Below are 57,671 nucleotides of genomic sequence, written 5' to 3' on the forward strand. Positions count from 1 at the left end.
TATTTTCAGAGCTTAAAATCATACTATGAAAAACTTCTGTTTATTGCTCCTGGCTATACTGATGATATCCTGTAATGCAACCATGGATACAACCAGCAATGAAACCCCGGCGAACCCAAAATACACTTACCTGGCTCTTGGTGATTCGTATACGATAGGTGAGAGCGTTCAGGAAACTGAAAGGTGGCCGGTACAATTAACTGAGCAACTTCGAAACAGAAATTATGAAATGGCGGCACCTATGATCATTGCAAAAACTGGATGGACCACTTCAGATCTTTTGCGAGGAATGGACCAGAACCTGGATGTTCAGCGTGATTTTGACCTGGTTTCCATATTGATTGGGGTGAATAACCAGTACCAGGGCAAATTGATAACAGAGTATGAAGAGGAACTACGCCAGATCTTTCGTCGTGCGATCAATCACTCCAAAACTCTGGAAAAAGGGGTTTTTGCTGTAAGCATACCAGATTATGGTTATACTCCTTTTGGATCCTCCAACCAGGAAAAAATAAGTGCAGACATAGACAGGTTCAACCAGGTTTTTAAAAGAGTCGCAGATGAATTTGGCGTAGTCTTCTACAATATAACCCCAATTTCAAGAGACAGCAGCAATCCAGATCTGGTTGCCAGTGATGGTCTACATCCAAGTGCTCTGCAGTATCAACTATGGGTAGAGCAAATTATATCTGGGGTAGCAGAAAAATTGCCTAATTAATTTTTTCAGCATTCAATTTCCAATTGGATAATTTGATACATTCGGAGGGTGAAGGAAGACTTTCTTTATTTTCTCTGGAAGTTTCAGAAGTTTGATTCTGAAGAGCTTTGCACTTCAGAAGGTGATCCTTTGCAAGTCATTTCAACCGGTTCCCAGAACGATCAATCCGGCCCTGATTTTTTCAATGCTCAGCTCATGATCTCAGGAATTAGATGGGCTGGGAATGTTGAAATGCACCTGAAGTCATCAGACTGGTACCTGCATCAACACGAAACAGATCCTGCCTACGATAATGTGATCCTGCATGTGGTTTGGGAACATGATGCAGATGTATTCCGAAGAGATCATAGTACTTTGCCTGTTCTGGAGCTGCGAAATAGGGTGGATCCTTTACTGCTCATAAAATATCGCGGCCTTCTGGAAAGCCATCACCGTAGTATTAATTGTGAAGACAGTTTTTCTGAATTCTCCAGCTTTGCGATCGATCACTGGTTCGAAAGATTGTATTTTGAGAGGCTCGAAAGAAAATCAGACCTGGTATTTGAAGTGCTGCGACGTTCAAACAATGACTGGAATACCGCTTGCATGATCCTGCTCTTCAAAGCTTTTGGATTGAACGTCAATGGCAGGTACTTCGCAAATCTGGCAGAAAATCTAGGTTATTCTCTGCTGGCTAAAATGGGAGGAAATCAATTTTCTCTGGAAGCCTTATTTCTGGGGTCTTCCAATTTGATTCATGGAGTAGATCAATATGCTGAACACCTGCATAAAGAATTTCAATTCCTTGCTCATAAATTTAATATTAGTCTGAATGATTCGAAACCAGAATTTTTCAGATTACGGCCAGATAATTTTCCTACGATCAGACTGGTGCAGCTTGCAGCTCTGTATGCTCAGCAGGCATCGGTCTTTTCAGCAATCGTTACGGCTAATAACCTGAAGGAATTAGATGCTCTTTTCCAGGTTGAGGTCTCCACTTACTGGAAAACTCACTATAATTTTGATGCAAAGCATGGTGCGAGGAATAAAATGCTAAGCAAGTCTTTCTTCCAGTTGCTGGTGATCAATTTTGTAATTCCGCTAAAATATACTTACCTGAAAAGTACAGGGGAATCGGCTTCCGGTTTGCATGAACTTGTTCTTAACCTAAAACCGGAAAAGAACTCGGTTATAACCATGTACAATATGCTCAGGCCTGGAACGGTAAAAAATGCGATGGATTCGCAAGCAGCCATTGAACTAAACCAGAATTTCTGTAAACAGAACAGATGTTTGCATTGTGAATTAGGAGCGACATTATTAAGGAAATCTGTTAAATACGTTTAAATTTGTAGTATGGCAGGCATGGTATCGAATATGAGGCATTATCTGGAAAAGCATGGCTTTTATGTGTCCACAAGGATGGCAGATAAGATGGGTATTCGCGCGAAAAACGTACGTTTGTTCTTTATTTATGCCAGCTTCTTCACTATGGGTGCCGGATTTATAGTATACCTGATTCTGGCTTTCTGGCTTAAACTAAAGGATCTGATTTATACCAAACGAACTTCTGTATTCGATCTATGAGACAGCTTCTAGAGTCGCGAATCAGGCTCGCCGTGGTTTTGATCATCATGGTGTTCGTAACCGGAATCGTAGGATTCAGGTTTCTGTACGATTATACCTGGATCGATGCTGTATATATGACGATCATCACGGTGAGTACAGTCGGTTATGGCGAGGTTCAGCCGATGGGGGCCTATGGGAAATTATTTACTTCATTCTTTATCATCTCTGGCCTGTTCATTTTTGGTTTCGGACTTTCCACGATCACAGAACACATTTTAAACAAGAATAATATTGGTAATCTTAAACGTAATAAAATGAAGAAGAGGATAGACTCCCTGAGCGATCACATCATAGTTTGCGGTTATGGACAGAATGGGAAGCAGGCAGTACAGAAATTACTGGATTACCGAAAGGATTTTGTCATCATAGATGACCATGAGGAAGTTTTTCAGAATCTTGAAGATGAGAGGCTCAATTATATTGTTGGTAACGCCACAGAAGATGAGGTGCTTGTACAGGCGGGAGTGGATAGAGCTTCCACTTTGATCTGTGCGCTCCCCCGCGATGCAGATAATTTGTTCATCGTTCTTTCAGCCAGACAGTTAAAGAAAGATCTCAAGATCATTAGCAGGGCTACGGAAGAAAACAGCTACAAAAAATTGAAACTTGCCGGTGCAGATAATGTCATTATGCCAGATAGAATTGGTGGAAGCCACATGGCTTCGCTTGTGGTGGTTCCAGATCTCGTGGAATTTCTTGACAATCTTTCTGTTTCAGGAGAGCAGGATAGTATCAATGTGGAACAGGTATCATTTTCCAGAATTTGTACAGATGGGGTAGAAAGATCGATTTCTGAAATTGATATTAGAAAGAAAACCGGATGCTCTGTGATAGGTTACAAATCTCCTACAGGAACCTACGTGGTAAACCCTGAACCTTCCCAACGTATCGAGCGTGATTCTAAGCTAATTATGATAGGAAGACCAGATCAAATCGAGCACCTGAAAAAGTATTATTCGGTTTAAGAAGAGCATTGAAAACCTTGTAAAATCCTGCATTTCTTTAACATGATATTCACAATTTAACTCGTAAAAGTTTGTTTTAGCCCAATTTTTTAGCATATTCACGCGCTGAAAATTTAACTTCATTATAAATAACCAAATTTCCATATGAGAAAGTATTTGCTTTCAATGTTCTTTTTATTTTCAATTGTAGCGCTATCTGCACAGGAACTAGATGTAAAGGCCAAGGTAGGTAACCCCTCCAAAGTAATCAATAATGGATTCATTGAACTGGATGTAACAGGAGGAACTCCGCCTTACCAGTATAAATGGTCCAACCAGGGAACCGGACTGGAATCAAATAAAACCGCCGGTTTAACTGAAGGTGTTCCTTATACTGTAGTGGTAACAGATGCTGCTGGGAATACATTTGAGGGCGAGTACCAGGTAGAAGCAGAAGCGATCACCGAACATTTTAATGGAACATTTTCTCCTATAGTTGCAAGTATGGGAAGTGTCCTTTTCTGGGATCCCTTTTCTGCCATGGGTGTTTACGATCCTGTTATTTATGCTGATATTAAAAGAATTGAAGCTCCTACCTGGAGTGCTTCAGAAGATGCTAAATTCGTGCTTGCTGAATGGTTGGTTGAAGATGGCGAGCATGTGAATGAAGGTGATCCCATTGCCGTGGTAACAAAGAATGGTGAAAATATTGAAGTACTTGCTAACGCTGATGGTACTTTAGACCATTTTCTTGGTGAAGGGGAAGTGATTTACAACTCTGAGAACAAACAACATGTGATCGAGCAGGGCGCTCAGTATTTTGCAAGTATTGTATACGACGAGCCAATAGCTCTTTTACATCCTAACGGAGATCCTCAAACCAAGAACATTCCTTTTATCGTGGTATGGCTGGTGCTTGGAGCATTATTTTTCACTATCCGGTTAGGATTTATAAATATTAGAGGATTTAAACATTCTTTACAACTGGCTAAGGGTAAATATGACGATCCAAATGCTCCGGGGCAGGTAACTCACTTTCAGGCTCTTGCAACCGCTGTTTCTGGTACGGTAGGTCTTGGAAATATTGCTGGTGTGGCTGTTGCAATCTCGTTAGGTGGTGCAGGTGCGACAATGTGGATGATCCTTGCCGGACTTTTGGGGATGTCCTCAAAATTTGTGGAATGTACTTTAGGAGTTAAATACAGATTTATTAATGCTGATGGTCGTGTATTCGGTGGTCCTATGAACTACCTGAGATACGGTCTTGAGAAAAGAAATAAACGAGGACTCGGGAAGTTCCTTGCCGCATTTTTCGCGATCCTTGCGATCGGCGCATCTTTTGGTGGCGGAAACATGTTCCAGGCCAACCAGTCCTTTTCTATTCTGGCGGGTGAATTCCCTATGCTGGAAGGTAATGGCTTTATCTTTGGTGTAGTAGTAGCTGTACTTGTGGGTATCGTAATTATTGGAGGTATTAGTAGTATCGCAAAGGTTACTGGTAAGATCGTTCCAATCATGGCAGCGGTTTACGTACTAGGAGCCTTAGTAGTAATTGGGGTGAATATTGAAAATATTGGTCCTGCATTTTCTGCGATCTGGGATGGAGCTTTTAGCCCGAGTGCTTTGAAAGGTGGGGTGATTGGTGTTTTGATCGTTGGTTTCCAGCGTGCAGCATTCTCCAATGAAGCCGGTGTAGGTTCCGCAGCCATCGCGCATAGTGCGGCTAAAACGAACCATCCACCTTCTGAAGGTTTTGTAGCGCTTCTGGAGCCTTTTATCGATACCGTAGTAGTTTGTACATTGACTGCGTTAGTATTGATCTTTACAGGAATGCATGAAGTTGAAGGCGTTGGAGGAGTAGAGCTTACTTCGAGTGCATTTGGAAGTGTGATCTCCTGGTTCCCTTATGTTCTAGCAACAGCCGTTTTCTTATTCGCATTTTCAACAATGATCTCCTGGTCTTATTATGGAATGAGAGCCTGGACTTACCTTTTTGGAAAAAGCAAAACAAACGAAATTATTTATAAGGTGCTATTCCTGATATTCGTGGTAGTTGGAGCTTCTGTAAGCCTGGGAGCCGTTCTGGACTTCTCAGATATGATGATCCTGGCCATGTCTTTCCCTAATATTATTGGGTTGTACATCATGATTGGTGAAGTAAGTAAAGATCTTAAGGATTACTCCAGAAAGCTAAAAGCAGGCGAGCTATTCCATAAGACTGAAAAGTCTGCCGCGTAGGCGCTCTTATAAATGAACTTTTTAAAATCCCATTTTGCACTTTCAAGAAGTCAGCGAAATGGGATTTTTATTTTAGTAGCGATTATCATTGTCCTGCAACTGGTTCTCTTCGGAAGTGAATATATCAACCCCGATGAAGATCCTGTACAGGATGAAAAACTAATAGAATTCCAGCGGAAGCTCGACTCTTTACAGAGGCTGAAGCCATTAACCAAGGATACGATCTACCCGTTTAAGCCAAATTTTTTATCTGATTATCAAGGATATCAGATCGGGCTGAGTACCAAAGAGATTGATAACTTACTTGAATATCGTGCATCAAATAAGTGGATCAATTCAGCTGAAGATTTTCAGCGAGTGACTGGAATTAGTGATAGCTTACTTATGCTCTTAAAACCATCGCTTCGATTTCCTGAATGGTCCAGGACAACTGGTAAGGTGGCAAAATTTCAGGAAAGCAAAACTGCCAGTAAGGAGATTGCCGATCTAAATACGGTTTCTGCTGAAGATCTTCAGGTGATCAATGGTATTGGCGAGAAGCTTTCAGCCAGGATTGTCAAATACAGAAGCAGCATAGGAGGTTTTGTTTCTGAAGAACAACTGCAGGATGTGTATGGTTTAAGTCCCGAAGTATTAGAGAGGATCACACAGAAGTTCAGACTTATCAACAAACCTGAAGTTAGCCTTAAGAATATCAACTCAATTACAGAAGCTGAACTGGCAGAATTGCCTTATTTCAATTCGGCTCTGGCCAGGAAGATTATTAATTACAGAAACATAAATGAAGGGATTCGGTCTTTTGAAGAATTGACAAAAATCAGTGGATTTCCTTCCGATAAAATCGATAGAATTAAATTATATTTGGCAGTACAGTGATTTTTGTTAGAAAATTGATCTGAAATTATAAATATAATAATTACTAATATGGCCTTTTGGCCTGGAAAAACATATAGAAATGAGTAGATATTTTACAGAGGAACATGAGCTTTTCAGGAAGAGTTTTCAGGAATTTCTTCAGAAAGAAGTGGTGCCTCACGTAGATAAATGGGAAGAAACCGGTACCATTGAACGATTTATTTGGAAAAAGTTTGGTGAGATGGGTTACTTCGGCTTAAATCAACCGGAAGAGTATGGTGGTATGGCGCTGGACCTGTTCTATACAATCATCTTTCTTGAGGAATTACAGAAAGTGAATTCAGGTGGTTTTGCCGCAGCAATGTGGGCACACGCTTATCTTGCGATGACGCACCTAAAAGTGGAAGCTAGTCATGAACTTAAAGAGAAGTATTTAACTCCTGCAATCGAAGGTGAAATGATTGGATGCCTGGGGATTTCTGAACCTTTTGGAGGATCGGATGTGGCAGGAATGAAAACGACAGCAGTAAAGAAAGGTGATCACTATGTAATTAATGGTTCCAAGACGTTTATCACAAATGGCGTCTATGCAGATTTTTATGTGGTAGCGGCGAAGACAGATCCTGAAAAAGGAAATAAAGGAATGAGCATGTTCCTGCTGGACAAAGAGTTTAGCGGGATCTCTGCCAGCAAACTAAATAAACTTGGGTGGAGAGCTTCAGATACTGCAGAACTCGCATTTGATAACGTAAAAGTCCCGGCTGAAAATTTACTTGGTGAAGAAGGTATGGGCTTTAACTACATCATGCAGCATTTCGCATTAGAAAGGTTGATCATGGGGGTAAATGCACATGCGCGATCTGAATTTGCACTGGAGTACACATTGGGGTACATGAAAGAGCGAGAGGCTTTTGGTCGTTCTCTTGACAAATTTCAGGCCTTGAGACATACTGTTGCTGAAATGGTAAGTGAAGTGGAAGTGATCAAGGAATTCAATTACGCAACAACTCAGCGTTTGAACGATGGAGAGTACGTGGTGAAAGAGGCGAGTATGTCTAAATTACTTGCCACGAAAATCTCAGACGAGGTGATGTATAAATGTTTGCAAATGTTAGGTGGCTATGGATATATGGAAGACTATCCAATGGCCAGAATGTTCCGTGACAGCAGACTGGGACCTATTGGCGGCGGCACCTCTGAAATTCTTAAAGAGATTATCGCAAAAATGGTGATCGATAAGAAGGAATATAAGCCTGCTGCAAAATAGCATTTTTGCGAAAATTCATTTTTCTCGTAGAATATGGCGATTTACATAAGAGGGTATAAGTCTGAAAGTCTATAGACGAGTAAAATAGCCCTGGAATTTCCAGGGCTATTTTTTTAGACTCTTATAAAATGTTCTCCTGATCTTTTCTCCATCGATAAAAAAATCACTGGCTACTTCATCAGTATAAAACATTGCAGTAATAGATTCGTCTCGTGCGATTTCATCTTCAGTAGCACCCTCATCGATCTTCTTTTTAACGTTTTTCCGGATACTTTTCAGCATTAGCAGATAATCTGAATAGTCCTGATGACTGGCGAGATTGCCATGTCCCGGAATTATTTTTGTTTTTTCATTGATAATGGACAAACCTTTTTCCGCGGCTTCAATATCGCCATCTACACTACCGCCACTACTTAAATCTATATAAGGAAACATCCCGTTGAAAAATGTGTCACCAGTATGCAACACATTGCTTTGAGGTAGGTATACAAGTGCATCACCATCTGTATGTGCATTGTGAACATGCAGCACCATCACATCATTGCCATTTACATGCAGATTCAATTGGTCATTGAAAGTAATTACTGGGACGCCGGCAGTACTGTCTGTAGCTTTTTCTTTCAATCGTTCGCGCACATTTTCATGTGCCAGAATAAGCGCTCCCTGTTCATCAAAGTTTTTATTGCCACCGGTATGATCTCCATGATGATGGGTGTTCACCAGATATCTCACAGGTTGGTCACTTAGTTGATTAATCGCTGTGACTATTTTTTCTGAAAGGGCGGCGAATTGATCGTCTATCATAAATACTCCATCCGGGCCTGTAAGGATACCAATATTGCCACCAGCGCCTTGCAGGAGGTATACCTGTTGCGAAAGCTTCTGGGTCTTGATTTCCACCTGCTCCACATTCTGAAATCCAAAACTGTGGAAACTAAAGACAAGACTTATTACTGAAGTTATAATTAGATTTTTCATACGATGTGTTTATGCTGAAATTTACAGAAAAAGCCTGATAAGCAGTTAGATCGAAATAAATAAGTAAACTATTGGAGGTTAAAATAAATAAATTATCTTTGCAGCCGATTCCAAAAGAGAGGAGGTTATGACACTATGTTAATTATACCAGTTAAAGACGGAGAAAATATAGATAGAGCTCTTAAGCGTTTCAAGCGAAAGTTCGATAAGACAGGAACTATGCGCCAGCTAAGAAGCCGCCAGCATTTTACGAAGCCATCTGTAGAGCGTAGAGCTCAGATTCAAAAAGCGGAATATATCCAGCATTTGAGAGACGCAGAAGATATCTAGAGATATCAATTAGCTTGTAAAGCTGAATTTTATAAGAACTGTTGCTAGTTTAAAGTTTACTAACTTTGGCTATCAACAGTTTTTTTTTATGCCCTTTCAATCCTTCCTTGACTATCTGCATTTGGAGAAGAATTATGCCGCAACGACTATCCGGGCATATAAGGCAGATCTTGAGCAATTTCAGGAATTCGTTCAATCAGAATTTTCTGATGAGAAAATAGAGAAAGTTTCTTACAACCAGATTCGAAACTGGATTGTTCAATTGTCTGATTCTGGTATTTCCAACCAGAGCATTAATCGCAAAATGTCTTCTTTGAAGGCCTACTACAAATTTCTTCTCAAAACTTCAGTCATAGAAAGTTCACCTCTGGCTAAACATCGTTCTTTAAAGGTTTCAAAAAAACTTCAGGTTCCTTTTTCAGAAAAAGAAATGCTTGCTGTTTTGGAAGAACTCGAAGAAAATACCTTTGAAGGCATTCGTGACAGGCTCATGATTGAACTTTTTTATTCTACGGGAATTAGAAGAGCAGAGCTTATCAATATCAGGGAACAGGACCTGGATCTGGACAATAACATGCTAAAAGTCCTGGGAAAAAGAAATAAGGAACGTTATATCCCGTTGTTAGAACAGGTGGTGCTTACGGCAGAGAGGTATTTGAAGAATAAGCGATCCAGTTCTGTATTGCGAGATTGCCCTTACTTGTTTGTAACCGCAAAGGGTCACAAAAGCTACGAAAGCCTTGTTTATAGAATTATAAATAATTATTTTAGTAAGGTGTCTGGCAAGGTAAAGAAGAGTCCGCATATACTGCGGCATACGTTTGCCACGCATTTATTGAACCAGGGAGCCAATATGAATGCGGTAAAAGAATTGCTGGGACACTTAAGTCTCGCATCTACGCAAGTTTATACGCATAATAGTATTGCTGAATTGAGTAAGATTCACAAAATGTCTCACCCTAGGAGCAATAATAAGTAACCACACTTTTTGTTTAATTAAATTCAATCTGATTATGAAAATGAATCTGCAGTCTGTAAACTTCAATGCTGATCAAAAGCTAATTGACTTTACTCAAAAAAAACTGGATAAGCTCGAAAACTATTTTGACAAAATTATTCATGCTGACGTATTTTTTAAAGTTGAGAACACAAGTGGAAAGGAGAATAAGATTACTGAAATTCTATTAAGTATTCCCGGAGGAGAGCTAATGGTAAAAAAGACCTGTAATAAATTCGAAGCCTGTGTGGATGAGTGTGTTAGTTCTTTGCAAAGACAACTAATCAAGAAGAAGGAAAAAATGAGTGCGCATGTTTAGAAGATTTTTTTTCTAATAATGTTTTGATAAAGAAATAATTTATATACATTTGCAGTCCGTTAGAAATAGCGGACTTTTTTATGCGGAATTTTAAGCATAAAAGGCCGATGTAGCTCAGCTGGCTAGAGCAGCTGATTTGTAATCAGCAGGTCGTGGGTTCGAGTCCCTCCATCGGCTCTTGAAATACTGAAAACATTAAAGGTTCTGAAGAATTTTAAAGTTTAAGTCGTTAGTGATGAATAGCTTGAAAATAAATTCTAAGAAATTTTAAAAAATGCTTTGGATGGTGCTGTAAATTTACTTTAATTTGCAGCCGTTAAAAAAACCATTATAAGCTAAGCTGTTTCAGTAATGGTTCTATGAAATAGTGGTAATTTTGGGGAGATACTCAAGCGGCCAACGAGGGCAGACTGTAAATCTGCTGACTACGTCTTCGCAGGTTCGAATCCTGCTCTCCCCACTGAAATTTTAAATAAAAGCTGATGTCAAAAGCTTGCTTTTGTAAAGCAGCTGATTTAAAATTTTAGTTCGGGTACCACCCGAACGGATCATCGAGCAAAGCGAGATAATCCAAAGATTAACGTCTGAAATGGAAACGCGGGAGTAGCTCAGTTGGTAGAGCGTCAGCCTTCCAAGCTGAATGTCGCCGGTTCGAACCCGGTCTCCCGCTCTAAATTTAATTGAATCAGGATTTACCCGGTCTCATTAAAACGATGTTTTAATAGTTTGCTCTAAAGTAAACGGACCGAATTACCTCGAGCCTGATCTTTTCCATAAGCCTCACTGGTTTATGGATATCGCTGTTTAAAACAGTCAATTGTCTGGCCGACGTAGCTCAGGGGTAGAGCGTTTCCTTGGTAAGGAAGAGGTCACGGGTTCAATTCCCGTCGTTGGCTCTAGTTTTGTATAAAATTGAACACTAATATATAACTAAGATTAAATAAGTATTAATTATGGCAAAGGAAACTTACGATCGTTCCAAACCGCACCTAAATATTGGTACAATTGGACACGTAGATCACGGAAAAACTACTTTAACTGCAGCTATTACTAAAGTAATGGCTGATGCTGGATATTCAGAAGCTAGTGCATTCGATCAAATCGATAACGCACCTGAAGAAAAAGAAAGAGGTATTACTATTAACTCTTCTCATGTTGAGTACTCAACAGCAAACCGTCACTACGCGCACGTTGACTGTCCTGGTCACGCCGATTACGTAAAGAACATGGTAACTGGTGCTGCTCAAATGGACGGTGCTATTCTTGTTGTGGCTGCGACTGATGGTCCTATGCCTCAAACTCGTGAGCACATCCTTCTTGGACGCCAGGTAGGTATTCCAAGAATCGTTGTATTCTTAAATAAAGTTGACCTTGTAGATGATGAGGAGCTTCTTGAGCTAGTAGAAATGGAAGTGAGAGATCTTCTTTCTTTCTACGAGTATGACGGTGATAATGGTCCTGTAATTTCAGGTTCTGCACTTGGAGCACTAGAAGGAGATGAGAAGTGGTCTCAGACTGTTCTTGATCTTATGGAAGCTGTTGATAACTGGATCGAACTTCCAGAGCGTGATGTAGATAAGGCTTTCTTGATGCCAATCGAAGATGTATTCTCTATTACAGGTCGTGGTACTGTTGCAACTGGTCGTATCGAGACTGGTGTTGCAAACACTGGAGATCCTGTAGAGATCATTGGTATGGGAGCTGGAAAACTTACTTCAACTATTACTGGAGTTGAGATGTTCCGTAAAATTCTTGACAGAGGTGAAGCTGGTGATAACGTTGGTATCCTACTTAGAGGTATTGAGAAGTCTCAAATTTCTAGAGGTATGGTAATTACTAAGCCAGGGTCTGTAACTCCACACGCTAAATTCAAAGCTGAGGTTTATATCCTTAAGAAAGAAGAAGGTGGACGTCACACTCCATTCCATAACAACTACCGTCCACAGTTCTACGTACGTACAACTGATGTAACTGGAACAATCAACCTTCCTGATGGTGTAGAGATGGTAATGCCAGGTGATAACCTTACTATTACTGTTGAGCTTATTCAGCCAATCGCAATGAACACTGGACTACGTTTCGCAATTCGTGAAGGTGGTAGAACAGTAGGTGCTGGACAGGTAACTGAAATTCTAGACTAAGAATTTTCAATATATAAAAAGGTATCCCGTGCTAAGCGGGGTACCTTCACTTATATTTACGGGTTTAGCTCAGTTGGTAGAGCACTGGTCTCCAAAACCAGGTGTCGGGAGTTCGAGCCTCTCAACCCGTGCAAACATTTTTTTAGAACATGGCAGGATTTGTTAATTACATTTCAGAATCATATAACGAGTTAAAAAACCACGTTACCTGGACAAGCTGGTCTGAAGCTCAAAGGCTAACAGTGATTGTTGCTGTATTCTCCATTGTTTTTTCATTAGCAATTTGGGGTGTTGATACGCTTTTTAGTGGAGCGATTGAGCAATACTTCGAATGGGTTAAATCTTAAAACAACAGAGTAATGGCTGAAGCAAAGGATAAAAAGTGGTATGTGGTTCGCGCTGTTAGTGGGCAGGAAAATAAAGTTAAAGACTACATTGAGAAAGAAATAGCTCATATGGGTCTGGAGGATTTTGTGGATCAGGTTCTGGTGCCAACTGAAAAAGTGATACAAATTCGCAACGGTAAAAAGGTAAATAAAGAGAGAGTTTATTTTCCTGGTTACGTAATGATTCAGGCGAACATTAGTGGTGAGATTCCTCACATTATCAAGGGTATTAACGGAGTGATTGGGTTTTTGGGTGAAACCAAAGGCGGAGATCCTGTGCCACTTAGAAAATCTGAAGTGAATAGAATGCTTGGTAAAGTTGATGAATTATCTGTGAAGACTGATAATGTGGCTATTCCATTTACTATCGGAGAAACTATTAAGGTTATTGATGGTCCTTTTAACGGCTTCAATGGTACTGTTGAAAAAATCAATGAAGAAAAGCGTAAGCTTGAGGTGATGGTGAAGATCTTCGGAAGAAAGACCCCACTGGAATTGAGTTATATGCAAGTAGAGAAAGTATAAAAATTACTGTTACATATATTTTTTGATAGTTTTTTCAGCTTCCACTCAATAAACTATCATCTAAAAATTTGAAAAATGGCAAAAGAAGTAAGTAAAGTTGTAAAACTACAAGTTCGTGGAGGTGCTGCTAACCCATCACCACCAGTTGGACCTGCTTTAGGTGCTGCCGGAGTCAACATCATGGAATTCTGTAAGCAATTCAATGGTAGAACTCAGGATAAGCAAGGAAAGGTACTTCCAGTAGCAATTACTGTTTATAAGGATAAGTCTTTTGATTTTGTGATCAAAACTCCTCCTGCAGCAGTACAGTTGATGGAAGCGGCAAAGACTAAAAAAGGTTCAGGTGAGCCGAACAGAAAAAAAGTAGCTAGTGTTTCTTGGGATCAGGTTAAAGCGATTGCAGAAGACAAAATGCAGGATCTTAACGCATTTACTGTTGAATCTGCAATGAAAATGGTTGCCGGAACAGCTCGTTCGATGGGAATAACTGTAAAAGGTGAAGCACCGTTTTAATCCAAAAAGAAATTAGAAAATGGCAAAATTAACTAAAAAGCAAAAAGAAGCTCAGTCTAAGATCGAGAACGGTAAGACGTACACGGTTGCTGAGGCATCTGCTTTGATAAAAGAAGTTACCAACGCAAATTTCGACCCTTCTGTAGATCTTGCAGTTCGTTTGAACGTAGATCCACGTAAAGCTAACCAGATGGTTAGAGGTGTTGTAACCCTTCCACATGGAACAGGTAAGGACGTGAAGGTTCTTGCTCTTGTTACTCCAGATAAAGAAGAGGAAGCAAAAGAAGCTGGTGCAGATTTCGTTGGATTGGACGAGTACCTTGAGAAAATTAAAGGCGGTTGGACAGATGTTGATGTAATCATCACTATGCCGAGCGTTATGGGTAAATTGGGGCCACTAGGACGTGTTCTTGGACCAAGAGGGCTTATGCCTAACCCTAAAACCGGTACTGTAACTATGGATATCGCAAAAGCTGTATCTGACGTGAAAGCTGGTAAAATCGACTTTAAAGTTGACAAAACAGGTATTGTACATGCTGCAATTGGAAAAGCATCCTTCGATGCAGAGAAAATCGCAGGTAATGCAAGAGAATTATTAACTACGCTGGTAAAATTGAAACCTCAGGCAGCAAAAGGTGTTTATATAAAGAGTATTTATATGACCAGCACTATGAGCCCGAGTGTAGCGATAGATACTAAAAGGTTTACTGAGCAATAATTTACGATTATGACAAGAGAAGAAAAATCACAAGTTATAGAAGACTTAACTGCCCAGCTAGCCGGATTTCAAACTATCTATTTAGCTGATATTTCTGGCCTGGATGCTGGAAGTACTTCAAACTTACGTAGAGCCTGTTTCAAGGCTGATGTTAAGTTATCGGTAGTAAAAAATACGTTGCTTGCAAAAGCTATGGAAGCCTCTGATAAAGATTTCGGAGAACTTCCAACAGTTTTAAAAGGTAACACATCTATTCTACTTTCAGAAACTGGAAATGCTCCAGCGAAAGTAATCAAGGATTTCAGAAAAAAATCTGATAAGCCACTACTTAAAGGTGCTTTCGTAGAGGAAGCGATTTACGTAGGTGACGAATATCTTGAGACTCTGGTTAATATCAAGTCTAAAGAGGAAGTTATTGGAGATATTATTGGATTGCTTCAATCTCCTGCTAAAAACGTTGTTTCTGCCCTTAAATCTGGTGGTGGAAAGATCGCAGGAATCCTTAAGACCCTTTCAGAAAAGGAAGGATAATATAGTACGCACTTTTTAACAATTATAATTAAAGAACTTTTTAAAAACGATAGAAAATGGCAGATTTAAAAGATTTCGCAGAACAACTAGTTAACCTTACTGTAAAAGAAGTAAATGAGTTAGCTGATATTTTAAAAGAAGAATACGGTATCGAGCCTGCAGCTGCTGCTGTAGCTGTTGCTGGTGGAGCTGCTGCTGGTGGTGAGGAAGCTGAAGAGCAAACAGAATTCGACGTAATTCTTAAAGCTCCAGGTGGATCTAAGCTTGCTGTAGTTAAACTTGTAAAAGAACTTACAGGTCTAGGTCTTAAAGACGCTAAAGCTTTAGTAGATGGTGCTCCAGCTCCAGTTAAAGAAGGAGTTGCTAAGGATGAAGCAGAAGCTTTAAAATCACAATTAGAAGAAGCAGGAGCTGAGGTTGAGCTTAAATAAGCTTAGCACAAGCAATATTATTTAGGTTTAGACCTCAGGATAAACGCCTGGAGGTCTAAACCATTTTGCGTATATAGAACTCAACGTTTAACAAACGCACTATTTTTTATATAATAAATTATAATCCCGTCCATTGATGTTAGCAAAGCAAACTGAAAGATTGAGTTTCTCTTCTGTTAAGAACAAGCCTGCTTATCCGGACTTTCTGGATCTGCAGATTAAGTCTTTTCAGGACTTCTTTCAATTAGAGACAAAATCAGAAGCGCGGGGAAATGAAGGTCTTTACAACACCTTCCTTGAAAATTTCCCTATTACGGACACCCGTAATCAATTTGTACTAGAATTCTTAGATTATTTTGTGGACCCGCCAAGATATTCCATTCAGGAATGTATCGAACGTGGACTAACTTACAGTGTACCACTTAAGGCTAGACTTAAATTATACTGTACCGACCCTGAACACGAAGATTTTGAAACAATCGTACAGGACGTATATTTGGGTACAATCCCATATATGACACCTAGTGGAACTTTCTGCATTAATGGTGCTGAACGAGTGGTGGTATCTCAGCTACACCGTTCTCCAGGGGTTTTCTTTGGACAATCATTCCATGCGAATGGAACTAAACTTTATTCTGCCCGTGTAATTCCTTTCAAAGGTTCCTGGATAGAATTTGCGACCGATATTAATAGCGTTATGTACGCTTATATTGATCGTAAGAAAAAATTACCTGTTACAACCCTTTTCCGTGCAATTGGTTTTGAACGTGATAAGGATATCCTGGAGATCTTCGACCTTGCGGAAGAAGTGAAGGTATCTAAGACAGGTCTTAAAAAGTATCTAGGACGTAAACTAGCGGCCAGAGTACTTAATACATGGTACGAAGATTTCGTAGATGAAGATACCGGTGAAGTTGTTTCTATCGAACGTAACGAGATCGTTCTTGACCGTGATACTGAACTTGAAAAAGATCATATAGAAGAGATCCTTGAAACCGGAAGCAAAACAATCCTTCTTCATAAAGAGGATAACCAAACCGGTGACTATGCGATCATTCACAATACGCTTCAAAAAGATCCTACTAACTCTGAAAAAGAGGCAGTAGAACATATCTACCGTCAGCTTCGTAATGCTGAACCGCCAGATGAGGAAACTGCTCGTGGAATAATCGACAAGCTTTTCTTCTCAGATCAGCGTTACAGCCTTGGAGAAGTTGGTAGATACAGAATGAACAAAAAACTTGGTCTTGACGTTGAGATGGATAAGCAGGTGCTTACCAAACTTGATATCATAACCATCGTAAAATACTTAATTGAACTTATTAACTCTAAAGCTGAGATTGATGATATCGATCACCTTTCTAACCGTCGTGTTAGAACTGTAGGGGAGCAGTTATCTCAGCAATTCGGTGTCGGTCTTGCACGTATGGCAAGAACGATCCGTGAGAGAATGAACGTTCGTGATAACGAGGTTTTTACACCAATAGATTTGATCAATGCGAAGACACTATCTTCTGTGATCAACTCCTTCTTTGGTACAAACCAGTTATCTCAGTTCATGGACCAGACCAACCCTCTTGCAGAAATCACGCATAAGCGTAGACTTTCAGCATTAGGACCAGGTGGTTTATCAAGAGAAAGAGCCGGATTTGAGGTGCGTGATGTTCACTATACCCACTACGGAAGACTTTGTCCTATTGAAACTCCTGAAGGTCCAAACATTGGTCTTATTTCATCACTTTCAGTTTATGCGAAAGTAAACGGAATGGGATTCATTGAAACACCTTATAGAAGTGTAACAGATGGTAAGATCAATATTTCCGAAGAGCCTATTTACTTAAGTGCTGAAGAGGAAGAAGGTAAAAAGATTGCTCAGGCCAACATTCCTTTAAAGGATGATGGTACGATAGATACAGATCGTGTAATTGCACGAATGGAAGGTGACTTCCCGGTAGTAGATCCAAATGAGATTCACTATACTGATGTTGCACCAAACCAGATTTCATCCATTTCTGCATCTTTAATTCCATTCCTGGAACATGATGATGCGAACCGTGCATTGATGGGATCAAACATGATGCGACAGGCAGTACCACTTTTAAGAACAGATTCCCCTATCGTTGGAACTGGTCTTGAAAGACAGGTTGCGACCGACTCACGTGTATTGATCAATGCTGAAGGTGAAGGTGAAGTTGAATATGTAGATGCAAACAAGATTGTTATCAAATACGATCGTACGGATGAAGCAAGAATGGTAAGTTTTGATGATGATTCAAAATCTTATGATCTTATCAAATTCCGTAAAACTAACCAGGGATCCTGTATCAACCTGAAGCCAATCGTTAGCGTTGGTGACAGAGTTACTAAAGGTCAGGTTCTTTGCCAGGGTTATGCAACCGAAGAAGGTGAGCTGGCGCTTGGTAGAAACATGAAGGTTGCCTTCATGCCTTGGAAAGGTTACAACTTTGAGGATGCGATCGTAATTTCAGAAAAAGTGGTAAGAGATGATATTTTCACCTCAATCCATATTGATGAGTACTCGCTTGAAGTTAGAGATACAAAACTTGGTAACGAAGAATTGACAAATGACATTCCTAATGTTTCTGAAGAGGCTACTAAAGACCTTGATGAGCACGGAATGATTAGAGTTGGTGCTGAAGTGAAGCCTGGTGATATTCTTATTGGTAAGATTACTCCAAAAGGGGAAAGTGATCCTACTCCAGAAGAGAAATTACTACGTGCGATCTTTGGTGACAAAGCAGGTGATGTAAAAGATGCTTCCTTGAAAGCTTCTCCGTCACTTAGCGGTGTTGTTATCAACAAGAAATTGTTCGCCAGAGCGATCAAGGACAAACGTAAGAGAGCTCAGGATAAAGAAGATGTTGCTGCATTAGAGAAAAAGTACGATGCTAAATTCGCTAATTTAAAAGCTGAACTTATTGAGAAGTTATTCGCCATTATCGGTGGTAAGACTGCTCAGGGAGTACAGAATGATCTTGGTGAAGAAGTAATGCCAAAAGGTAAGAAGTACACTCTTAAGATGCTGAACGCTGTAGATGATTATGCTCACTTAACTACGGGTACATGGACTACAGATGATCATCTCAATGAACTGGTAGCAGATCTTCTGCACAACTATAAGATCAAAGAGAACGATCTTCAGGGTAACCTTAGGAGAGAGAAATTCACCATATCTGTTGGAGATGAACTTCCATCAGGAATTCTCAAACTGGCTAAAGTTTACATCGCTAAGAAACGTAAACTTAAAGTAGGGGATAAAATGGCAGGACGTCACGGTAACAAAGGTATTGTTGCAAGAATCGTTCGCCAGGAAGATATGCCATTCCTTGAGGATGGAACACCAGTAGACATCGTATTGAACCCACTAGGGGTACCATCACGTATGAACATTGGACAAATCTATGAAACAGTTCTTGGATGGGCTGGACAGAAGAACGGGAAGAAGTACGCAACACCAATTTTTGATGGTGCGACTATCGATGAGATCAATGATCTTACTGATAAAGCTGGAATTCCTCGATACGGTCATACCTATCTATATGATGGTGGAACCGGGGAAAGATTTGACCAGCGTGCAACAGTTGGTGTGATCTACATGCTTAAACTCGGTCATATGATCGACGATAAGATGCATGCTCGTTCTATTGGACCATACTCACTTATTACTCAGCAACCGCTTGGTGGTAAGGCGCAATTTGGTGGTCAGAGATTTGGAGAGATGGAGGTTTGGGCTCTTGAAGCTTACGGAGCATCTAGTACTCTAAGAGAAATTCTAACAGTGAAGTCTGATGACGTTATTGGAAGAGCTAAGACTTACGAGGCTATTGTGAAGGGTGAGCCAATGCCGGAACCAGGATTACCGGAATCTTTCAACGTACTTATGCACGAATTGAAAGGTCTAGGTTTGGATATTAAACTTGAAGAATAACATTCTGTTTTTACCGGGACGCTACGGCGTCCCCGTTTAAACCGAATATTCACAATAATTAGCAGCAGTTATTATGGCTAGAAATAATGATAAGAATACAGTACAGAGGTTTAACCAGATCTCTATAGGTTTAGCTTCTCCAGAGTCCATCCTTGCGGAATCCCGAGGTGAAGTTCTTAAGCCTGAAACGATCAATTACCGTACGCACAAACCAGAGCGTGACGGTTTGTTCTGTGAGCGTATTTTTGGTCCTGTAAAGGATTATGAGTGTGCTTGTGGAAAATACAAAAGAATCCGATATAAAGGAATCGTTTGTGACCGTTGTGGGGTGGAAGTTACAGAGAAAAAGGTTCGTAGAGATCGCGTTGGTCACATCAACCTTGTGGTACCTGTAGCACATATCTGGTATTTCCGTTCTTTACCTAACAAAATTGGTTATTTGCTAGGTCTGCCGTCTAAAAAGCTTGACATGATCATCTACTACGAGAGATACGTAGTGATTCAGCCAGGTAATGCGACAGATGAAGAAGGGAAAGCGTTACAAAAAATGGATTTCCTTACCGAAGAAGAATATCTAAATATCTTAGATGAACTTCCTCAGGAGAACCAGTATCTGGATGATAGCGATCCGAATAAATTCATCGCTAAAATGGGAGCTGAATGTTTGATCGAGATCCTGAAAAGAATCGATCTTGATGAACTTTCCTATGAATTAAGACACAAAGCAAACAACGAAACCTCAAAACAACGTAAAACAGAGGCGCTTAAACGTCTTCAGGTTGTAGAGGCTTTTCGTGATGCAAACAATAATAGAGAGAATAATCCAGAATGGATGATCATGAAAGTTGTGCCGGTAATCCCGCCAGAACTTCGTCCATTGGTTCCTCTTGATGGTGGTCGTTTTGCGACTTCAGATTTAAATGACCTATACCGTCGAGTGATTATTCGAAACAATCGTTTGAAGAGATTGATGGAGATCAAAGCTCCTGAGGTTATTTTGCGTAATGAAAAACGTATGCTTCAGGAATCTGTGGATTCTCTTTTCGATAATACAAGAAAATCTTCAGCAGTAAAAACTGATTCTAACCGTCCACTGAAATCACTTTCAGACTCATTGAAAGGTAAGCAGGGACGTTTCCGTCAGAACCTGCTTGGTAAGCGTGTGGATTATTCAGCACGTTCTGTCATCGTTGTAGGACCAGAACTTAAAATGTTTGAGTGTGGTCTTCCGAAGAATATGGCAGCCGAACTTTACAAGCCTTTTATCATTAGAAAACTGATTGAAAGAGGGATTGTAAAAACAGTGAAGTCTGCGAAGAAAATCATAGATAAAAAAGAACCTGTAGTTTGGGATATCTTGGAAAATGTGCTTAAAGGGCATCCGGTATTATTGAACCGTGCTCCTACGCTTCACCGTCTGGGAATCCAGGCATTCCAGCCTAAACTTATTGAAGGTAAGGCAATTCAGCTTCACCCACTTGCATGTACTGCATTCAACGCCGATTTCGATGGTGACCAGATGGCAGTTCATTTACCACTTGGGCCTGAGGCTATTTTGGAAGCTCAGCTCTTAATGCTTGCTTCTCACAACATTTTGAACCCTGCAAACGGTTCTCCAATTACAGTACCTTCCCAGGATATGGTGCTTGGTCTGTACTATATGACCAAACACAAGGTTGGTACTAAAGAGGAGCCGGTAAAAGGTGAAGGACTTACATTCTATTCTGCGGAAGAGCTAGTGATAGCTTATAACCAGAAGCGTGTAGACCTGAACGCAGGTATTAAAATTAGAACGAAAGATTTTAACGAAGCTGGGGAACTGGTATACATGATCAAGGATACTACTGTTGGTAGAGTTTTGTTCAATGAAGCAGTTCCAGAGAAAGCTGGATATATTAATGAAGTACTTACCAAAAAATCTCTTCGTGAGATTATTGGTAACATCTTAAGAATTACAAGCGTTCCGGAAACTTCAGAATTCCTTGATGAGATCAAAGGTCTTGGATATGGATTCGCATTCCGTGGTGGTTTGTCCTTTAGTTTAGGTGATATTATCATCCCTGAGGAAAAACAGTCCATGATCGATGAAGCCAACGAACAAGTTGAGGGTATCATAGGAAACTATAACATGGGTCTTATAACCAATAACGAACGTTACAACCAGGTAATTGATATCTGGACTTCTACCAATGCAGGTCTTACAGATCTTGCTATGAAGCGTATTCGTGAAGACAAGCAAGGGTTCAACTCTGTGTATATGATGCTTGATTCTGGTGCGCGTGGTTCGAAGGAACAGATTCGTCAGTTAACCGGTATGCGTGGTTTGATGGCTAAGCCGAAGAAATCTAACTCTGGTGGTGGTGAAATTATTGAAAACCCGATTCTTTCCAACTTTAAGGAAGGGCTTTCAATTCTTGAATACTTTATTTCTACTCACGGTGCACGTAAAGGTCTTGCCGATACCGCACTAAAAACTGCCGATGCTGGTTACCTAACCCGTCGTCTGGTAGATGTTTCACAGGATGTAATCGTTAATGAAGATGATTGTGGAACTTTAAGAGGGGTAGAAGTTAAGCCACTTAAGAAGAATGAAGAAATAGTAGAATCTTTAGGAGAAAGAATCCTTGGACGAATTTCTCTACATGATGTCGTGAATCCTTCAACCGATGAACTTATTGTTGGTTCCAACGAAGAGATTACTGAAGAAATTGTAGCGAAGATCGAAGCTGCACCTATAGAAAGTGTTGAAGTACGTTCACCACTTACCTGTGAGGCGAAAAAAGGAATCTGTATTAAATGTTACGGTAGAAACCTTGCAACCAACAAGATCGTACAAACAGGTGAAGCTGTTGGTGTTGTTGCTGCACAGTCTATTGGGGAGCCTGGTACACAGCTTACACTACGTACGTTCCACGTGGGAGGTATTGCAGGTAACATTTCTGAAGATAATAAACTTGAAGCAAGATTTGACGGTATTGCAGAGATCGAGGATCTAAAAGTTGTAAAAGGTGAAGCCCCAGATGGTGGAACTGCAGACATCGTAATCTCTCGTACTGCTGAACTTAAAATTAAAGACAAGAAAACGGGAGTTGTATTAAGTAACAACAACATTCCTTACGGTTCTCAGATCAATATCGAGAATGGAGCTACAGTGTCTAAAGGTGATGTCATCTGTACCTGGGATCCATATAACGGTGTGATTATTTCTGAATTCGCCGGTAAGATCAAATATGAAAACATCGAGCAGGGTGTTACGTACCAGGTTGAGATCGATGAGCAAACAGGATTCCAGGAAAAAGTAATTTCTGAATCTCGTAACAAGAAGCTGATCCCAACTTTACATATCCTAGGTAAAAAAGACGAGGTAATTCGTTCTTACAACCTTCCGGTAGGTGCTCACCTGATGGTAGACAATGCTGAAAAGATTGGTGTTGGTAAGATCCTGGTTAAGATTCCACGTAAATCATCTAAAGCAGGTGATATTACCGGAGGTCTTCCAAGGGTAACAGAACTTTTTGAAGCTCGTAATCCTTCGAATCCAGCTGTAGTGTCTGAGATTGATGGTGTTGTTTCCTTCGGTAAGATTAAAAGAGGTAATCGTGAGATCATTGTAGAATCTAAGCTTGGTGAGGTTAAGAAATATTTGGTAAAGTTATCTAACCAGATACTCGTACAGGAAAATGACTACGTGAGAGCAGGAATGCCACTATCTGATGGATCAATAACTCCTGAAGATATCCTGAACATTAAAGGACCAAACGCGGTACAACAATATCTTGTGAACGAAGTTCAGGAAGTTTACCGACTACAGGGTGTGAAGATTAATGATAAGCACTTTGAAGTTGTAGTAAGACAAATGATGCGTAAAGTGAGAATCGTGGATCCGGGAGATACAATTTTCCTTGAAAATCAACTGGTACATAAGGCAGATTTCATTGATGAAAACAATAAGTTATTCGGAATGAAGGTTGTTGAAGATGCTGGTGATTCAGAAAGATTGAAGCCAGGACAGATCATTACCCCTAGAGATCTAAGAGATGAGAACTCTATTCTTAGAAGAGAGGACAAGAATCTTGCAACTGCAAGGGATGTGATCACTGCAACTGCAAACCCAGTTCTGCAAGGTATAACCAGAGCTTCACTACAAACGAAGTCCTTTATCTCGGCTGCTTCCTTCCAGGAAACTACCAAGGTACTAAATGAGGCTGCTGTTAGTGGTAAAATCGATGCTCTTGAAGGATTGAAGGAAAATGTAATTGTTGGACACAGAATTCCAGCAGGTACAGGTATGAGAAAGTACGATAGTATTATTGTTGGTTCTAAAGAAGAATTTGACGAAATGCTTGAGAAGAAACAGGAAGTTAATTATAACTAATTCCTGATAAGGTTATCTTAAAAGGCTCCGCTCACTGCGGAGCCTTTTTTATTTATACTCATCTTTGCCTTATGAAGAATTTTATGAAAGAAATATTGCAGTTTTCGCATGAAACGAATACGAAAATCATTGCAAAATTTAATGATGGAGATTTGCACTATGTTATTGCAGAAAGCTCCAAGAAATTAATTTCACATATTTTAAATTCTCAAACCTTATGGAATAATAGAATTACCGATGGTGAAGTAATTGACGTATGGAAAGTTTGGGAACCTGAGAAATTAAAAGAGATTGAAGAGCAGAATCACCAGGCTACACTGGATATTCTGGAAAAACGGAATCTGGATGATACGATCACGTATACTCGCTCCAATAATGAAACTTACAAAACTTCCATAAGGGATATTATTTTCCAGGTCGTGAATGAAGCGAGTTATTATCGTGGACAGATCGCATTGGAGTTTGAAAAAAAGAAGATAGAACCCGTTAATTCCGATTTTGTATACTACAGGAGATAGGCCTAAACTTTATTTTATATCTTATGTGCCAAAATATTAAATTATGAGTGACGACAGCAAAAACAATCAGGATAAAGGCAAGATCAATATAGAATTAGATGAGGCGGTTGCAGAAGGAACCTATTCCAATCTGGCTATCATCAACCATTCAGTATCTGAATTTGTAGTTGATTTTGTGAATATCATGCCCGGTAGACCTAAAAGCAAAGTGAAATCAAGGATCATTCTTACTCCGCAACATGCCAAGCGATTATTAAAAGCGCTGGGTGATAATATCCAACGTTTTGAGAATGCACACGGTGAGATTCAGGATTACGACAAAGCGCCCTTACCACTTAATTTCGGTCCAACCGGTCAGGCTTAAGCCAATATAATTCTACAAAAAGATTTTCATGGTCTGATATCAATTCAGACTCTGGAAATCTTTTTAGTTATATTTCGAAAAATATATTTTAGCAGCTTTCATTACCCGTGGGGCCATGATTAAAGTAGCGATCATAGTTGGAATAGCCATGAGTGCGAAAAATCCATCAATTAAATTCAGAATAAAACTTAAAGAAGTGGTAGCTCCCACTAGAATGCTAAGTACATAGACATAATTGTAATACTTTTTGTTTTCAGCTCCGGCGAGGAATGACAAACATTTTGTACCGTAGTAGGAGTATGAGAATAAGGAGGATATACTAAAAGCAAGTATACAGAGGAGTAAAAGATAATTGCCTACAAATGGAATTGCTTCCTCAAAGGCGGCCGCGGTTAGACTTACGCCATTGACATCTTCTGTTCTCCATACGCCAGTAACCAGGATAGCCATCGCAGTGAGCGTACATACAACCAGTGTATCAATTGCCGGCCCAAGCATTGCTATAAGACCTTCACGAACAGGTTCAGAAGTTTTGCTGGCTCCATGCGCCATGGTAGCGGTTCCAATCCCAGCTTCATTAGAGAATGCGCCCCTGCGTATCCCAAGTAAGATTAATCCTCCTAAAAGGCCGCCTAGCAAAGGATCTCCTTTATAATTTTCTGCAGCAAAGGCATCTGTAAAGATCATGCTAAAATAGCCTAGCACAACATCATAGTGGACCAACAGAATAGCTATAACAGATACGAAATACAGAAGAACCATGGCTGGCACCAGTTTGGATACAGTCTTGCTAATGCGATCCAGACCGCCTATGATAACTATGGTTGTGATAATGGTCAGGATGATTCCTATGGCCAGACTTGTTCCAAAACCGGTCTCTACATTATTTGGTTCCAGCAATATATAATTAATAGCCTGGGTTAATTGATTCACGTTGAATACCGGCAGTGCACCTACCAGGCCAGCAACCGCAAAAAAGGCTGCCACGGGCTTCCATTTTTTACCTAGACCTTCCACGATGAAATACATGACACCTCCCTGAATCTTGCCTTCGGAATCTCTACCGCGATACATCACTGCGAGCGTATTGGTAAAAAACTTTGTAGCCATTCCAACGATCGCACTTACCCACAGCCAGAAAATAGCTCCAGGTCCACCAACGGCAATCGCCACAGCAACACCAGCAATATTACCCATCCCGACGGTGGAAGAAAGAGCTGTAGATAAAGCCTGGAAATGATTGATATCCCCAGGATCATCTGGGTTATTGTACTTCCCGCGAAGAACTTCAATGGAATGTCCCAGGTAACGAAAGGGTAGAAATCGAGAATAAATCAGGAGATAAATTCCGCCGCCAATTAGCAATATTACCAGTGGAATTCCCCAAACGAGCGAGGCGAAATCTGCAATGAACTGATCTATCTTGGACATAGTAAAGATTTATACCGAAAATAGTGAATTTTACAAGTCTATTTTCAGTAAGTTTTTAGTTTGTATAGTTCAGTACAACGTCTTCTGGATCTTAGAATTCAGAAGTGTAATGAAATTTGATGGATGGATATTTTTGCTGTGTCATCTGCAATGAAAACTGGGAATCTGCAAGAAATACCAGTTGCCCAGATTTGTCCTTTGCCAGATATTTTGCTTTTACACGTTTAAAATCCTTGAATTCTTCAGACTTTTCATTTTCAGCTTCAACCCAGGTAGCCTTATGTACATTAAGATTTTCATAGGTACATTTTGCGCCGTACTCATGCTCGAGTCGATATTGAATAACTTCAAACTGTAACGCTCCCACCGTTCCAATAACCTTTCTGCCATTCAGCTCAAGGATAAACAACTGTGCAACCCCTTCATCCATCAACTGGTCGATCCCTTTTTCCAGTTGCTTGGATTTCATTGGATCTGCATTATTGATGTATCTAAAATGTTCAGGTGAAAAGCTTGGAATACCTTTATACATGAGGTTCTCACCTTCAGTCAAAGTATCCCCAATCTTAAAACTCCCAGTATCGTGCAATCCTACAATATCTCCAGGATAGGAGGTGTCTACAATTTCTTTCTTTTCAGCAAAGAAAGCATTGGGCGATGAAAATTTCATGTTCTTATTGTTTCGAACATGCAGGTAGTTTTTATTACGCTCAAATTTACCCGAAACTATTTTGACAAATGCCAGTCGATCTCGATGTTTAGGATCCATATTCGCATGAATCTTAAAAACAAAACCGGTAAATTTCTCTTCTTCCGGCCTAACTAGTCGGCTGTCGCTTTCTTTCGGGCGGGGAGGAGGAGCTATGGAAATAAAACAGTCCAATAGTTCACGTACGCCAAAATTATTGAGGGCAGATCCAAAAAATACAGGTTGTAGTTTACCATCAAGGTAATCCTGTCTATCGAAGTCTGGGTAAACACCCTGGGCCAATTCCAGCTCATCACGAAGATTGTCTGCAGCATTACCACCAATTAGTTCATCCAGGGCTTTATCCTGAAGGTCATCTATTTCGATGGTTTCCTCGATATCTCTTCTGGGATCTCCAGTGAACAGGTTCACATTCTTTTCCCAGATATTATAAATTCCTTTAAAGTCGTATCCCATGCCTATCGGAAAACTTAGAGGAGTCACCTTCAGATTCAACTTCTGCTCAATTTCGTCGAGCAGCTCAAAAGCGTCTTTACCTTCACGATCCAGCTTGTTAATAAACACGATCATGGGGATATTCCGCATACGGCATACCTCGACAAGTTTTTCAGTTTGCTCCTCGACACCTTTTGCAACATCAATGACCACAATGACACTATCTACTGCGGTAAGCGTTCGAAAGGTATCTTCAGCAAAATCCTTATGCCCGGGAGTATCCAGGATATTTATCTTGATATCCTTGTATTCAAAAGCAAGTACAGAGGTGGCAACAGAGATCCCACGTTGACGTTCGATCTCCATAAAGTCACTCGTAGCACCTTTTTTTATCTTATTGGATTTTACCGCACCAGCTTCCTGAATGGCCCCTCCAAACAAAAGTAATTTTTCGGTTAAAGTGGTTTTTCCTGCATCTGGGTGAGAAATGATCCCGAATGTTCTTCTTTTATTGATCTCTTTTTGGTACTGCTTCATAACGGATATTTGCAGCTGCAAAAGTAAGATTATTTTAAAGATTTTTGCATGTGCAAGAGAGATTCAATCTTTTGGTAATCTGAATAGAAATTGATGGAAATGAAAACGGAATCCCCCATAGATCCCGTTATTTTTCATAGCGATCGTTTCCCCAACAATTCGCAAACATATCTACGTAAGCTCAAATTCAAAGGTTTTAAAAAATCAGATTTTTTGAACTGCGGTGTCTTCCTTCTTCGGAAAACTTTAGGAATTGCTTAATCGGCTTATTTATGAAAGGAAACCTTGATTTTGTACATTTGAAATTCAAATTTTATAATGGCGCAGGAGAACGTAATATTAGTAAACGAAAAAGACGAGCAAATTGGCCTTATGGAGAAGATCGAGGCCCACGAAAAAGCATTGCTTCACAGAGCTTTTTCAGTATTTGTTTTTAATGACAGGAATGAATTGATGATCCAGCAAAGAGCTCATTCAAAATATCATTCACCAGGTCTCTGGACGAATACCTGCTGCAGTCATCAACGTGAAGGAGAGTCCAATATTGAAGCCGGAAAGCGCAGGTTGCAGGAGGAGATGGGATTTTCCACAGATCTAAAGGATACTATATCATTTATTTACAAAGCACCATTCGATAATGGACTTACGGAGCATGAGTTTGATCATATTCTCGTAGGTTCCTATGAGGGTGTGCCAGATCTAAACCCGGATGAAGTTGCAGCCTGGAAGTGGATGTCCCTGGATGCTATAGAGGAGGACATGCGAAACAATCCTGCAATTTATACAGAATGGTTTAAGATCATCTTCGACAAATACTATTCACATATTCAACAATGAGAGTAACTGTTCACAGGAAAGCGCATTTCAATGCTGCCCATCGTCTTTTCAGGAAGGATTGGGATGATGCCAGAAATCTCCAGGTTTTTGGAAAGTGTAGCAATCCTAATTTTCATGGACACAACTATGAGCTTATAGTTTCTGTGACCGGGAGCATCGATCCTGATACAGGATTTGTTATGGACCTGAAAGTTTTGAAAGATCTAATACGAACAGAAGTTGAAGACGCGTTTGATCATAAGAACTTAAATATAGAGGTTGCTGAATTTAAGGATATTAATCCTACTGCCGAGAATATTTCAGTAGTCATATGGAATAAATTACGCAAGCATATAGATTTGTCTCATGATCTGGAAGTCACATTGTATGAGACTCCGCGCAATTATGTTACTTATAAAGGAGCGAAGTGAAAAAGGGAGAATTAGTGCCAGATCTTGTGTTGAAGGACCAAAACGGTCATGATTTCAATTTTCGAGATCTGATGGGAAAGAAAGCCTTCGTAGTTTATTTTTACCCTAAAGATTTTACACCGGGATGTACGAAGGAGGCCTGTAGTTTTCGTGATAGCTACCAGGAGTTTCAGGATCTGGGCGCAGAGGTTATCGGGATAAGTGCAGATACCACAACCTCTCATGCTAAATTTAGTAAGAAATACAGCTTACCCTATATTTTTCTTTCAGATAGGGATAAACGAGCGAGAAAGGCTTTTGATGTCAAGGCGAATCTCATGGGGTTGCTTCCAGGTAGAGAAACATTCGTATTTAGCAAGAGTGGTACATTACTTCACAGGTTCAACAGTATGAATGCAGCGAAGCATATGCCGGAGGCACTTGAAATCCTGAAAAATTATCAGAATTAATTTTCAGGAAAATCAATTTGGTTTCGAAAAATAGTTTAAATTCGCAGCCGAAATTAAATGATAATGGCTAGTAAAAGACTGCTTAAAAAAGATGTGAATTATGTAATGGGAGACATCATTGATGCTGCCTATATTCACCAAATGGCTAACCCGAAGGAGGACAACAAGAAGTCTGAAGCTATCGTGGATGAAGCTATCAGCGATTACGATGAATTGATTAGAGAGATCAATAGACGTGATGTTGAAAACAAACCAAAACACTTCAAGAAAATCCAGCAGGATCTTGAGAAAAAGGCGAAAGACCTTATCGAGAAACTAAATGCACTTTAATAAGATGCCGATGTAGCTCAGCTGGCTAGAGCAGCTGATTTGTAATCAGCAGGTCGTGGGTTCGAGTCCCTCCATCGGCTCTTAATGAAAAGCTTCTCCGCAAGGAGGGGCTTTTTTGTTTTGCACATGTTGGGACGAGAAGCCTGTCCTGAGCGAAGTCGAAGGGAGTCCCTCCATCGGCTCTTAATGAAAAGCTTCTCCGCAAGGAGGGGCTTTTTTGTTTTGCATAAGTTGGGGACTAGAAGCCAATCCTGAGCGAAGTCCAAAGCGCTTTTTCGATTTATATGCGAAATTTCCCTGCTACAATCGAATTTGCACAAACACCTAAGGGTATTTAGTCAATATGCTGATGAACTGCAGTCTGCAATACATAGAATTTACTAGAAATTACCTCTGTGCTTAACCGCTAATGAAGGGCATCCAGTTCCAGTAATTTGCTGGTACGTTCCTGAACTGCTTTAAAACCTTCCTTGTCTTCACGTACATCCCTGTTCCAGAAAGGAATCATCTTATCCAATTGCTTTCTGTATTCTTTAGTTCTAATTTTTTCCGGAAATGCTATCTGCAATACTTCCAGCATGATATGAACGGCCGTAGACGCGCCCGGTGAAGCTCCCAGTAAAGCTGTAATTTTGCCGTCGTTGCTATGTACCACATCGGTACCAAATTCCAGTTTGCCACCCTGCTCATCATCACGTTTAATGATTTGTACACGCTGTCCGGCCACCTTCAGTTCCCAGTCTTCCGGCTTTGCATCCTTAAGGAAAACTCTAAGTTCATCTACGCGGTCTTCGTGATCCATCCGTACCTGGTCTATGAGGTAGGTGGTAAGTGGAAGATTGTGCCAGAATACGCCCCACATGGAAGGAATATTGTCGAACCTGAGAGATTTTGGTAAATCTAGAATAGAACCCTGTTTCAAGAATTTGGTACTGAAACCTGCGAAGGGGCCAAACAGTAATTCTTTTTTTCCATCGATGAATCTAGAATCCAGGTGAGGTACAGACATGGGAGGTGCATCCACACCAGCTTTACTGTAAACTTTTGCATCATGCTTCTCAATAATTTCTCGATTAGTACAGGCGAGCCACTGCCCGCTTACCGGGAATCCACCATACCCGTCTTTCTCAGGTATTTCAACTTTTTGCAGTAGCGGTAAGGCACCACCACCTGTGCCTATGAAAATATGTTCTGCGTCATAATAGGATTTTTCTCCGGTTTTAAGATCCTTTACAATAGCCGACCATTCATCGGGACCATCTGGATCGATGTCCACAACTTCAGTGTTCCTTATAACCGGAACAGAGAAATGATTCTCCAGAAGGTCAAAATATCTTTCTGTGAGAGCGCCAAAATTGACACCGGTTCCCAGCTCCATCCTGGTGGCTGCCATTTTCTCATCCGGCTCTCGATCTTTCATGATCAGCGGAAACCACTTTTTCATGACCGTCTGGTCATTAGTGTATTCCATTTCTTCAAACATGAATTCAGAACTCATACGCTCGAATCGTTTCTTCAGGAATTCAATATTATCTTCCCCTCGTACCCAGGCATGATGCGGAATACTATGGATAAAGCTTTTTGGATCCTTTAGCAGATTCTGACTCACCAGGTGAGCCCAGAATTGTTTTGATTTTTCAAATTGCTGAAAGGTATCTACAGCTTTTGTAATATCGATCGATCCATCTTCCTGCTCAGGAGTATAGTTGAGTTCACAGAATGCTGAGTGTCCAGTCCCGGCATTGTTCCATGCTTTTGTACTTTCCTGGGCTATCTTATCTAACCGCTCAAATATGATGATCTTCATATCTGGATCGATTAACTTCAGCATGAGGGCAAGGCTTGCGCTCATAATTCCTCCTCCGGCGCAGATGAGGTCATATTCTGTGTTTGTGTGATGCATAATTTTTTTTCTACAAAATATGGAACACATAACTTCTTTTAACCCAAAGAAATATTAAGAAATAAAAAAGGAGCCACCAGGCTCCTCAATTCTTTTATATTTGTATCAATCAGGAATTTTCAACTTCCTGAGTCTGCACCTTATTTTCCAGTTTTTCTTCCTTCCTCCGCTCTTTTAAAAAGCTTTTCAATTCCTTGCCGTATTTGGATTTTTTGATCTTTGGTTCCAGTGAATTGTATATGGTATCCAGATATTTGATATTGGCATCAAATACTTCTGATAGCGCCAGGTAAGGTGCTATCTCATGTTGCTTGTTATTCAGTGCAAAATTTACAGTATACAGGTATTTTCTACGTAGAAGCTTATCGTATTTCTGATCAATTTCCATAAGCTTCTCCTCATCCTGTTCTTTTTCTGCTTCAAAACTTTCCTTGATCAGGTCGAGATTCTGGTCGTTGAACCGGCTAATCATTTTCTTGTATTCAACCAGCTTTTCCTGGTTTACAGAACCAATCACCTCTGCACTGGTTTCGAACTTTTCAAGTTTTGTATTGATAGTGATTTGCCCTTCGTCTGCAAAGAAATCTATACGATCATCATACTGGTTGTTATCTACCTTTTCAAGGTACAAATACATAATCTGCGGACTCTCCAAATAGGTTTCCATTGTGAACTTTGGATCGCCCGTCACCTGAACTGAGTCCACATTCACCAATGCGGTATCCTCAATTTTCTGAAGGTACAAAGTTCCCTTTTTAAGACCTTTGATCTCTCCGTTTACAATCAGGTTGCTTTCTTTTTCTGAACAGGCGCTTACACTGATCAGAATAACTAAAAGAAGCGTTAATTTTTTCATTGTTAGATGCGATTTTAAAGTGCGCAAATATCTTATATTTTTCCGTTTATTACTAACTGCCAGCAGCTAATTGCATTAAAATTGTGCACAAAATAGCGCCATAAGTTCCCACCACGTAACCAAACACTGCCAGTAGAACACCTACGGTGGCAAGGGATGGATGAAATGCTGCTGCAACCACCGGGGCAGATGCCGCCCCGCCTACGTTGGCCTGACTACCTACCGCGAGGAAAAAGTATGGAGCTTTGATTAATTTCGCGGTAATAACCAGTACGATCACATGTATAAGAATCCATACCAGGCCTATCGCCAGGAGTCCGGGATTATCGAATACAGATGTAAGATCCATTTTCATCCCAATGGTGGCGACGAGAATATATATAAAGATGCTACCAATTTTACTGGCGCCGGTACCTTCATATTTTTTGAATTTAGTAAACGAGAATAGGATCCCCAGGGCAGTTGCGATGGTGATCATCCAGAAAAACTGGGATGAAAAGCTGGATAGTGCACTTTTACTGTCATTAAAAACATCGAAATTAGCGGTTAGGTATGTAGAAATCCCGTCTGCACCCCAGTGCGCTATCCCAACTGCACCAAAAGCCAGTGCCAGCATGATCATAAAATCTGGTAACATGGGAATGCGGTTGACACTTTCAGCATAGCTGCTAACCTTTACTTTTAGTTCTTCGATAGCAGAATTGTCTGCTTTTAGCCATTGGTCTATAGCTTTATTTTTACCAATCCCCATCAGCACAATTGCCATCCAGAGATTCGCCACGATGATATCCACCAGAACCATCCCGCCATACAGATCCTGGTTGTATTCATAAATTTCGAGCATCGCAGCCTGGTTGGCCCCACCGCCAATCCAGCTGCCTGCAATTGTGGAAAGACCTCGCCAAACTGCATCCGGTCCAACGCCTCCAACAGTTTCCGGAGAAATACTGGAAATAAGTAAGATTGCAAGCGGTCCGCCAAGAACGATACCCAGGGTTCCTGCGAAAAACATGATAAGTGCTTTGGGTCCAAGATTAAATACAGCTTTAAGGTCAATACTCAAAGTCATTAGCACCAGCGCTGCGGGTAAAAGATACCTGCTGGCTACAAAATAGAGTTGGGAAACTTCATCATCTATAAGGCCAACCGAGTTAAAGATCGCCGGTATAAGGTAACACATGAGAAGTGCGGGAACGACTTTATAAAATTTATTCCAGAATCCCTCTTTTTGAGAAGAAGTATAAAATACAAAACCCAGTGCGATCATTAAAAGTCCGAATACGATCGCATCGTTGGTAAATAAGGCAGTTGTCTCCATAGAAATTTTGAAAGTTGACCGGCAAAATACAATTTTTATATTTTCTCCCGGTTTGCCATTACAGTTATTGCAACAGGATCTCTCTTAGGCTTTGCGCCACACCGTCTTCCTTTCCAGGGGCGGTGACCATATGCGCGACTTCAAGTACTTCAGGTTTGGCATTTCCAACCGCAATTCCCAGGCCTACCCCTTGCAGCATTTCCCTGTCATTATAATTATCGCCAAAGGCCATGCTTTGCGAAAGAGGCAATTGAAAATGTTCCTTTAGCAAGTACTCCACAGCAGTAAGTTTTGAAATTTTACGCGGAGCGATCTCAAGGTAACTTGGCTTACTTCGGTACAAATGCAAATCCTCACCATGATACTCCACAAGGAAGTCTCTTATTTTATCAATTTTTTCTTCTTCACCCATCGCCATAATCTTATGTACGCCCTTCCCAGACGCTTTCCATTTTTCCAGTACTTCAGCATTACTGCTCACTTCAGGTTGTACTTTCGTGTTGTTAATTTCTCTGCGAGTCCAGAAATCTTCTCTGGGAACATACCATTCATCTGCATGAAAAAGACTTAGATGTACATCATCTTCAAGATTAAAACGGTGCAGACTTTCCAGAGTGTTGATGGGGATTTCCGTAGAAATTACTTTTTGGTCATTCACGAGTATGAGTCCGCCATTGTAAGCGATGATGGGATGATGCTCGATCCCTAATTTTTCCTGAAGATGTCGCATGGCTGCTGGCATTCTGGAACTTATCAAAATGAACGGGATTTTTCGCTCCTCCAGGGACCCGATGGTCTGGATGGTAAGTGGTGATAAATCTCTGTCGGCGTTCAACAGGGTGCCGTCAATGTCTGAAAATACGATCTTGAACATTTCTACTGGTCGGTTTTGGATTTAGGGTATCGTTTGGCGTCTTTCAGGGCTTTGTTCAGCATCCACTCGATCTGTCCATTGGTACTTCTGAATTCATCAGCAGCCCATTTTTCGATCGCTTTTAGCATATCTTCATCTACCCGAAGTGCGAATGCCTTTTTTTTACCCATAGTTTAGTCAAGTTCCTTTACAAATTCAGTTAGGGTGGAAATAAGATCTGGATGTAGCGGTAAATTTGGTTCGTTGTAGGACTTGGAATTCACCAGTCGATCTTTTGTTTCAATTTTTCTGAAGATATGATTCATATGATCCAGAATCGCTAATTCTGTATTTGGATTGGACTCAGCAAGCTTTACAGCCTGCTCTTCATTTACCTGAATATCGGAAGTCCCGTTGACGATAAGAACGGGGATCTCTAGTTTCTTAATTTCTTGGGAAGGCTTATATTTCATCCAGCTTGCTATGAATGGTTGTACCGATGGTCTAAATACCGCTTCCAGCATTGGACTATAATTGGAAGTCTTTCCGTTTTCTGCAATCTCATCAAAAGCGGCACGTGCGCTCGCTCCTAATGTTGGTGCCATGTTCGTGATCTGTTCAGTAACAATCACATCAATGGGATCTGCAGCACCGGCTAGCGATATGTATGCGTCTGCATGCTCCTGGGCAACAAGCATCCCTATAAGACTTCCCTCGCTATGTCCGGCTATGATAATATTGCTGAAATTTTCTTCACTTCTGAAATACGTGGCTACATTGGTAGCATCTGAAACAAAATCTTCGAAGATCATATCTTTCTCATTCAACTGAAGTTCCTGCGCTTTAAAAACCCGCTTATCATATCTAAAAGAGGCAATGCCATTACCTGCCAGTTCACGGGCAATCTTCTTTATTCCATCATTCTGCATCATAGGCTGATTCCCATTTCTATCTGTAGGACCAGATCCCTGAATAAAAATGATGAGGTTTTTATGATCACCGGCAACAGGCAGGGTTAAAGTACCGTCTGTAAATCTGTCTATGCTTAATTCGGTTTCTGTAAAAGTCGTATCCTGGGCCAGCGCAAATAAGGAGGAAACGATCATCAATAGGATACAGATTGATTTCTTCATAATTTAAACTTTTTTAAAATTTCTAAGAATCGCTTTCCTGGCCTGGTCAGGTTTTTCTGTACCAATCAAAAAACGTTCTTTATTTTTAGTAATGATCTGTATTCCCTTGTTGCCGGAAACATTGTAAGCCTTTGCTTTTCCAAAGCCTCTAATTCCCCAGCCTCCGTATTCTGAAACCGGCGCATAGCTTCTTACAAAACACTCCTCTATATCTTCCCATTTATAATTTCTTCTGAATAATGGCAATGGTTCAAACCGGGCACTTATACCTTTGCTATTGATCTTTGTTTCAAGTCTCAAAATAAAAATCAGTACAAAAATTGCGAGGGTAAAGAAGGGTGCTATAATACTCGTGAACTGAAACTCCTGAGCAGGCAACGAAGAAAAAAGCGGAATAGCACTTGCAAATACGGCAACGATCATTACTAAAATGAGCCACCATTGTCTGAACCTCTGTGTTTCTTTAAAAACGCGCATACTAATGATTTAGAGTCCCGGCATTCACCACGGGTGTCGCATCGCGATCTCCACATAGAACAACCATCAAATTGCTCACCATCGCTGCCCGTCTTTCTCCGTCAAGCTCAACAACTTCCTTTCTTTTAAGTTCCTCAAGAGCCATTTCCACCATACTTACCGCGCCTTCCACGATCTTGTGCCTGGCTGCTACGATTGCTGTCGCCTGCTGTCTTTTCAACATGGCGCTGGCAATTTCATTTGCGTAAGCCAGATATCCTATCCTTGCTTCAAGCACTTCGATTCCAGCAATATTTAATCGTTCTTCCAGCTCTTTTTCCAAAGCATCACTTACTTCGTTTACACTGGATCTCAAAGTAATATCTTCATCAAGACCTTCATCTGCAAAGTTATCATATGGATACAAACTGGCTAATTTTCTAACTGCGGCATCGGTCTGTACCACTACGAAATTTTCAAAATTGTCTACATCAAAGGAAGCTTTGAAAGTATCCTGAACCCTCCAGACAAGAATGGTGCTAATCATTACAGGGTTTCCAAGTTTATCATTCACCTTAAGCCTTTCACTATCAAAATTTCTGGCTCTAAGGGAGATTTTCTTTTTCGTGAAGAACGGGTTTACCCAAAAAAGTCCGTTTTCCTTTACCGTGCCCTTGTAATCTCCAAACAGCAAAAGCACCCTGGATTCGTTTGGGTTCACAAGGATAAGTCCAGGGACTATCAGGAAAGCGATCAATACACCGAGCGCCCAGAGCGGACTTCCAGTATTAAAGATGGCGATAATACTTCCAAACAGCAGGATCAAAAATGCGAAAAGCATGATATATCCATTCAAACCGGTGATCGTTTTTTCTTCAGTCATAAGTAATATGATATTAAAATGATATCATAAATATACTATATTAAATTTAATGAAATCCATTTCTTAACATTAAAATTTTATTGGGAACCTTATATTTGAGGTCTCTAAAATATTTCTATGAAAAAAATACTATTATTTTTCGCTGTATTACTAATGGCTGTTCAAATGCAGGCTGCCGATTCAGATTGGGGTAAAACGGGGCACCGGGCAACCGCTGAGATCGCAGAAAGTCACTTATCCAAACAAGCTAAAAAAGCTATTGACGACCTTCTGGACGGTCATGGACTCGCGTTTGTTGCTAATTATGCAGATGATATCAAAAGTAACGCGGCCTATAGAAAATATGGACCATGGCATTATGTGAACATAAATCCTGATCAGGATACTTATATTGAAGCTGAAGCAAGTGAAGACGGCGATCTTGTACAGGCAATTAATAAGTGTGTAAAGGTTTTGAAGGATAAGTCGGCTTCCAGAGAGGAAAAGCAGTTCCATTTAAAAATGCTGGTACATTTCGTAGGTGATCTTCACCAGCCTTTCCATACGGGTCATTCCGAAGATAAAGGTGGAAACGATATACAGGTGAGATGGTTTAACGATGGTTCAAATATTCACAGGGTGTGGGATAGTGAAATGATCAATTTTTACCAGATGAGCTATACAGAACTGGCCATGAACACCCGTAACCTTACGAAGAAACAAATGGCTTCGATCCAAAAAGGTGAATTGCTGGATTGGGTTTATGAGTCAAGGGATATGGCCGAAGAACTTTACGCGGGCGTTGATAATGGTGAGAAACTCGGGTATAGATATATGTATGATCATATGCCACAGGTTCTGGCACAGTTACAAAAGGGAGGATTGCGACTTGCAAAGGTTTTAAATGAAATTTACTCTTAGTATATTCTTCGAAACGTAAGATTGATCCTGGAACCTATCTGCTTTTTTGTTTTTGGGAGTTGATGTTTCCAGAATTGCTGAGTTTCCCCTTTCATTACCAGAAGGCTGCCATGTTGCAGCCTTTTTTTATAGATTAGTCCTTTAACAGATCGATGTTTAAGATGAAAGATCCGTGGTTCACCAATACTTATAGAAGCAATTACCGGATTTGTTCCAAGCTCCTTCTCATCATCTGCATGCCAGCCCATACTATCCTGGCCATCACGATATAAATTTGCCAGGCAGGCATTAAAGGATTGCTCAAGTTTTTTTTCACAGCGCTCTTTAACCTCTAGTAAATACTTCGGAAAAATTTCCGGATGCATGGTAAGACCTGAGTAGGTATATGCACGGTCATTATTACTAAACAATGCTGTTAGCCTTGGCTGAAGAATCTCTTTTCCAAACATTTTAATATGATCCTGTCTCCAACCTCTGTATTCCATCAGTCTGTCGAAAAGTTCATCAGCAAACCTTTCACTTAAGAACTGCTCATCATACAGCAGGCTCGCATTCTGCAAATCGATTCCTTCCATCAATTTAAATAAGATAATATAGGGCCCACCAGATAAGAATAAATTGTAGGGGAATTCTTGCAATCAATATCCACGGTGAAAATCCTGCTCCAGCTTTTTTCGAAGAAAGCATATAAAAGTGAACCAGTAAAAAAACCAGTAGCATGAGAACGATTCCATAAATTGAAGCATTTCGTGTGCTGGTAAATAAAAGTCCTATTCCAAGTATGATTTCAACAGCACCACTCAGCAATACCAATTCCTTATGAGCTGGCAGATATCTTGGCATAATTCGCATGTATGCTTTTGGTTTTACAAAATGCATAATACCTGCGAAAACATACATAAAGGACATTAAATATAGATGCCAGGAGTTTTCCATAATTGGGAATTTTGATGAAGATTAAGCAATTAAATACCGAGCTAAATTGTTAATAATTAGGTGTTTTTTAAAAAATTTTGTTGTGTAAGTACTTTTAATGGAGTAATTTCAGCGTCCAAAATCTATCGTTAACCTAATACAAATTAATTGAAAACAAACGTTTCAGTTTATTTTCTCTTGTCTTTTTTATGCTCCAGCGTTACTTTTTCGCAGCATAGCCTTGAAAAACCGAAAGATACGCTTCAGACATTGCTTGAACAAGTTAATGAGGATATCGAAAAATATCATTATAAACAGGCAGTAGACAAAGCATATGATCTGGTAACCCTGGCCAAGAAAAATGAGAATAATTTGTATGTTTCCAAAGCCTATCATTCTCTGGGGCACATCTATTCAGACACTAAAGATCTTGACCGTGCCCGGCAGAATCATACGTTTGGTCTGGAATACGCCGAAAAGACTGGTAATGATTCCATTATTTTAACTTCTTATAATAATCTTGGAAATGCGTTGTCTGAAAATCCAGAGTTTAGGGAAGAGGGGATAGCATATTATAATAAATCGATCAAACTTGCCCGGGAGCTTAATTTGAGGGAAGAACTTATAGCGCCTACCACAAATATAGGTTGGACCTACCTGGATGCCAAGCAATATGAGAGGGCTTTTCCATTCCTTGATCGCGCACTGGGGCTCATGCTTGATGAGGTGGAAGAAGATGATACCCGCTATAATTCCTGGCTTTCACAAATGTATATGTTGCACGGCAGGTATTATGCCCACAAGCAAGCTTTCGATTCTGCCCATGTATATTATGATAAGTCACTTCAACTTGCCGAAAAAGATAGTCTTTTAATTACAGCAGCTGAAGCTTATAAATATTATGCTGAATTTCTGGAGAACGAGGGAGATTATCAGGGAGCTTTTAACGCGCAAAGGAAATTTACAGAGTTCAATGATCTCATTTTTGAAAATGAAAAACTGAGAGAGATGGAAATCGCTAACGCGAAATTCAAACTCTCAGAATACGAAAAAGATCTTGAAATAGCTCAAAGGGAGCAAAGCCTTCAGGATGAACTAATAGATCGTTCCAAGGAAAAGGTGATCATTATGGTCATCTCATCTGTGGTACTCGTATTTATCCTGGTGTTTCTTTTTAAAATTAATCGAGACCGAAGAAACCTTATTTCCGAGCTTCAGAAGAAAAACAAGCAGTATAAAACTGCCCGGGATCAGGCTGAAAATTTATCCAGAATGAAAACTAGGTTTTTCAGTACGGTAAGTCATGAAATACGAACACCACTTTACGGAGTGATTGGCCTTACCTCTTTATTACTTGAGGATAAACGACTAAAAAAACATAAAACCGATCTTAAATCTTTAAAGTTCTCGGCAGATTATTTACTGGCACTCATCAATGATGTTCTGCAAATGAATAAGATGGAAAGCAATGAAGTGAAGCTTGAAAGTGTATCCTTTAATATTCGGGAATTGCTGAGTAGTATTGTGAACAGTTTTGAATTTACCAGAGTACAGAACAAGAATGAGATTGATCTGGAAATCGATGATCAAATTCCATCATACCTTATTGGAGATTCAGTACGCTTATCGCAGGTTTTAATGAACCTGGTGGGGAATGCGATGAAGTTCACAGAACGTGGCCTAGTTCAGATTCATATCAATCAACTGGAAGATACCGAGGATACTGCTAAAATTCATTTTGTGATTGAAGACAACGGTCCAGGTATTCCAGAAAGTAAAAAGAAGGTGATCTTTGAGGAATTTTCGCAGTTGAAAAACAGCAATTATAATTACCAGGGAACAGGTTTGGGCTTACCGATTGTGAAGAAATTACTGAAGCTTTTTGGTTCGAAGATCAAGCTCGATAGTAAAGAGGGTGAGGGGTCTACATTTAGTTTTACGATAGACTTTGGTATAGATCATTCTAAGACTGAAAAACCGGTATTGAAAGATGATTCAGAACAGGTTGCTTTATATGGTAAAAAACGTATCCTGATTGTTGATGATAACCGAATTAACCAGGTAGTTACGAAAAGAATCCTAGAAAAGAAGGACTTTGAGTGCGAAGTGGCCGGAGATGGAACCACAGCCATAGAGATGGTGAGAGATTCCAGTTACGACCTTGTACTTATGGATGTGAACATGCCTGGTATAAGCGGATTGGAGGCTACCAGTGAAATTCGAACCTTTAATCAATATCTTCCTATTGTAGCCTTAACGGCTGTGGAAGTAGAGGAGATTCGGGAGGAGATCCAATCCGCAGGAATGAGTGACATCATTATTAAACCATACGATGTGCAGCAATTTTACCAGATTATTTATAAGAATCTAAGCATGTCTGCTATTCCAGAGAAGGTTTAACTTATTTAGTGACCTCTTTCGAGTTTTCGGGTATCTGAAAATAATCACTTTCTGGTTGAAAGAACTGGATATTAGAAATTTTTGCTTCTCCAATCTTGTCACCTAATCCATTCTCTTCATCCCAGTTGTGGAAACTCCAGGTAGTGGCAAAACTTATATTTTCAACCGTTTTGTAATCTGAATATACGATCGCATGCGGATTCTCTTCAGCCTTGGATCTTTCCTTGCCAAAGGTTACGATATACGCCGCAGCCTTCAACAACTTGGTTTCCTCATCCTGGTACACTACATACCAATCGTCTGGTGAATCTCCGGTATTGCTTTTGAAAGTAAGTTTTGAGGAAGGATATTGCAGGCTGTCCAGTTTTCGCATAGTGGATTCTTCCCATACAGTACCCGGGTCTGTTAGTTTAAACGGCATGGCGAAAAAATACTGCCAGGTAAAAATATCGAAACGAGCTCCTTCTGTAGCACTGGTATCTGGAGTCACGGCGACCTGATTGCCATCAAAAACAATCCTTGAACCATTATCCTTCTTTATCATAATGCCAGTGGATTTCGTATTCATAGCCAGATTGGCCTTTAGTCTCTCAGATCCTCCAAAATTGAGTAGCAAATCTAAGGATACAGCTTCTTTCATTTGAAAGGCAGTCTTGTTGTGTGCCTCTTCGATGTTTTCAGAAAAGCTCAGCACTTGAGGAGGTCCGGCGCCATCCCCAATGCCATTATTTGGTTCTACAGGAATTTTCTCTTCTTCCGAAGAATTTTTGCAGCTCACTATGCTGGCAATTAAGAATAAGGCAATCAATTTTTTCATGTTATTTAATTTATTGGTGAATAAAAAAAGCCGCTGTGGTGCAGCGGCTTTTTTGGTCGTATGTAAAGTGATTACTTTACCATATCAAAGCTTCTTTTAATGAAATTGGTTAATTCCTCACCTTTCAGAAGATTCTGAGATAATCTCGCCAGGTCAAGAGATTGCTTGATAAGGCGTTGTTGTTTTTTCTCAGTTTTGGTGTTTAAGATCGTATTGATCAACTCGTGATTTGTATTTACCACAAGATTGTACATCTCTGGCATATTACCCATACCAAACATTCCGCCACCACCGGTTTGCTGCATTTCTTTCATTCTACGCATAAATTCCGGCTGAGTAATAATCAAAGGTGCAGCAGTACTATCCATCGCTTCTAGCTGGATCGTATATTTTTCAGAAGGGATTACTTTTTCCAGATCTCCTTTAAGCTGTTCTTTCTCTTCATCAGATAATTTCGAGATCTTCTCATCATCTGTTTTGATAAGATTGTCTATATGATCTGAATCTACCCTTACGAAAGATATATTCTCATGCGTGGTCTCCAATTTTTGTAACAGGTGTGATACAATCGGGCTATCCAGCATCAATACCTTGTAACCTTTGTCTTTCGCAGCCTGAATGTAACTATGTTGCTCGTCTTTATTCGAAGCATATAAGATGACCAGCTTATCGTCCTTGTCGGTTTGATTATCCTTGATCACATCCTTAAGTTCTTCAAAAGTGAAGAATTCGTTTTCAGTAGTTGGATACAACGCGAACTTATCGGCCTTCTCAAAGAATTTATCTTCTGAAAGCATTCCATACTCGATCACGATCTTAATGTCATTCCATTTCTTCTCGAAATCCTCACGATTGTTGTTGAATAAACTTTTCAGTTTATCTGCCACCTTACGTGTGATATAGCTGGAGATCTTCTTTACGGCACCGTCGGCCTGCAAGTAGGATCTGGAGACGTTAAGAGGGATATCCGGAGAATCGATCACACCACGAAGCATCGTAAGAAATTCTGGTACGATACCTTCCACATTGTCGGTTACATAAACCTGGTTCTGGTATAACTGAATTTTATCCTTCTGAATGTTCATGTCCTGAGCCATTCTTGGGAAATAAAGTATCCCGGTAAGATTGAATGGATAATCAACATTTAAGTGGATATGAAACAACGGGTCTTCGAACTGCATTGGATACAACTCTCTGTAGAAATCGTTGTAATCTTTTTCTTCAAGGTCAGTAGGCTGCTTCGTCCACGCAGGATTGGGATTATTGATAATATTATCAACGGTCTTTGTTTCTGGCTTCGCATCTTCCTTCGCATCCTCTGGAAGTGGCAGGGTTTCTTCTTTAGTACCGAACTTAATTGGAATTGGCATAAACTTGTTATACTTCACCAAAAGTTCCTGGATTCTGTTCTCTCCAAGAAATTCCTTATCCTCGTCGTTAATATGAAGGATCACCTCTGTACCATGAGTGGATTTTTCACCGTCTTCAAGTGTAAACTCCGTAGTACCCTCACAAATCCAGTGAGCCGCAGGTTCATCTTTATGTGATTTAGTAATGATTTCTACCTTGTTAGCCACCATAAAGGCAGAATAGAAACCAAGTCCAAAATGACCTATTATTCCGCTATCTTTTGCTGAATCCTTGTATTTATCAAGAAACTCTTCAGCGCCAGAAAATGCTACTTCATTGATATATTTTTTTACTTCCTCTTTGGTCATTCCAATACCCTGATCTATAATGTGCAGAGTATTATTGTCCTTATTTACTTTAACCTCTATTACAGGATTGCCATATTCAACATTGGCCTCTCCAAGACTGCTGAGGTGCTTTAATTTTAAAGTCGCGTCGGTTGCGTTCGAGATCAGCTCCCTTAAAAAGATTTCATGATCACTGTATAAAAACTTTTTAATAAGCGGAAATATGTTTTCAACAGACACATTTATTTTTCCGGTTGCCATATAATTAGATTTAAAATTTATTTCGCTCTGGAGATTTCAAAAAAAATACCAATTATGTGAAGCTGTCAAACTGGCACTTCATGTAATGTAGTGGTAACAAGAACGTCTAAAGTACCATACATAGCTGAATCAGAACTTTTAACAAAGTTTTGTTTATCGAACTAAATAAATACTTAAACAAAACAGTATCTTTGTAAAACAAATGATGATTATGGCAAAGGCAACAGGAAATAGCAAAGTGAAGAAGAAGCCAAGTGAGGAAAAGCTTATTGCAACTTACATGGACTATGTGCTCATAAATGAGAAAACTCCCAGGAGTGTTTATAAATTCGCGAAGGAGAACAATATTACAGAACAGGAATTCTACGAATATTTTGGAAGCTTTGATGGGCTCAGAAAGAAGATCTGGGACAAGTTTTTTGAAAATACGCTAACCGTCATGGAAAAGTCTCCAGATTATCATTCCTTCAGTAATCGTGAAAAGCTTCTGACTTTTTTCTACACATTTTTTGAAGTTCTTACGGCAAATAGAAGTTATGTGTTATATGCCTTAAGTGAGCATAAAGACCGTATGAAGAATTTAGAACAATTAAAAGGGCTTAGAAAAAAGATGCGAAGATTTGCTAAAGAGTTGATCGCCGATGGCAATAGCGAGAAATCTTTTAAAATTTTTGAGCAGAGTGAAAGTATTTTTAGCGAAGGGGTCTGGGTTCAATTCTTATTCCTGCTAAAATTCTGGATGGAAGACAACTCTCCATCTTTTGAAAGTACAGATGTCGCCATTGAAAAATCTGTACACACCGTATTCGATTTGTTTGATAATACGCCTTTGGAACGTGTGGTAGACTTCGGAAAATTCCTGTGGAAAGAACGAATGGCCTAATTGAAAGATTATGAAAACGATAGATAAAATTCCAACTGGCAAAATAGGCCGAACCAGTAAACTGGTTCAGACGGGCGTCAAAATTGGTGGGAATTACATTAAATATTATGGAAAAAAGGCTTTCAATTCTGAACTAACCCGCGATGAACTTGATGAAGATAATGCTTCAGATATTTATGACGGTCTCAAGAGCCTAAAGGGTAGCGCATTGAAAGTGGCCCAAATGCTTTCGATGGAGAAAAACCTGCTTCCCGGAGCATATGTAGAAAAGTTCAGCCTCGCGCAGTTTAGTGTGCCACCACTTTCAGCACCACTGGTGAGAAAAACCTTTAAAAAATATAATGGAGCATATCCAGAAGAATTATATGATACGTTTGCAACCCAGTCGGTAAACGCCGCCAGTATCGGTCAGGTACACAAGGCGACAAAAGATGGGAAAAAACTTGCTGTGAAAATCCAATATCCGGGGGTTGCAGACAGTATCAGCTCAGATCTGGCGATGGTAAAACCAATTGCTTTGAAGATGTTCAATCTTTCAGCTAAGGATTCTGAGAAATATTTTAAAGAGGTTGAAGGAAAATTGCTGGAAGAGACAGATTATGTGCTGGAGGTGAAGCAAAGTAAGCATATTTCAAATGCAGCTGCACATATTCCTAATATCAGATTTCCGAAGTATTATGAAGATCTTTCCAGTGAGAGGATCATTACCATGGACTGGATGGATGGCATGCACCTTAGTGAGTTTGCGAAACAGAATACCTCGCAGGAACTTGCAGATAAAGTGGGACAGGCACTTTGGGATTTTTATATGTTCCAGATCCACGGTTTAAAGATGGTGCACGCAGATCCACATCCCGGCAATTTTATGGTAGATTCTGAGAATAATCTTATCGCGATCGATTTTGGTTGCATCAAACAAATTCCAGATGATTTTTACACTCCATATTTTTCATTAACAGATCGTAAAAACCTGGATAATTCAGATTATTTCTTCGGAAGACTTTTTGAATTGGAAATTCTGCAGGAGAAAGATACCGATAAGGAAAGAAAGTTTTTTTCAGAAATGTTCTACGAGATGTTTGAAATGTTTTCAACTCCTTACCAATCTGAAGTCTTTGATTTTACAGACAAGGAGTTTTGGGATAATCTTTCCCAGTTAAGTGAAAAATATTCTAAGGATCCGGAACTACGTCGTATGAATGGTAACAGGGGAAGCAGACATTTCTTATATATGAGCAGAACGTTTTTTGGATTATATAATTTGCTACATGATCTCAAGGCTAAAGTTGAGGTGAATAAGTTTAGAGGACTCCTCTAATGGTTGATTTATTGGTTAGGTTGAAGAGAGCGTAGTTGTTGGTAGCAGCTGCGCTTTCTTTTTTTGGTACAAAAAAATCCCCCGGTTTCTACGGGGGATTTTCTTTTAGAATAGAGTATTCTGTTAATTACCAGCTTCCTGTATTTCAGTTTTCGACTCTATTTCCTTATTCTTTACATATTTTTCCAACCATTGGTCCTGTTCCCATAAAACATGTAGCACAGATTCTTTGGCGCTGTAGCCATGACTTTCCTTAGGCAACATCACCAATCTTGCAGTTGCGCCTAGTCCTTTGAGAGCATTGAAGTAACGTTCGCTTTGCATTGGATAGGTTCCAGAATTATTATCTGCTTCTCCATGGATCATCAACAATGGAGTGTCCATTTTTTCTGCGTGCATAAATGGTGACATGGTGTTGTAAATCTCCGGCGCTTCCCAGTAACTTCTTTCTTCACTTTGGAATCCAAATGGTGTAAGCGTACGGTTATAAGCACCACTACGCGCAATTCCCGCTGCAAATAAATCTGAGTGCGAGAGCAGGTTGGCCGTCATAAATGCACCATAACTATGTCCTCCAACTGCAACGCGGTCGCGATCTACATAACCTCGTTCGTCTACTGCATCAATTGCCGCTTTCGCATTTGCCACCAACTGCTTTCTAAACGTGTCATTTGGTTCTTCCTCGCCCTCTCCCACAATAGGGAAAGAAGCATCATCGAGAACTACATAACCTCTGTTAACCCAATAAATCGGGGAACCATAATAAGGATAAGTGAAATCGTTGGCATTCGAAGTATTCTGCGAAGCTGAATTTTTATCTTTGAACTCCCTTGGGTATGCCCACATGAACATAGGAAGTTTTTCCGGATTGGACATGTCATATCCGGAAGGGAGGTATAGCGTAGCGTTCAGTTCCAGGCCATCATCTCTTTTATAAGTGATCACTTCCTTGTGAACATCTTCCAAAGATTTAAATGGATTTTTAAAGTTTGTGATTTGAGTAAGTTTATTCTTGGCATCAATATCACGAATAAAGTAATTTGGATATTCTGTAGAAGATTCGATACGAACCAGGATCTCACCTTTGTCAATGTCCAATGCTTCCACCAGGCTTTCCTTTTGATCCTCAAGCGTAGACTGGTACATGCGTTCAGTTTTACCAGAATTGAGATCTATCCTGTCCACGAAAGGGAATTGTCCATCTTCAGTAAACCCGGAACCCATCAAGAAAGCTTCGTTTTTGTCAAGTTCAAGTACAGATCGTCCCCACTTGTTTTTAGACATTACGAATCTACCTGGATCGCTGTAAACATCCTGATAATTTCTATCAAATATGATCTCCGGCTCTTTGGAAGCATTGGATGGATCGAAAACGTAAGTTTTCGTATTTCTGGTATTCCACCAGTAGTCGTTCGCAAGGGCAGTATCATCATCACCCCAGGTGATTCCGCTTGCACGATTTTTAAGTTTTATAAGTGATTTACCTTCCCCTTTAAATGGCGCTTCCAGTTGAAAATATTCATCTCTATAAGCTACCTCGTTTTCAGGATCTCCACCGTCAAGTGCCATCACATACGTTAAGGTTGCAGGGCGATCACTTCTCCAGCTCCAGTTACGCTTACCTTCTCTTTCTGCCATAAAACCTTTTGGCAAATCTTCGATCAATGGTACCTCATTGATCATGTTCACTAACTGCCCATTCTTATCGTAAATATTGGTTTCTGAAGGGAATCTGTAATATGGAACCAGGTAGGAAAATGGCTTTTTTAGATGCGTTATCATCACATATTCGCCATCTGGAGAAAAGGAGATGTCTGAATACATTTTTGGAGTCATCCAGGAGGTGACCGTTCCATCCAGCGCAACCTTCACGATCTCAGATCTGGCTAACTGTTCAAAATTATATTCATCATTAGGATTCTTCAGTAAATCCTGGTAAGTTCTGTTCTGAGCCTCTTTTCCATCACTTACCGAAATTGTAGGACCAGAGGGAACTGAAGTTTCAGTATCGATCAGGGCTTTTCTATCTTCAGGAAGAGTGGTAACCAGTAGCGCAGAATTATCTCTAAACCAGTTCACGGTGCTGCGCATATTAGCATTTAGATTTGCTTCGGTAAGTTTTCTTGCAGCAGCATTTTCGATATCGAGCACCCATAATTCTACTCCGGTATCTGTAGTATGAGTAAATGCCATCATGCTTTCGTCTGGCGACCAGGAAAAGTTGGTAAGGCGAGGGTTTTCCGGAAGTCCGCTAACCTGTACTGGCTCCTTTGCATCTACAGATTTGACTTTGAAATTGTTATAATAACTTGCTCTGCTATTAATATTGGTCATGGGATTGATTCTGAGACCACCAAGACGCAATTCTTCTTCGCTTAGTTCAGCTATACTTTTAAATTGATCCCTGTAGAGGAAAATCATCATTTCTGCCTCGCTATCGATTAGAGTGGAAGGTGCCAGGGGAACATCAATAAGTTCAAGGATTTCCTGCGGGGGTTTCTGGTAGTCCAGACTTTCCTGAGCAGCTATTCCATGCAGGAATAGAACAGATCCGGCCAGACATGTCAAAAGTCGGTTCATAATGTAAATTTTAGATTTTGAATTTAAATGATTACAAGCTTATTTGTAGTGTTAATGTTTCTTATATTGCGCGTCGGAATTTTTGCAAATTCATTAAATTTAATAAGAATTATTTTTAATATCATAATTTTTACCCATGTATCAAACAAAAATTGCAGGATTAGGAAAATATGTACCGGAGAATGTGGTCACGAACGATGATCTTTCGAAGCTGATGGACACCAACGACGAGTGGATTACAGAGCGTACTGGGATCAAAGAGAGAAGACACATTAAGAAAGGTGATGGTAATACCACTGCAAGCATGGGTGTGAAAGCTGCCAAAATCGCGATCGAAAGAGCCGGCATATCCAAAGACGATATAGATCTTATTGTATTTGCAACTTTAAGTCCAGATTATTATTTCCCTGGATGCGGAGTTCAGGTTCAGGAAATGCTGGAGATAGCTACCTGTCCCGCGCTGGATGTTCGAAACCAGTGTAGCGGTTTTATTTATGCAGTTTCAGTAGCAGACCAGTTTATCAAAACAGGTATGTATAAGAATGTACTTGTTATTGGTAGTGAGAATCATAGTGGTGGTCTTGACTTTACCACCAGAGGACGATCTGTCTCTGTAATTTTTGGAGATGGAGCAGGAGCAGCCGTGCTTACGAGAAGTGATCATAACGGGCAGGGTATTCTTTCCACACATTTGCATTCAGAAGGGAAGCATGCACTTGAACTATCTTTAAAAGGACCAAGCACGAACCATTGGGTGCCGAAAATTATTGCTGAAAATCCTCAGGGAGACGACATTCCTTACTATCCATATATGAATGGTCAGTTCGTATTCAAAAATGCGATCCAGAGATTTTCAGAAGTCATCAACGAAGGGCTTCAGGAAAACGGACTTTCTGTTTCAGATATCGACATGCTTATTCCGCATCAGGCGAATCTAAGAATTTCTCAATTCGTCCAGCAAAAGTTCAAACTTGCAGATGACAAGGTTTATAATAATATTCAGAAATATGGAAATACCACAGCGGCGTCCATTCCTATTGCGCTTACTGAAGCCTGGGAGCAGGGCAAAGTAAAAGAAGGTGATACCGTGGTGCTCGCTGCATTTGGAAGTGGCTTCACCTGGGGAAGTGCGATTATCAAATGGTAGTGAAAAAATTGACGTAAAAAGACCGGCATTTGCCGGTCTTTTTATTTAGATACCTTTAAAGTATTTATAGAGGTCATAGATCCCGAAGAGAATGAACCCAGCGGCGATCGCAGTTCCAAAGTTATCGGTTTCCAATGCAGTTAGTTTCTGGTACAGTCTAAAGCTTCCGTAGCAAATAAAAACGATCCCGAGGATAAGGTTCCATTTGTTACGTTGAGGTCTTTCTTCCATTTCATTATTCATGATCGTAGTCGTTTGGGAATGTAGACCTAGCGATCTTTAAGGCGTTATCGAAATCTTTTTCAAAAACAAATAATAATACCATCCCGTGAGTGGAACCAAAGCCAGCAAGTCTGGCCGACTCCACGTCGTTGCGAATTCTTGAGTGGATATTGCTTTCACTAAAAAGTTCCTGCAAGTATAGCGCATTGGTTTCTGAACCTGTATATACTCTCTTATATTCTTCTGAAGTACTCATATTCTCAAGATAAGATTACAAAATACGAATATACCGAAGTATTTGGCTACTTCATCTAAATTTAATTAAGCATTGAAGTATTTACTGTCCCAAATTTCTGTACTGAAGTTCTTCCCCATTTTGAACCCATAGAAAATAGAAATTCCGGCGAACCACTTGAAGATAAAAAAGAAAATCATGAAAAACTGGGTTGTGCTTTGCTGTGGACTAAATAAACCATCTGGCACCAATAGAGCCGTAAGAAAACTGGTGATGAGCAGGAGCGCAAGAAAATTTTCCAATGTTTTGAATGGCCACATGATGAGCCTTCGAAGAGGATGAAGATCATTACCCCATTTATGGACCAGGTAAAAATAATCATTTCCCATAGGAGCAAATAACAGTGGGTCATCAGCATTTTTTAGCTTAAACAATTTAGAAGGTGCAATGATCTTGAAACCTTTCAGAGTTGTGTTATGCTCAATTTCCAGATGCTTGATCCTGGTGATCGCTTCATAAGGAATTTCAGATTTGAAAAGTGCAGCATCCAGAAATCTGAGCCTGTAATTTATACATAGGTTGTAAATGTCATCCTTATGATAGATTCGGTTTGAATCCAGTAGATCGAAATTTAAATCATTAGCCTGCTCCAGTGTTTCCTTCAGGTTTTTCTGAATGTTGTCTTCCCGGATATCATCCTGTTTCAGGATCTCGCGAACCTCATCCATGATGTGGTCTTCATCAATACGCTTATTTCGTGTTTTCTTTAATTGCTCCTGTAGATTCGTGCGGGATATATTCAACTTCATGTTCATGGTCTTTAAGCTTTACTAAATTAATTATTAAGCTCAAGACTAACAACGACTTACTGTATTTTTTGAACTTAGAATCAAAACTTTAGGAGATGTTTCATCTTGTTAAAAGAATGCCAATTGCCTTCAATTTAAAAACCGTTGAAGCAACCTTCACGTAATTTAGATACATAATCAAAACAAATAATTATGAAAAAGTTACAATTACTAAGTTTACTAAGCTTTTTATTTATCGCGACCAGCGGAATTGCTCAAAATTCTAAAAACACCAAAATGGTTGGAGGAGCAGAAATGTATCCAACAAAGAATATCGTAGAGAATGCGGTTAATAGTCAGGATCATACCACTCTGGTTGCTGCAGTAAAGGCTGCTGAACTGGTAGAGGTTTTAAGCAGTGATGGACCATTTACAGTGTTTGCTCCTACAAACAAGGCTTTTGAAGCACTTCCAGAAGGAACAGTAGAGACATTGCTGAAAGAAGAAAACAAAAGCAAATTACAGTCAGTTTTGACATACCATGTTGTTGCAGGGGACTATAAAGCTGCAGACATTGTAAAAGCTATCAAAAAGGGTAATGGAAAAGCAACTTTCACAACAGTGAGTGGTGCAGATATTACAGCGATGATGGACGGAAAGAATGTAAAAGTACAGGACGCTGCAGGAAATGTGGCTACCGTGACCATTGCAGATGTAAATCAATCAAACGGAGTGATTCATGTAATTGACACCGTGCTTCTACCTACGAAATAACCAGAACAAAATAAGGTATAAAAGCGGCTGAAAAGCCGCTTTTTTCAGTTAAATAAACGTCAAACCGGCTTTGTAATTTTACTATTCTGTTCTTTCCAGTTAATTTCATCTTTATAAAATAACGCTATGAAAAAATTGAAAACATTCATCGTCTTAGGTATTGTGGCACTTAGCATGGCCTCTTGTGGAAGTAGTGCTCCTACAGCAAAAGACGATCTGAAAAAACTTAAATCCTACGATACTTACGCCTTTCTGGCAAACAAGGATACCATCCTAAGCAGGAAACTAGATAATAATGCGATCAACACCAGCATCGTTTCTACTATTAATGCGAATATGAAGGAGGAAGGTTTTAGTCTTGATAAGCTACAACCTGATGTTCTTGTGTATGTTCACCCGATGTTCGATGAAAAGGTAGCCGTAAATGCAAATCCTGTTTACACGAATTACCCATATTACAAGCCGGGCTTCTTCATTGGATCCTATTACGAAGATTACTTGTATGAAAACTATTTTACAATTCAAAGAATTAGTGGATCCAGAGTGAAGCAGGTGCCATATCGTGAGCGCTCGATTGTTATTGACCTTATAGATCGAAGAACGAACGAGATCTTATGGAGAGGAACTTCCGAAGAGACTATTGAGACTAAGAGAATGGATCGTGAGATTCGTGAATATGTTGATGAGATCTTTAAAGATTTGTAATTTGAAAAATGATCTGAAGTAAAAAAACCGTACTTGATGTACGGTTTTTTTATTTTGATACTACGTAGAGAATATTAGCGTAATTCTGCTTTCAGTTCCTTTTCGAATCTATACTGAAGCTTACTCATCATCTTATCTACTTGCTTGTCTGTAAGTGTTTTGTTTTCATCCTGGAATACAAAGCTAACTGCGTAGCTTTTTTTACCTTCCGGAAGATTATCTCCTTCATAAACATCAAAAAGACTTACATCCTTCAGTAATTTTTTTTCTGTTTGTTTTGCGATTTGATCGATCTCATCGTAAGTCACAGAGTTATCAAGAAGCAAAGCAAAATCTCTACGCATGCTAGGATACTTCGGAATAGCACTGAACTTGTTCTGGTGCTGTTTGGCAACCTCAATGATCTCGTCCCAGTTAAAATCTGCGTAAACCACTTCCTGGTCTATATCAAACTTCTTCAGAATTGATCTCTTAACTACTCCAAAATCGACCAATTTTGATTTTTTTGTACTCATCTGAAGACTTTCAGAAAAAACAGAACTTTTACCGGTCCTGGTTTTAAGCGTATTTAAAATTCCTAATTTTTGAAAGATCGACTCGATCACTCCTTTAAGGTAAAAGAAGTTGCCTGCGGGAAATTTAGGTGCATTCCAGGTTTCAGCAGTTCTGTTACCGGACATAAACAGCGAAAGATGTTTTTTTTCTTCCCTGCCACTAACGAAAGAATGATAGGTCTTTCCAAATTCGAAAATGCGAAGATTTGCTCGTTTCCGGTTTAGATTGTAACTAATAGCTTCCAGCCCTGAAAAGAGCATGGTTTGTCGCAATACCGAAAGATCCTGGCTGAGAGGATTCAGCATATTCACCTGGTATTCGTCCTTAGCATCATCGCTAAAGTCATTATAAGCAGGTGTGGTTAACGAATTCGCCATAGTCTCATAAAAGCCCTGCCCAATGAGCTGCTGTGCAATAAGATTCTGGATTTTATAATCCTCATATTTTGAGGAATTCGCCACAGACAGGCTTAGTTTGTCGCCAAACTTGATATTATTGTAACCATAAACTCTAAGGATCTCCTCGATCACATCAGACTCTCGTTGCACATCTACACGGTAGGAAGGAATCGTAAGACCCATCCCGGTTTCAGTGACATTATTCACTCTAATCTCCAGGGAAGCCAGAATGGATTTGATGGTTTCCTCCTCAAGATTTTCTCCAATAAGTTTATTCACCTTTTCAAAGGTTAAAAAAACCTGGAAGTCTTCGATCTTTTTGAAATAGAGATCATCGATATCGCTTGTGATCTCACCTCCCGAAATCTCCTTTATTAAAAGGGCGGCTCTTTTTAACGCATATTCTACCGAATTGATATCGATTCCTCTTTCAAATCTAAAGGAAGCATCGGTATTGATCCCGTGTCTCTTGGCAGTTTTTCGAACACTTACCGGGTTGAAGTAGGCGCTTTCAAGAAATATTTGTGTGGTACCATCAGTAACGCCGCTTCCAAGTCCGCCAAATACACCTGCAATACATAGAGGTTTTTCAGCATCGCAGATCATAAGGTCTTCAGCATGCAATTCACGTTCAGCTTCATCGAGTGTCGTGAATTTAGTTCCGGCCTCCACGGTTTTAACATTGATCTCGTTGCCGGCAATCTTACCAGCATCGAAAGCATGTAGTGGCTGTCCCAGTTCATGCATGACATAATTGGTAGCATCCACAATATTATTTTTTGGTGCAAGTCCAATAGCTTTTAATCTATTCTGAAGCCATTTCGGGGACTCGCCAACCTTTACATCAGAAATGGTTACCCCGCAATATCTTGGAGCAAGATTAGAATCATCTACTTTTATCTGGATCTTTAGACTTCTGCTATCAACATGAAAACTACTAACTGAAGGGGTTATAAGCTCCAGGAATTTTCCCTGTTGCTGGTAACCAGCTTTCAGATCCCGGGCTACACCCCAGTGACTCATCGCATCTGCACGGTTAGGAGTAAGTCCAATCTCAAAAACTTCATCATTCTCAACTTCAAAAAGTTCAGCAACCGGAGTTCCGGGAACCAGTTCATTGTCCATCACCATAATACCTTCATGACTCTGGCCCAGCCCAAGTTCTTTTTCTGAACAAATCATTCCGTAGCTTTCTTCCCCACGAATTTTTCCTTTTTTGATCTCCCAGCTTTCACCTTTTTCATCATAAAGCACCGTTCCAATAGTGGCTACAGGAACTTTTTGTCCTGCTGCAATATTTGGAGCACCACAAACGATCTGTACTTCTTCTCCATTTCCAAGATTTACCCTGGTAAGGTTCAGCCTGTCTGCGTTTGGATGAGCTTCACAGCTTAATACATGACCAACTACCACGCCGGCCATTCCTCCTTTAACACTTTGAAAAGTATCGATTCCTTCTACTTCCAGACCAAGATCTGTAAGAAGCTCTCCGGTAGTTTCTGCATTTTCAGGTAATTTGATAAACTGTTTCAGCCAGTTGTATGAAATCTTCATGGATTAGTCTTTTTCAGCCAGCAAAGATAGTATTACAGATGGTTTTGTCATAATCTGGAATCCTATTTTGTATACCTTAAATGACAAAGGAGACCATTCGTGTCTCCTTTGAATATTTGAATCTTCAAAAGTTCAATCTTTCCTAGTAAGATTCATAGTTCTGGATTTATTCCAACCACTTTCTGTTTCTTCATAAATCGCCCATTTTACCGAGCCATCTTTTTTCAAAATATCATGTTTAAATCTGAGTTGCTGGTTACTATCATCGAGATAGCTTTCTACGATCTCGTATTGATCGGGTCCTGTTTCTTTTACTTTCATTTTTGAACTGGAGATTCCTTCAGGAGCATTTCTGCGCATAAAGACCACGTCGAATTCATCCTCTAATGGATTGTACACCATAACTCTCTTACAGCAAGCTTGGTTCTCTGCAGTATCATGATCCACGATCAGCATGGAACCGGCCTCATCAAATGAAATTTGGTTCGAACTATTCGTGGTATTCAAAACTTCCCCATTTTGGTAGACCTGTGTTTCGTTATTCCAGTTTCCAATTAGAAAGTTTAGTTGCTTATCTCTGTTCTCCAGAATGGCAATTTTTGCCAGACCTGCTTCCATGATCAAATCATCCTGTTCATGATCGTGCTTTTCAGCAATGGCCAGTGACTTCTCTATGTATTTTACGGCTTCATCTTTCTTATCCATTTCCAGCAGAACATCTGAAAATGAATCATAAGGATTGGCTTCCTGTGGATATTCATCGATCTGAGCCTGGAACAACATTTTTGCTGCTTCCAGATCATTTTCCTCCTGCATGAGTCTGTAAGCTAAAATGTTCAGAGGTTCATCCAGGCCCTGGTAAGCAGGATTCGGATTGTTCTTCTGGTAATTTTCCAAAACTGCTTCAACGCCATTGGACTTATAGACCTGGTAAAGTTTATCTACAGATGCCTGGACCTGTTCCTGTGCATTCATACTTAGCGTTAAAAGAAATAACGCAATTGCAATTCCCCATGTGATTTTAAATTTTCTGCCCATAATATTGAATTTTGTGGTTATACCGAAGCTATAATCAGGCATTCCAAAGTACAAAAGCGTTTGAGGGCTATCTCGGGGGGTAAGTATTCTTAAAGATAAGCAAAAAATTAATCAATTGATTAGCAGGAGTTCATAAGATTTGATTAGCTAATGTAATTCCAGATCGTTTTATTTTTTACCAGTCGTGAATAGGCGTTTTTCACAGTAATATTATTTTCTTGCTCCAGGTTTGGATCTTCTTTGAGCAATTTGTTGGCATAAAACCTGGCCGATTGCAGAATCGCGTTATCTTTCACAATATCTGCGATCTTAAGATTAAGTACGCCGCTTTGCTGAGTTCCCATAAGATCTCCGGGGCCTCGTAGCTTCAGGTCTACTTCAGCAATCTCAAAACCATCATTGGTAGAGGTCATAGTTTCCAGTCTGGTTTTACTATCGTTAGAAAGTTTATGGCCGGTCATAAGTATGCAAAAGCTTTGTTCAGCACCACGTCCAACTCGGCCTCTTAATTGATGCAACTGAGAAAGTCCAAATCTCTCTGCACTTTCTATGATCATCACACTGGCATTTGGCACATTAACGCCTACTTCAATTACGGTAGTGGCCACCATGATATCTGTTTCTCCTCTTACGAAGCGATCCATTTCAAAATCCTTGTCGGCCGGCTTCATCTGGCCATGAACAATAGAAATCTGGTTTTGTGGAAACTCTCTGGCGATACTTTCATAACCATCCATAAGATCTTTGTAATCCATTTTTTCAGATTCCTGTATTAGTGGATAAACGATATAAATCTGCCGTCCTTTCTGAATTTCATCCCGTATGAATGCAAAAACCTTGAGACGATTGCTATCATAGCGGTGCACAGTTTTAATAGGTTTACGTCCTGGCGGAAGTTCATCGATTACTGAAATATCCAAGTCGCCATATAAACTCATGGCCAGTGTACGTGGAATAGGGGTTGCCGTCATCACCAGCACGTGAGGTGGGATATGATTCTTTTTCCAGAGCTTTGCTCTTTGTGCCACCCCAAAACGATGCTGCTCGTCAATAACGGCCAGTCCAAGGTTTTTAAATTTCACCTTGTCTTCAAGAAGCGCATGGGTACCAATGAGAATATGTAGATCACCGGTTTCCAGTTGTTCGTGGATCTCCCGGCGTTCTTTTGTTTTCGTGGATCCTGTGAGTAATCGAATATTCAGTTTAAGGTCCACACAAAGTTCTACCAGGCCGTGATAA

At 40.0% G+C, this 57,671-nt stretch carries 54 protein-coding genes and 6 tRNA genes (1 of these 60 only partly in view); 38 read left to right on the forward strand and 22 right to left on the reverse strand.

Annotation, left to right across the window (positions count from 1 at the left end; translation table 11 throughout):
* Window positions 1–25 precede the first annotated feature (25 nt).
* From G529_RS0110045 to G529_RS0110075, 7 genes are all read left to right on the forward strand, one after another.
* Window positions 26–718, forward strand: a complete 693-nt coding sequence (locus tag G529_RS0110045) for an SGNH/GDSL hydrolase family protein (protein ID WP_026915400.1) — start codon at window positions 26–28, stop codon at window positions 716–718.
* 48 nt (window positions 719–766) lie between these two features.
* A complete protein-coding gene (locus tag G529_RS0110050) occupies window positions 767–2,044 on the forward strand; it encodes a DUF2851 family protein (protein ID WP_026915401.1) in 1,278 nt (425 codons plus the stop codon).
* Between the two features lie 9 nt (window positions 2,045–2,053).
* Window positions 2,054–2,284: a PspC family transcriptional regulator gene (locus tag G529_RS0110055; RefSeq protein WP_026915402.1), complete on the forward strand. Its 231-nt coding sequence runs from the start codon at window positions 2,054–2,056 to the stop codon at window positions 2,282–2,284.
* Window positions 2,281–3,291, forward strand: a complete 1,011-nt coding sequence (locus G529_RS0110060; protein WP_026915403.1) for a potassium channel family protein — start codon at window positions 2,281–2,283, stop codon at window positions 3,289–3,291. Before G529_RS0110055 ends, G529_RS0110060 begins: the two co-directional genes overlap by 4 nt.
* A 144-nt stretch (window positions 3,292–3,435) precedes the next feature.
* Window positions 3,436–5,508: an amino acid carrier protein gene (locus G529_RS0110065; protein WP_026915404.1), complete on the forward strand. Its 2,073-nt coding sequence runs from the start codon at window positions 3,436–3,438 to the stop codon at window positions 5,506–5,508.
* Between the two features lie 12 nt (window positions 5,509–5,520).
* A complete protein-coding gene (locus tag G529_RS0110070; protein WP_026915405.1) occupies window positions 5,521–6,384 on the forward strand; it encodes a ComEA family DNA-binding protein in 864 nt (287 codons plus the stop codon).
* A gap of 79 nt (window positions 6,385–6,463) precedes the next feature.
* Window positions 6,464–7,630, forward strand: coding sequence for an acyl-CoA dehydrogenase family protein (locus G529_RS0110075; RefSeq protein WP_026915406.1), 1,167 nt, complete (start codon window positions 6,464–6,466; stop codon window positions 7,628–7,630).
* Window positions 7,631–7,735: 105 nt separating this feature from the next.
* Here G529_RS0110075 and G529_RS0110080 read toward each other — a convergent pair whose 3' ends face one another.
* Entirely contained in the window at window positions 7,736–8,608 is an 873-nt protein-coding gene (locus G529_RS0110080; protein WP_026915407.1) for an MBL fold metallo-hydrolase, read from the reverse strand.
* Between the two features lie 135 nt (window positions 8,609–8,743).
* On the opposite strand from G529_RS0110080, the gene rpsU reads away from it, so the two are divergent.
* The 19 genes from rpsU (at window position 8,744) to G529_RS0110175 (ending at window position 24,705) form a co-directional block, all read left to right on the forward strand.
* On the forward strand, window positions 8,744–8,938 hold the full coding sequence (gene rpsU / locus G529_RS0110085) for a 30S ribosomal protein S21 (RefSeq protein WP_026915408.1): 195 nt from the start codon (window positions 8,744–8,746) through the stop codon (window positions 8,936–8,938).
* An 88-nt stretch (window positions 8,939–9,026) separates the two neighbouring features.
* On the forward strand, window positions 9,027–9,917 hold the full coding sequence (locus G529_RS0110090) for a tyrosine-type recombinase/integrase (protein WP_026915409.1): 891 nt from the start codon (window positions 9,027–9,029) through the stop codon (window positions 9,915–9,917).
* 34 nt (window positions 9,918–9,951) lie between these two features.
* On the forward strand, window positions 9,952–10,254 hold the full coding sequence (hpf, locus tag G529_RS0110095) for a ribosome hibernation-promoting factor, HPF/YfiA family (protein ID WP_026915410.1): 303 nt from the start codon (window positions 9,952–9,954) through the stop codon (window positions 10,252–10,254).
* A 103-nt stretch (window positions 10,255–10,357) separates the two neighbouring features.
* Window positions 10,358–10,431, forward strand: a tRNA-Thr gene (locus G529_RS0110100).
* 201 nt (window positions 10,432–10,632) lie between these two features.
* Window positions 10,633–10,714 (forward strand) — tRNA-Tyr (locus G529_RS0110105).
* Window positions 10,715–10,851: 137 nt separating this feature from the next.
* A tRNA-Gly gene (locus G529_RS0110110) sits at window positions 10,852–10,924 on the forward strand.
* 154 nt (window positions 10,925–11,078) lie between these two features.
* Window positions 11,079–11,150, forward strand: a tRNA-Thr gene (locus G529_RS0110115).
* Window positions 11,151–11,207: 57 nt separating this feature from the next.
* Window positions 11,208–12,395, forward strand: a complete 1,188-nt coding sequence (gene tuf, locus G529_RS0110120) for an elongation factor Tu (RefSeq protein WP_026915411.1) — start codon at window positions 11,208–11,210, stop codon at window positions 12,393–12,395.
* Window positions 12,396–12,453: 58 nt separating this feature from the next.
* A tRNA-Trp gene (locus G529_RS0110125) sits at window positions 12,454–12,526 on the forward strand.
* Window positions 12,527–12,544: 18 nt separating this feature from the next.
* Window positions 12,545–12,742: a preprotein translocase subunit SecE gene (secE, locus tag G529_RS0110130; RefSeq protein WP_026915412.1), complete on the forward strand. Its 198-nt coding sequence runs from the start codon at window positions 12,545–12,547 to the stop codon at window positions 12,740–12,742.
* A gap of 12 nt (window positions 12,743–12,754) precedes the next feature.
* Window positions 12,755–13,306 (forward strand): transcription termination/antitermination protein NusG, encoded by a 552-nt coding sequence (gene nusG / locus G529_RS0110135; protein WP_026915413.1) that lies wholly within the window; start codon window positions 12,755–12,757, stop codon window positions 13,304–13,306.
* A 75-nt stretch (window positions 13,307–13,381) separates the two neighbouring features.
* Entirely contained in the window at window positions 13,382–13,819 is a 438-nt protein-coding gene (rplK, locus tag G529_RS0110140) for a 50S ribosomal protein L11 (protein WP_026915414.1), read from the forward strand.
* 19 nt (window positions 13,820–13,838) lie between these two features.
* Entirely contained in the window at window positions 13,839–14,537 is a 699-nt protein-coding gene (rplA, locus tag G529_RS0110145; RefSeq protein ID WP_026915415.1) for a 50S ribosomal protein L1, read from the forward strand.
* Between the two features lie 9 nt (window positions 14,538–14,546).
* A complete protein-coding gene (gene rplJ, locus G529_RS0110150) occupies window positions 14,547–15,068 on the forward strand; it encodes a 50S ribosomal protein L10 (RefSeq protein WP_026915416.1) in 522 nt (173 codons plus the stop codon).
* Between the two features lie 56 nt (window positions 15,069–15,124).
* Entirely contained in the window at window positions 15,125–15,499 is a 375-nt protein-coding gene (gene rplL, locus G529_RS0110155) for a 50S ribosomal protein L7/L12 (protein WP_026915417.1), read from the forward strand.
* Window positions 15,500–15,635: 136 nt separating this feature from the next.
* Window positions 15,636–19,448, forward strand: a complete 3,813-nt coding sequence (gene rpoB, locus G529_RS0110160; protein ID WP_026915418.1) for a DNA-directed RNA polymerase subunit beta — start codon at window positions 15,636–15,638, stop codon at window positions 19,446–19,448.
* A 73-nt stretch (window positions 19,449–19,521) separates the two neighbouring features.
* Window positions 19,522–23,823: a DNA-directed RNA polymerase subunit beta' gene (gene rpoC / locus G529_RS0110165; RefSeq protein WP_026915419.1), complete on the forward strand. Its 4,302-nt coding sequence runs from the start codon at window positions 19,522–19,524 to the stop codon at window positions 23,821–23,823.
* 83 nt (window positions 23,824–23,906) lie between these two features.
* Complete coding sequence (locus tag G529_RS0110170; protein WP_245566908.1) at window positions 23,907–24,341, forward strand: DinB family protein; 435 nt, start codon at window positions 23,907–23,909, stop codon at window positions 24,339–24,341.
* A 43-nt stretch (window positions 24,342–24,384) separates the two neighbouring features.
* The gene (locus G529_RS0110175; protein ID WP_026915421.1) at window positions 24,385–24,705 is read left to right on the forward strand and encodes a DUF3467 domain-containing protein; all 321 of its coding nucleotides are present in this window, start codon (window positions 24,385–24,387) and stop codon (window positions 24,703–24,705) included.
* Window positions 24,706–24,768: 63 nt separating this feature from the next.
* Here G529_RS0110175 and G529_RS0110180 read toward each other — a convergent pair whose 3' ends face one another.
* Window positions 24,769–26,136: an alanine/glycine:cation symporter family protein gene (locus G529_RS0110180; protein ID WP_026915422.1), complete on the reverse strand. Its 1,368-nt coding sequence runs from the start codon at window positions 26,134–26,136 to the stop codon at window positions 24,769–24,771.
* Window positions 26,137–26,227: 91 nt separating this feature from the next.
* The gene (locus G529_RS0110185; RefSeq protein ID WP_026915423.1) at window positions 26,228–27,817 is read right to left on the reverse strand and encodes a peptide chain release factor 3; all 1,590 of its coding nucleotides are present in this window, start codon (window positions 27,815–27,817) and stop codon (window positions 26,228–26,230) included.
* 318 nt (window positions 27,818–28,135) lie between these two features.
* On the opposite strand from G529_RS0110185, the gene idi reads away from it, so the two are divergent.
* The 5 genes from idi to G529_RS0110210 all read left to right on the forward strand — a co-directional run bounded on the left by idi (window position 28,136) and on the right by G529_RS0110210 (window position 29,923).
* Entirely contained in the window at window positions 28,136–28,654 is a 519-nt protein-coding gene (gene idi / locus G529_RS0110190; protein ID WP_026915424.1) for an isopentenyl-diphosphate Delta-isomerase, read from the forward strand.
* Entirely contained in the window at window positions 28,651–29,064 is a 414-nt protein-coding gene (locus G529_RS0110195) for a 6-pyruvoyl trahydropterin synthase family protein (RefSeq protein ID WP_026915425.1), read from the forward strand. Before idi ends, G529_RS0110195 begins: the two co-directional genes overlap by 4 nt.
* Entirely contained in the window at window positions 29,061–29,513 is a 453-nt protein-coding gene (locus tag G529_RS0110200; RefSeq protein ID WP_026915426.1) for a peroxiredoxin, read from the forward strand. The genes G529_RS0110195 and G529_RS0110200 overlap by 4 nt, the downstream gene beginning before the upstream one ends.
* 63 nt (window positions 29,514–29,576) lie before the next feature.
* A complete protein-coding gene (locus G529_RS0110205) occupies window positions 29,577–29,843 on the forward strand; it encodes a hypothetical protein (protein WP_026915427.1) in 267 nt (88 codons plus the stop codon).
* Between the two features lie 6 nt (window positions 29,844–29,849).
* A tRNA-Thr gene (locus G529_RS0110210) sits at window positions 29,850–29,923 on the forward strand.
* Window positions 29,924–30,249: 326 nt separating this feature from the next.
* On the opposite strand, the gene mqo is transcribed toward G529_RS0110210, so the two are convergent.
* The 8 genes from mqo to G529_RS0110250 form a co-directional block, all read right to left on the reverse strand.
* Window positions 30,250–31,746: a malate dehydrogenase (quinone) gene (gene mqo / locus G529_RS0110215; RefSeq protein WP_035695913.1), complete on the reverse strand. Its 1,497-nt coding sequence runs from the start codon at window positions 31,744–31,746 to the stop codon at window positions 30,250–30,252.
* Between the two features lie 109 nt (window positions 31,747–31,855).
* Window positions 31,856–32,602 (reverse strand): DUF4369 domain-containing protein, encoded by a 747-nt coding sequence (locus G529_RS0110220; RefSeq protein WP_035695915.1) that lies wholly within the window; start codon window positions 32,600–32,602, stop codon window positions 31,856–31,858.
* Window positions 32,603–32,654: 52 nt separating this feature from the next.
* A complete protein-coding gene (locus tag G529_RS0110225) occupies window positions 32,655–33,920 on the reverse strand; it encodes a DUF819 family protein (protein WP_026915430.1) in 1,266 nt (421 codons plus the stop codon).
* 64 nt (window positions 33,921–33,984) lie between these two features.
* The gene (locus G529_RS0110230; protein WP_026915431.1) at window positions 33,985–34,794 is read right to left on the reverse strand and encodes a Cof-type HAD-IIB family hydrolase; all 810 of its coding nucleotides are present in this window, start codon (window positions 34,792–34,794) and stop codon (window positions 33,985–33,987) included.
* Between the two features lie 2 nt (window positions 34,795–34,796).
* Window positions 34,797–34,964 carry a type II toxin-antitoxin system antitoxin gene (locus G529_RS16410; protein WP_084509771.1) on the reverse strand — a complete coding sequence of 56 codons (168 nt, stop codon included), beginning with the start codon at window positions 34,962–34,964 and terminating at the stop codon, window positions 34,797–34,799.
* Window positions 34,965–34,967: 3 nt separating this feature from the next.
* Entirely contained in the window at window positions 34,968–35,906 is a 939-nt protein-coding gene (locus tag G529_RS0110240; RefSeq protein ID WP_026915432.1) for an alpha/beta hydrolase family protein, read from the reverse strand.
* Between the two features lie 3 nt (window positions 35,907–35,909).
* Complete coding sequence (locus G529_RS0110245) at window positions 35,910–36,383, reverse strand: hypothetical protein (RefSeq protein ID WP_157514604.1); 474 nt, start codon at window positions 36,381–36,383, stop codon at window positions 35,910–35,912.
* Window position 36,384: 1 nt separating this feature from the next.
* Window positions 36,385–37,245, reverse strand: a complete 861-nt coding sequence (locus tag G529_RS0110250) for an SPFH domain-containing protein (protein ID WP_026915434.1) — start codon at window positions 37,243–37,245, stop codon at window positions 36,385–36,387.
* A 117-nt stretch (window positions 37,246–37,362) separates the two neighbouring features.
* Here G529_RS0110250 and G529_RS0110255 point away from each other — a divergent pair, with 117 nt between their 5' ends.
* The gene (locus G529_RS0110255; RefSeq protein WP_026915435.1) at window positions 37,363–38,145 is read left to right on the forward strand and encodes a S1/P1 nuclease; all 783 of its coding nucleotides are present in this window, start codon (window positions 37,363–37,365) and stop codon (window positions 38,143–38,145) included.
* On the opposite strand, the gene G529_RS0110260 is transcribed toward G529_RS0110255, so the two are convergent.
* Window positions 38,142–38,720: an alpha-ketoglutarate-dependent dioxygenase AlkB family protein gene (locus G529_RS0110260; RefSeq protein ID WP_026915436.1), complete on the reverse strand. Its 579-nt coding sequence runs from the start codon at window positions 38,718–38,720 to the stop codon at window positions 38,142–38,144. The two genes, G529_RS0110255 and G529_RS0110260, sit on opposite strands and share 4 nt — an antisense overlap.
* A gap of 4 nt (window positions 38,721–38,724) precedes the next feature.
* Window positions 38,725–39,081 carry a DoxX family protein gene (locus G529_RS0110265; protein ID WP_026915437.1) on the reverse strand — a complete coding sequence of 119 codons (357 nt, stop codon included), beginning with the start codon at window positions 39,079–39,081 and terminating at the stop codon, window positions 38,725–38,727.
* 249 nt (window positions 39,082–39,330) lie between these two features.
* Between G529_RS0110265 and G529_RS0110270 the strand changes: the two genes are divergently transcribed.
* A complete protein-coding gene (locus G529_RS0110270) occupies window positions 39,331–41,460 on the forward strand; it encodes an ATP-binding protein (RefSeq protein ID WP_245566909.1) in 2,130 nt (709 codons plus the stop codon).
* 1 nt (window position 41,461) lies between these two features.
* Here G529_RS0110270 and G529_RS0110275 read toward each other — a convergent pair whose 3' ends face one another.
* Together G529_RS0110275 and htpG are read right to left on the reverse strand one after the other, a co-directional pair.
* Entirely contained in the window at window positions 41,462–42,277 is an 816-nt protein-coding gene (locus G529_RS0110275; RefSeq protein ID WP_026915439.1) for a DUF6503 family protein, read from the reverse strand.
* Window positions 42,278–42,348: 71 nt separating this feature from the next.
* On the reverse strand, window positions 42,349–44,235 hold the full coding sequence (htpG, locus tag G529_RS0110280) for a molecular chaperone HtpG (protein ID WP_026915440.1): 1,887 nt from the start codon (window positions 44,233–44,235) through the stop codon (window positions 42,349–42,351).
* Window positions 44,236–44,446: 211 nt separating this feature from the next.
* On the opposite strand from htpG, the gene G529_RS0110285 reads away from it, so the two are divergent.
* Complete coding sequence (locus G529_RS0110285; protein WP_026915441.1) at window positions 44,447–45,118, forward strand: TetR family transcriptional regulator C-terminal domain-containing protein; 672 nt, start codon at window positions 44,447–44,449, stop codon at window positions 45,116–45,118.
* Between the two features lie 10 nt (window positions 45,119–45,128).
* Entirely contained in the window at window positions 45,129–46,436 is a 1,308-nt protein-coding gene (locus G529_RS0110290; RefSeq protein ID WP_026915442.1) for an ABC1 kinase family protein, read from the forward strand.
* Window positions 46,437–46,559: 123 nt separating this feature from the next.
* Here the strand turns inward: G529_RS0110290 and G529_RS0110295 are convergent, their stop codons facing one another.
* Complete coding sequence (locus tag G529_RS0110295) at window positions 46,560–49,016, reverse strand: S9 family peptidase (RefSeq protein ID WP_026915443.1); 2,457 nt, start codon at window positions 49,014–49,016, stop codon at window positions 46,560–46,562.
* Window positions 49,017–49,152: 136 nt separating this feature from the next.
* Between G529_RS0110295 and G529_RS0110300 the strand changes: the two genes are divergently transcribed.
* Window positions 49,153–50,163 (forward strand): 3-oxoacyl-ACP synthase III family protein, encoded by a 1,011-nt coding sequence (locus G529_RS0110300; RefSeq protein WP_026915444.1) that lies wholly within the window; start codon window positions 49,153–49,155, stop codon window positions 50,161–50,163.
* A gap of 45 nt (window positions 50,164–50,208) precedes the next feature.
* Here G529_RS0110300 and G529_RS0110305 read toward each other — a convergent pair whose 3' ends face one another.
* From G529_RS0110305 to G529_RS0110315, 3 genes are all read right to left on the reverse strand, one after another.
* Entirely contained in the window at window positions 50,209–50,406 is a 198-nt protein-coding gene (locus G529_RS0110305) for a hypothetical protein (RefSeq protein ID WP_026915445.1), read from the reverse strand.
* Window positions 50,399–50,641, reverse strand: coding sequence for a putative signal transducing protein (locus G529_RS0110310; protein ID WP_026915446.1), 243 nt, complete (start codon window positions 50,639–50,641; stop codon window positions 50,399–50,401). Before G529_RS0110310 ends, G529_RS0110305 begins: the two co-directional genes overlap by 8 nt.
* A gap of 65 nt (window positions 50,642–50,706) precedes the next feature.
* Window positions 50,707–51,429 carry a hypothetical protein gene (locus tag G529_RS0110315; protein ID WP_026915447.1) on the reverse strand — a complete coding sequence of 241 codons (723 nt, stop codon included), beginning with the start codon at window positions 51,427–51,429 and terminating at the stop codon, window positions 50,707–50,709.
* Between the two features lie 192 nt (window positions 51,430–51,621).
* Between G529_RS0110315 and G529_RS0110320 the strand changes: the two genes are divergently transcribed.
* Together G529_RS0110320 and G529_RS0110330 are read left to right on the forward strand one after the other, a co-directional pair.
* Entirely contained in the window at window positions 51,622–52,182 is a 561-nt protein-coding gene (locus G529_RS0110320) for a fasciclin domain-containing protein (protein WP_026915448.1), read from the forward strand.
* Between the two features lie 126 nt (window positions 52,183–52,308).
* Window positions 52,309–52,887 carry a DUF4136 domain-containing protein gene (locus tag G529_RS0110330; protein ID WP_026915449.1) on the forward strand — a complete coding sequence of 193 codons (579 nt, stop codon included), beginning with the start codon at window positions 52,309–52,311 and terminating at the stop codon, window positions 52,885–52,887.
* Between the two features lie 74 nt (window positions 52,888–52,961).
* Here the strand turns inward: G529_RS0110330 and pheT are convergent, their stop codons facing one another.
* From pheT to recG, 3 genes are all read right to left on the reverse strand, one after another.
* Complete coding sequence (gene pheT / locus G529_RS0110335; protein WP_026915450.1) at window positions 52,962–55,394, reverse strand: phenylalanine--tRNA ligase subunit beta; 2,433 nt, start codon at window positions 55,392–55,394, stop codon at window positions 52,962–52,964.
* A 132-nt stretch (window positions 55,395–55,526) separates the two neighbouring features.
* A complete protein-coding gene (locus G529_RS0110340; protein ID WP_157514606.1) occupies window positions 55,527–56,432 on the reverse strand; it encodes a tetratricopeptide repeat protein in 906 nt (301 codons plus the stop codon).
* Between the two features lie 143 nt (window positions 56,433–56,575).
* Window positions 56,576–57,671, reverse strand: the 3' portion of a protein-coding gene (gene recG / locus G529_RS0110345) for an ATP-dependent DNA helicase RecG (RefSeq protein WP_026915452.1). Its footprint extends 1,004 nt past the window's final position; only the last 1,096 of its 2,100 coding nucleotides appear in the window; the start codon falls outside the window, past its right edge; the stop codon is at window positions 56,576–56,578.

This window comes from Christiangramia portivictoriae DSM 23547 (assembly GCF_000423045.1).
GTDB classification, from domain to species: domain Bacteria; phylum Bacteroidota; class Bacteroidia; order Flavobacteriales; family Flavobacteriaceae; genus Christiangramia; species Christiangramia portivictoriae.

What these genes read in the sequence shown, in the direction of transcription:
- G529_RS0110045 (WP_026915400.1), top strand. Translation starts at nt 26, where the DNA reads ATGAAAAACTTCTGTTTATTGCTCCTGGCTATACTGATGATATCCTGT.
- G529_RS0110055 (WP_026915402.1), top strand. Translation starts at nt 2,054, where the DNA reads ATGGCAGGCATGGTATCGAATATGAGGCATTATCTGGAAAAGCATGGC.
- G529_RS0110060 (WP_026915403.1), top strand. Translation starts at nt 2,281, where the DNA reads ATGAGACAGCTTCTAGAGTCGCGAATCAGGCTCGCCGTGGTTTTGATC.
- G529_RS0110065 (WP_026915404.1), top strand. Translation starts at nt 3,436, where the DNA reads ATGAGAAAGTATTTGCTTTCAATGTTCTTTTTATTTTCAATTGTAGCG.
- G529_RS0110070 (WP_026915405.1), top strand. Translation starts at nt 5,521, where the DNA reads ATGAACTTTTTAAAATCCCATTTTGCACTTTCAAGAAGTCAGCGAAAT.
- G529_RS0110075 (WP_026915406.1), top strand. Translation starts at nt 6,464, where the DNA reads ATGAGTAGATATTTTACAGAGGAACATGAGCTTTTCAGGAAGAGTTTT.
- G529_RS0110080 (WP_026915407.1), bottom strand. Translation starts at nt 8,608, where the DNA reads ATGAAAAATCTAATTATAACTTCAGTAATAAGTCTTGTCTTTAGTTTC.
- rpsU (WP_026915408.1), top strand. Translation starts at nt 8,744, where the DNA reads ATGTTAATTATACCAGTTAAAGACGGAGAAAATATAGATAGAGCTCTT.
- G529_RS0110090 (WP_026915409.1), top strand. Translation starts at nt 9,027, where the DNA reads ATGCCCTTTCAATCCTTCCTTGACTATCTGCATTTGGAGAAGAATTAT.
- hpf (WP_026915410.1), top strand. Translation starts at nt 9,952, where the DNA reads ATGAAAATGAATCTGCAGTCTGTAAACTTCAATGCTGATCAAAAGCTA.
- tuf (WP_026915411.1), top strand. Translation starts at nt 11,208, where the DNA reads ATGGCAAAGGAAACTTACGATCGTTCCAAACCGCACCTAAATATTGGT.
- secE (WP_026915412.1), top strand. Translation starts at nt 12,545, where the DNA reads ATGGCAGGATTTGTTAATTACATTTCAGAATCATATAACGAGTTAAAA.
- nusG (WP_026915413.1), top strand. Translation starts at nt 12,755, where the DNA reads ATGGCTGAAGCAAAGGATAAAAAGTGGTATGTGGTTCGCGCTGTTAGT.
- rplK (WP_026915414.1), top strand. Translation starts at nt 13,382, where the DNA reads ATGGCAAAAGAAGTAAGTAAAGTTGTAAAACTACAAGTTCGTGGAGGT.
- rplA (WP_026915415.1), top strand. Translation starts at nt 13,839, where the DNA reads ATGGCAAAATTAACTAAAAAGCAAAAAGAAGCTCAGTCTAAGATCGAG.
- rplJ (WP_026915416.1), top strand. Translation starts at nt 14,547, where the DNA reads ATGACAAGAGAAGAAAAATCACAAGTTATAGAAGACTTAACTGCCCAG.
- rplL (WP_026915417.1), top strand. Translation starts at nt 15,125, where the DNA reads ATGGCAGATTTAAAAGATTTCGCAGAACAACTAGTTAACCTTACTGTA.
- rpoB (WP_026915418.1), top strand. Translation starts at nt 15,636, where the DNA reads ATGTTAGCAAAGCAAACTGAAAGATTGAGTTTCTCTTCTGTTAAGAAC.
- rpoC (WP_026915419.1), top strand. Translation starts at nt 19,522, where the DNA reads ATGGCTAGAAATAATGATAAGAATACAGTACAGAGGTTTAACCAGATC.
- G529_RS0110170 (WP_245566908.1), top strand. Translation starts at nt 23,907, where the DNA reads ATGAAAGAAATATTGCAGTTTTCGCATGAAACGAATACGAAAATCATT.
- G529_RS0110175 (WP_026915421.1), top strand. Translation starts at nt 24,385, where the DNA reads ATGAGTGACGACAGCAAAAACAATCAGGATAAAGGCAAGATCAATATA.
- G529_RS0110180 (WP_026915422.1), bottom strand. Translation starts at nt 26,136, where the DNA reads ATGTCCAAGATAGATCAGTTCATTGCAGATTTCGCCTCGCTCGTTTGG.
- G529_RS0110185 (WP_026915423.1), bottom strand. Translation starts at nt 27,817, where the DNA reads ATGAAGCAGTACCAAAAAGAGATCAATAAAAGAAGAACATTCGGGATC.
- idi (WP_026915424.1), top strand. Translation starts at nt 28,136, where the DNA reads ATGGCGCAGGAGAACGTAATATTAGTAAACGAAAAAGACGAGCAAATT.
- G529_RS0110195 (WP_026915425.1), top strand. Translation starts at nt 28,651, where the DNA reads ATGAGAGTAACTGTTCACAGGAAAGCGCATTTCAATGCTGCCCATCGT.
- G529_RS0110205 (WP_026915427.1), top strand. Translation starts at nt 29,577, where the DNA reads ATGGCTAGTAAAAGACTGCTTAAAAAAGATGTGAATTATGTAATGGGA.
- mqo (WP_035695913.1), bottom strand. Translation starts at nt 31,746, where the DNA reads ATGCATCACACAAACACAGAATATGACCTCATCTGCGCCGGAGGAGGA.
- G529_RS0110220 (WP_035695915.1), bottom strand. Translation starts at nt 32,602, where the DNA reads ATGAAAAAATTAACGCTTCTTTTAGTTATTCTGATCAGTGTAAGCGCC.
- G529_RS0110225 (WP_026915430.1), bottom strand. Translation starts at nt 33,920, where the DNA reads ATGGAGACAACTGCCTTATTTACCAACGATGCGATCGTATTCGGACTT.
- G529_RS0110230 (WP_026915431.1), bottom strand. Translation starts at nt 34,794, where the DNA reads ATGTTCAAGATCGTATTTTCAGACATTGACGGCACCCTGTTGAACGCC.
- G529_RS16410 (WP_084509771.1), bottom strand. Translation starts at nt 34,964, where the DNA reads ATGGGTAAAAAAAAGGCATTCGCACTTCGGGTAGATGAAGATATGCTA.
- G529_RS0110240 (WP_026915432.1), bottom strand. Translation starts at nt 35,906, where the DNA reads ATGAAGAAATCAATCTGTATCCTATTGATGATCGTTTCCTCCTTATTT.
- G529_RS0110245 (WP_157514604.1), bottom strand. Translation starts at nt 36,383, where the DNA reads ATGCGCGTTTTTAAAGAAACACAGAGGTTCAGACAATGGTGGCTCATT.
- G529_RS0110250 (WP_026915434.1), bottom strand. Translation starts at nt 37,245, where the DNA reads ATGACTGAAGAAAAAACGATCACCGGTTTGAATGGATATATCATGCTT.
- G529_RS0110255 (WP_026915435.1), top strand. Translation starts at nt 37,363, where the DNA reads ATGAAAAAAATACTATTATTTTTCGCTGTATTACTAATGGCTGTTCAA.
- G529_RS0110260 (WP_026915436.1), bottom strand. Translation starts at nt 38,720, where the DNA reads ATGGAAGGAATCGATTTGCAGAATGCGAGCCTGCTGTATGATGAGCAG.
- G529_RS0110265 (WP_026915437.1), bottom strand. Translation starts at nt 39,081, where the DNA reads ATGGAAAACTCCTGGCATCTATATTTAATGTCCTTTATGTATGTTTTC.
- G529_RS0110275 (WP_026915439.1), bottom strand. Translation starts at nt 42,277, where the DNA reads ATGAAAAAATTGATTGCCTTATTCTTAATTGCCAGCATAGTGAGCTGC.
- htpG (WP_026915440.1), bottom strand. Translation starts at nt 44,235, where the DNA reads ATGGCAACCGGAAAAATAAATGTGTCTGTTGAAAACATATTTCCGCTT.
- G529_RS0110285 (WP_026915441.1), top strand. Translation starts at nt 44,447, where the DNA reads ATGGCAAAGGCAACAGGAAATAGCAAAGTGAAGAAGAAGCCAAGTGAG.
- G529_RS0110290 (WP_026915442.1), top strand. Translation starts at nt 45,129, where the DNA reads ATGAAAACGATAGATAAAATTCCAACTGGCAAAATAGGCCGAACCAGT.
- G529_RS0110295 (WP_026915443.1), bottom strand. Translation starts at nt 49,016, where the DNA reads ATGAACCGACTTTTGACATGTCTGGCCGGATCTGTTCTATTCCTGCAT.
- G529_RS0110300 (WP_026915444.1), top strand. Translation starts at nt 49,153, where the DNA reads ATGTATCAAACAAAAATTGCAGGATTAGGAAAATATGTACCGGAGAAT.
- G529_RS0110305 (WP_026915445.1), bottom strand. Translation starts at nt 50,406, where the DNA reads ATGAATAATGAAATGGAAGAAAGACCTCAACGTAACAAATGGAACCTT.
- G529_RS0110310 (WP_026915446.1), bottom strand. Translation starts at nt 50,641, where the DNA reads ATGAGTACTTCAGAAGAATATAAGAGAGTATATACAGGTTCAGAAACC.
- G529_RS0110315 (WP_026915447.1), bottom strand. Translation starts at nt 51,429, where the DNA reads ATGAAGTTGAATATATCCCGCACGAATCTACAGGAGCAATTAAAGAAA.
- G529_RS0110320 (WP_026915448.1), top strand. Translation starts at nt 51,622, where the DNA reads ATGAAAAAGTTACAATTACTAAGTTTACTAAGCTTTTTATTTATCGCG.
- G529_RS0110330 (WP_026915449.1), top strand. Translation starts at nt 52,309, where the DNA reads ATGAAAAAATTGAAAACATTCATCGTCTTAGGTATTGTGGCACTTAGC.
- pheT (WP_026915450.1), bottom strand. Translation starts at nt 55,394, where the DNA reads ATGAAGATTTCATACAACTGGCTGAAACAGTTTATCAAATTACCTGAA.
- G529_RS0110340 (WP_157514606.1), bottom strand. Translation starts at nt 56,432, where the DNA reads ATGGGCAGAAAATTTAAAATCACATGGGGAATTGCAATTGCGTTATTT.